The organism is Bradyrhizobium sp. CIR18, assembly GCF_014198295.1.
Lineage (GTDB): Bacteria > Pseudomonadota > Alphaproteobacteria > Rhizobiales > Xanthobacteraceae > Bradyrhizobium.
This window is the reverse complement of sequence record NZ_JACIHF010000021.1, coordinates 1-56,678: the sequence shown is the minus strand read 5'-3', so window position 1 is coordinate 56,678 and position 56,678 is coordinate 1. Positions and strand designations below refer to the sequence as shown.

Annotated in this window: 52 protein-coding genes and 1 tRNA gene (1 of these 53 running past the window's edge); 31 read left to right on the top strand and 22 right to left on the bottom strand. The window is 64.7% G+C overall.

The annotated features are described in order from the left end of the window. On the top strand, positions 1 to 411 hold the 3' portion of the coding sequence (locus GGD65_RS36545; protein WP_183238342.1) for a glutathione S-transferase family protein. It extends 186 nt beyond the left edge of the window; 411 of the gene's 597 nt are visible here — the last part of the coding sequence; its start codon lies off the left edge, out of view; its stop codon occupies positions 409 to 411. A 117-nt stretch (positions 412 to 528) separates the two neighbouring features. On the opposite strand, the gene fabI is transcribed toward GGD65_RS36545, so the two are convergent. The 3 genes from fabI to fabA all read right to left on the bottom strand — a co-directional run bounded on the left by fabI (position 529) and on the right by fabA (position 3,261). Then, positions 529 to 1,326, bottom strand: a complete 798-nt coding sequence (gene fabI, locus GGD65_RS36540) for an enoyl-ACP reductase FabI (protein ID WP_018323400.1) — start codon at positions 1,324 to 1,326, stop codon at positions 529 to 531. A 150-nt stretch (positions 1,327 to 1,476) separates the two neighbouring features. Further along, the gene (fabB, locus tag GGD65_RS36535) at positions 1,477 to 2,700 is read right to left on the bottom strand and encodes a beta-ketoacyl-ACP synthase I (RefSeq protein ID WP_183238341.1); all 1,224 of its coding nucleotides are present in this window, start codon (positions 2,698 to 2,700) and stop codon (positions 1,477 to 1,479) included. Positions 2,701 to 2,739: 39 nt separating this feature from the next. Continuing rightward, a complete protein-coding gene (gene fabA, locus GGD65_RS36530; protein WP_018323402.1) occupies positions 2,740 to 3,261 on the bottom strand; it encodes a bifunctional 3-hydroxydecanoyl-ACP dehydratase/trans-2-decenoyl-ACP isomerase in 522 nt (173 codons plus the stop codon). Positions 3,262 to 3,613: 352 nt separating this feature from the next. On the opposite strand from fabA, the gene irrA reads away from it, so the two are divergent. Further along, entirely contained in the window at positions 3,614 to 4,105 is a 492-nt protein-coding gene (irrA, locus tag GGD65_RS36525) for an iron response transcriptional regulator IrrA (RefSeq protein ID WP_014490952.1), read from the top strand. Between the two features lie 139 nt (positions 4,106 to 4,244). Here the strand turns inward: irrA and GGD65_RS36520 are convergent, their stop codons facing one another. Next, a complete protein-coding gene (locus tag GGD65_RS36520; protein WP_018323403.1) occupies positions 4,245 to 4,775 on the bottom strand; it encodes an SH3 domain-containing protein in 531 nt (176 codons plus the stop codon). Between the two features lie 340 nt (positions 4,776 to 5,115). On the opposite strand from GGD65_RS36520, the gene GGD65_RS36515 reads away from it, so the two are divergent. Beyond that, a complete protein-coding gene (locus GGD65_RS36515; protein WP_091962243.1) occupies positions 5,116 to 6,117 on the top strand; it encodes a D-glycerate dehydrogenase in 1,002 nt (333 codons plus the stop codon). 3 nt (positions 6,118 to 6,120) lie between these two features. On the opposite strand, the gene GGD65_RS36510 is transcribed toward GGD65_RS36515, so the two are convergent. Further along, positions 6,121 to 7,032 (bottom strand): LysR family transcriptional regulator, encoded by a 912-nt coding sequence (locus GGD65_RS36510; protein ID WP_183238340.1) that lies wholly within the window; start codon positions 7,030 to 7,032, stop codon positions 6,121 to 6,123. A 118-nt stretch (positions 7,033 to 7,150) separates the two neighbouring features. Here GGD65_RS36510 and GGD65_RS36505 point away from each other — a divergent pair, with 118 nt between their 5' ends. Then, positions 7,151 to 8,158: an aldo/keto reductase gene (locus GGD65_RS36505; protein ID WP_183238339.1), complete on the top strand. Its 1,008-nt coding sequence runs from the start codon at positions 7,151 to 7,153 to the stop codon at positions 8,156 to 8,158. A 9-nt stretch (positions 8,159 to 8,167) separates the two neighbouring features. Here GGD65_RS36505 and GGD65_RS36500 read toward each other — a convergent pair whose 3' ends face one another. Further along, positions 8,168 to 8,971, bottom strand: a complete 804-nt coding sequence (locus GGD65_RS36500) for a molybdopterin-synthase adenylyltransferase MoeB (RefSeq protein ID WP_183238338.1) — start codon at positions 8,969 to 8,971, stop codon at positions 8,168 to 8,170. A 248-nt stretch (positions 8,972 to 9,219) separates the two neighbouring features. On the opposite strand from GGD65_RS36500, the gene GGD65_RS36495 reads away from it, so the two are divergent. Together GGD65_RS36495 and GGD65_RS36490 are read left to right on the top strand one after the other, a co-directional pair. Further along, positions 9,220 to 10,578, top strand: a complete 1,359-nt coding sequence (locus GGD65_RS36495) for a peptidoglycan-binding protein (protein ID WP_183238337.1) — start codon at positions 9,220 to 9,222, stop codon at positions 10,576 to 10,578. Positions 10,579 to 10,858: 280 nt separating this feature from the next. Beyond that, on the top strand, positions 10,859 to 11,602 hold the full coding sequence (locus GGD65_RS36490) for a ParA family protein (protein ID WP_183238336.1): 744 nt from the start codon (positions 10,859 to 10,861) through the stop codon (positions 11,600 to 11,602). Positions 11,603 to 11,825: 223 nt separating this feature from the next. Here GGD65_RS36490 and mutM read toward each other — a convergent pair whose 3' ends face one another. Next, a complete protein-coding gene (mutM, locus tag GGD65_RS36485; protein WP_183238335.1) occupies positions 11,826 to 12,725 on the bottom strand; it encodes a bifunctional DNA-formamidopyrimidine glycosylase/DNA-(apurinic or apyrimidinic site) lyase in 900 nt (299 codons plus the stop codon). 81 nt (positions 12,726 to 12,806) lie between these two features. Here mutM and ubiE point away from each other — a divergent pair, with 81 nt between their 5' ends. The 12 genes from ubiE to GGD65_RS36425 all read left to right on the top strand — a co-directional run bounded on the left by ubiE (position 12,807) and on the right by GGD65_RS36425 (position 31,199). Then, entirely contained in the window at positions 12,807 to 13,568 is a 762-nt protein-coding gene (gene ubiE, locus GGD65_RS36480; protein ID WP_179732606.1) for a bifunctional demethylmenaquinone methyltransferase/2-methoxy-6-polyprenyl-1,4-benzoquinol methylase UbiE, read from the top strand. Further along, positions 13,565 to 15,139 (top strand): 2-polyprenylphenol 6-hydroxylase, encoded by a 1,575-nt coding sequence (gene ubiB, locus GGD65_RS36475; RefSeq protein WP_183238334.1) that lies wholly within the window; start codon positions 13,565 to 13,567, stop codon positions 15,137 to 15,139. Before ubiE ends, ubiB begins: the two co-directional genes overlap by 4 nt. Before the next feature lie 72 nt (positions 15,140 to 15,211). Beyond that, positions 15,212 to 16,663, top strand: a complete 1,452-nt coding sequence (coaBC, locus tag GGD65_RS36470) for a bifunctional phosphopantothenoylcysteine decarboxylase/phosphopantothenate--cysteine ligase CoaBC (RefSeq protein ID WP_183238333.1) — start codon at positions 15,212 to 15,214, stop codon at positions 16,661 to 16,663. Continuing rightward, a complete protein-coding gene (gene dut, locus GGD65_RS36465) occupies positions 16,660 to 17,118 on the top strand; it encodes a dUTP diphosphatase (protein WP_183238332.1) in 459 nt (152 codons plus the stop codon). Before coaBC ends, dut begins: the two co-directional genes overlap by 4 nt. A gap of 356 nt (positions 17,119 to 17,474) precedes the next feature. Next, positions 17,475 to 19,979 carry a PAS domain-containing sensor histidine kinase gene (locus GGD65_RS36460; RefSeq protein WP_018323415.1) on the top strand — a complete coding sequence of 835 codons (2,505 nt, stop codon included), beginning with the start codon at positions 17,475 to 17,477 and terminating at the stop codon, positions 19,977 to 19,979. After that, positions 19,976 to 21,508, top strand: coding sequence for a tRNA (adenosine(37)-N6)-threonylcarbamoyltransferase complex ATPase subunit type 1 TsaE (gene tsaE, locus GGD65_RS36455; protein ID WP_183238331.1), 1,533 nt, complete (start codon positions 19,976 to 19,978; stop codon positions 21,506 to 21,508). Before GGD65_RS36460 ends, tsaE begins: the two co-directional genes overlap by 4 nt. A gap of 86 nt (positions 21,509 to 21,594) precedes the next feature. Next, positions 21,595 to 21,912 carry a PilZ domain-containing protein gene (locus GGD65_RS36450; protein ID WP_018323417.1) on the top strand — a complete coding sequence of 106 codons (318 nt, stop codon included), beginning with the start codon at positions 21,595 to 21,597 and terminating at the stop codon, positions 21,910 to 21,912. Between the two features lie 118 nt (positions 21,913 to 22,030). Then, positions 22,031 to 22,753, top strand: a complete 723-nt coding sequence (locus GGD65_RS36445) for a nucleotidyltransferase family protein (RefSeq protein ID WP_183238330.1) — start codon at positions 22,031 to 22,033, stop codon at positions 22,751 to 22,753. Positions 22,754 to 23,010: 257 nt separating this feature from the next. Beyond that, positions 23,011 to 26,157, top strand: coding sequence for a double-strand break repair protein AddB (gene addB, locus GGD65_RS36440; RefSeq protein ID WP_183238329.1), 3,147 nt, complete (start codon positions 23,011 to 23,013; stop codon positions 26,155 to 26,157). After that, entirely contained in the window at positions 26,151 to 29,660 is a 3,510-nt protein-coding gene (addA, locus tag GGD65_RS36435; RefSeq protein WP_183238328.1) for a double-strand break repair helicase AddA, read from the top strand. The genes addB and addA overlap by 7 nt, the downstream gene beginning before the upstream one ends. 66 nt (positions 29,661 to 29,726) lie before the next feature. After that, the gene (gene trxA, locus GGD65_RS36430) at positions 29,727 to 30,047 is read left to right on the top strand and encodes a thioredoxin (protein WP_008540017.1); all 321 of its coding nucleotides are present in this window, start codon (positions 29,727 to 29,729) and stop codon (positions 30,045 to 30,047) included. Between the two features lie 144 nt (positions 30,048 to 30,191). Further along, positions 30,192 to 31,199 (top strand): ATP-dependent DNA ligase, encoded by a 1,008-nt coding sequence (locus tag GGD65_RS36425; protein WP_183238360.1) that lies wholly within the window; start codon positions 30,192 to 30,194, stop codon positions 31,197 to 31,199. A gap of 15 nt (positions 31,200 to 31,214) precedes the next feature. Here GGD65_RS36425 and GGD65_RS36420 read toward each other — a convergent pair whose 3' ends face one another. From GGD65_RS36420 to aroA, 12 genes are all read right to left on the bottom strand, one after another. Continuing rightward, on the bottom strand, positions 31,215 to 31,955 hold the full coding sequence (locus GGD65_RS36420; RefSeq protein WP_183238327.1) for a metallophosphoesterase: 741 nt from the start codon (positions 31,953 to 31,955) through the stop codon (positions 31,215 to 31,217). Positions 31,956 to 31,962: 7 nt separating this feature from the next. Further along, the gene (locus GGD65_RS36415) at positions 31,963 to 33,306 is read right to left on the bottom strand and encodes a folylpolyglutamate synthase/dihydrofolate synthase family protein (protein WP_183238326.1); all 1,344 of its coding nucleotides are present in this window, start codon (positions 33,304 to 33,306) and stop codon (positions 31,963 to 31,965) included. After that, positions 33,303 to 34,244 carry an acetyl-CoA carboxylase, carboxyltransferase subunit beta gene (gene accD / locus GGD65_RS36410; protein WP_018323424.1) on the bottom strand — a complete coding sequence of 314 codons (942 nt, stop codon included), beginning with the start codon at positions 34,242 to 34,244 and terminating at the stop codon, positions 33,303 to 33,305. Before accD ends, GGD65_RS36415 begins: the two co-directional genes overlap by 4 nt. Before the next feature lie 174 nt (positions 34,245 to 34,418). After that, the gene (gene trpA, locus GGD65_RS36405; protein ID WP_183238325.1) at positions 34,419 to 35,255 is read right to left on the bottom strand and encodes a tryptophan synthase subunit alpha; all 837 of its coding nucleotides are present in this window, start codon (positions 35,253 to 35,255) and stop codon (positions 34,419 to 34,421) included. Next, positions 35,252 to 36,466 carry a tryptophan synthase subunit beta gene (trpB, locus tag GGD65_RS36400; RefSeq protein ID WP_183238324.1) on the bottom strand — a complete coding sequence of 405 codons (1,215 nt, stop codon included), beginning with the start codon at positions 36,464 to 36,466 and terminating at the stop codon, positions 35,252 to 35,254. Before trpB ends, trpA begins: the two co-directional genes overlap by 4 nt. Then, positions 36,463 to 37,146 carry a phosphoribosylanthranilate isomerase gene (locus GGD65_RS36395; protein WP_183238323.1) on the bottom strand — a complete coding sequence of 228 codons (684 nt, stop codon included), beginning with the start codon at positions 37,144 to 37,146 and terminating at the stop codon, positions 36,463 to 36,465. The genes trpB and GGD65_RS36395 overlap by 4 nt, the downstream gene beginning before the upstream one ends. 65 nt (positions 37,147 to 37,211) lie before the next feature. Then, on the bottom strand, positions 37,212 to 37,604 hold the full coding sequence (locus GGD65_RS36390; protein ID WP_018323428.1) for a DUF1049 domain-containing protein: 393 nt from the start codon (positions 37,602 to 37,604) through the stop codon (positions 37,212 to 37,214). Positions 37,605 to 37,678: 74 nt separating this feature from the next. Beyond that, positions 37,679 to 37,984, bottom strand: a complete 306-nt coding sequence (locus GGD65_RS36385; protein ID WP_007598410.1) for an integration host factor subunit beta — start codon at positions 37,982 to 37,984, stop codon at positions 37,679 to 37,681. 171 nt (positions 37,985 to 38,155) lie between these two features. Beyond that, positions 38,156 to 39,136, bottom strand: a complete 981-nt coding sequence (gene sppA / locus GGD65_RS36380) for a signal peptide peptidase SppA (RefSeq protein ID WP_179732576.1) — start codon at positions 39,134 to 39,136, stop codon at positions 38,156 to 38,158. Between the two features lie 337 nt (positions 39,137 to 39,473). Continuing rightward, positions 39,474 to 41,180 carry a 30S ribosomal protein S1 gene (gene rpsA / locus GGD65_RS36375; RefSeq protein WP_028139473.1) on the bottom strand — a complete coding sequence of 569 codons (1,707 nt, stop codon included), beginning with the start codon at positions 41,178 to 41,180 and terminating at the stop codon, positions 39,474 to 39,476. A 267-nt stretch (positions 41,181 to 41,447) separates the two neighbouring features. Next, a complete protein-coding gene (cmk, locus tag GGD65_RS36370; protein WP_018323431.1) occupies positions 41,448 to 42,086 on the bottom strand; it encodes a (d)CMP kinase in 639 nt (212 codons plus the stop codon). After that, the gene (aroA, locus tag GGD65_RS36365) at positions 42,083 to 43,420 is read right to left on the bottom strand and encodes a 3-phosphoshikimate 1-carboxyvinyltransferase (RefSeq protein ID WP_183238322.1); all 1,338 of its coding nucleotides are present in this window, start codon (positions 43,418 to 43,420) and stop codon (positions 42,083 to 42,085) included. The genes cmk and aroA overlap by 4 nt, the downstream gene beginning before the upstream one ends. Before the next feature lie 159 nt (positions 43,421 to 43,579). Between aroA and GGD65_RS36360 the strand changes: the two genes are divergently transcribed. The 3 genes from GGD65_RS36360 (at position 43,580) to GGD65_RS36350 (ending at position 44,580) form a co-directional block, all read left to right on the top strand. Further along, on the top strand, positions 43,580 to 43,987 hold the full coding sequence (locus GGD65_RS36360) for a TIGR02300 family protein (protein WP_018323433.1): 408 nt from the start codon (positions 43,580 to 43,582) through the stop codon (positions 43,985 to 43,987). A 93-nt stretch (positions 43,988 to 44,080) separates the two neighbouring features. After that, a tRNA-Ala gene (locus GGD65_RS36355) sits at positions 44,081 to 44,156 on the top strand. Positions 44,157 to 44,343: 187 nt separating this feature from the next. Next, positions 44,344 to 44,580 (top strand): GIY-YIG nuclease family protein, encoded by a 237-nt coding sequence (locus GGD65_RS36350; protein WP_183238321.1) that lies wholly within the window; start codon positions 44,344 to 44,346, stop codon positions 44,578 to 44,580. A 13-nt stretch (positions 44,581 to 44,593) separates the two neighbouring features. Here GGD65_RS36350 and GGD65_RS36345 read toward each other — a convergent pair whose 3' ends face one another. Then, complete coding sequence (locus tag GGD65_RS36345) at positions 44,594 to 45,052, bottom strand: MarR family winged helix-turn-helix transcriptional regulator (RefSeq protein WP_026202929.1); 459 nt, start codon at positions 45,050 to 45,052, stop codon at positions 44,594 to 44,596. Between the two features lie 155 nt (positions 45,053 to 45,207). On the opposite strand from GGD65_RS36345, the gene GGD65_RS36340 reads away from it, so the two are divergent. From GGD65_RS36340 to GGD65_RS36295, 10 genes are all read left to right on the top strand, one after another. After that, positions 45,208 to 45,633, top strand: a complete 426-nt coding sequence (locus GGD65_RS36340; protein ID WP_018323436.1) for an organic hydroperoxide resistance protein — start codon at positions 45,208 to 45,210, stop codon at positions 45,631 to 45,633. 188 nt (positions 45,634 to 45,821) lie between these two features. Continuing rightward, positions 45,822 to 47,042, top strand: coding sequence for a CaiB/BaiF CoA-transferase family protein (locus tag GGD65_RS36335; protein WP_246783530.1), 1,221 nt, complete (start codon positions 45,822 to 45,824; stop codon positions 47,040 to 47,042). Positions 47,043 to 47,377: 335 nt separating this feature from the next. After that, positions 47,378 to 48,694, top strand: a complete 1,317-nt coding sequence (gene ugpB / locus GGD65_RS36330; protein ID WP_018323438.1) for a sn-glycerol-3-phosphate ABC transporter substrate-binding protein UgpB — start codon at positions 47,378 to 47,380, stop codon at positions 48,692 to 48,694. A gap of 50 nt (positions 48,695 to 48,744) precedes the next feature. Beyond that, positions 48,745 to 49,626 carry a sn-glycerol-3-phosphate ABC transporter permease UgpA gene (gene ugpA, locus GGD65_RS36325; RefSeq protein WP_018323439.1) on the top strand — a complete coding sequence of 294 codons (882 nt, stop codon included), beginning with the start codon at positions 48,745 to 48,747 and terminating at the stop codon, positions 49,624 to 49,626. Next, positions 49,626 to 50,474, top strand: a complete 849-nt coding sequence (gene ugpE / locus GGD65_RS36320) for a sn-glycerol-3-phosphate ABC transporter permease UgpE (RefSeq protein ID WP_092251420.1) — start codon at positions 49,626 to 49,628, stop codon at positions 50,472 to 50,474. Before ugpA ends, ugpE begins: the two co-directional genes overlap by 1 nt. A 108-nt stretch (positions 50,475 to 50,582) precedes the next feature. After that, on the top strand, positions 50,583 to 51,668 hold the full coding sequence (locus GGD65_RS36315) for a sn-glycerol-3-phosphate import ATP-binding protein UgpC (RefSeq protein WP_183238320.1): 1,086 nt from the start codon (positions 50,583 to 50,585) through the stop codon (positions 51,666 to 51,668). Between the two features lie 261 nt (positions 51,669 to 51,929). Beyond that, the gene (locus GGD65_RS36310; protein ID WP_018323442.1) at positions 51,930 to 52,355 is read left to right on the top strand and encodes an Hsp20 family protein; all 426 of its coding nucleotides are present in this window, start codon (positions 51,930 to 51,932) and stop codon (positions 52,353 to 52,355) included. Positions 52,356 to 52,405: 50 nt separating this feature from the next. Continuing rightward, entirely contained in the window at positions 52,406 to 52,678 is a 273-nt protein-coding gene (locus GGD65_RS36305) for a DUF1150 domain-containing protein (protein ID WP_007598581.1), read from the top strand. A gap of 119 nt (positions 52,679 to 52,797) precedes the next feature. Further along, complete coding sequence (locus GGD65_RS36300; protein ID WP_018323443.1) at positions 52,798 to 53,091, top strand: type II toxin-antitoxin system Phd/YefM family antitoxin; 294 nt, start codon at positions 52,798 to 52,800, stop codon at positions 53,089 to 53,091. Next, positions 53,088 to 53,582, top strand: a complete 495-nt coding sequence (locus GGD65_RS36295) for a type II toxin-antitoxin system VapC family toxin (RefSeq protein ID WP_183238319.1) — start codon at positions 53,088 to 53,090, stop codon at positions 53,580 to 53,582. Before GGD65_RS36300 ends, GGD65_RS36295 begins: the two co-directional genes overlap by 4 nt. Before the next feature lie 233 nt (positions 53,583 to 53,815). Here the strand turns inward: GGD65_RS36295 and GGD65_RS36290 are convergent, their stop codons facing one another. Then, positions 53,816 to 54,838 (bottom strand): glycoside hydrolase family 5 protein, encoded by a 1,023-nt coding sequence (locus GGD65_RS36290; RefSeq protein WP_183238318.1) that lies wholly within the window; start codon positions 54,836 to 54,838, stop codon positions 53,816 to 53,818. A gap of 13 nt (positions 54,839 to 54,851) precedes the next feature. After that, on the bottom strand, positions 54,852 to 56,168 hold the full coding sequence (locus GGD65_RS36285) for an O-antigen ligase family protein (protein ID WP_312017767.1): 1,317 nt from the start codon (positions 56,166 to 56,168) through the stop codon (positions 54,852 to 54,854). Positions 56,169 to 56,678: the final 510 nt, after the last annotated feature.

The following is a 56,678-nucleotide window of genomic DNA, read 5'->3' as shown; positions in this document are numbered from 1 at the left end:
GGCGAGGCCGCCGCGATCTGCGCCTACATTGCCGACCGCTATCCCGAGACCAAGCTGGCGCCTGCCGTAACCGATCCGCGCCGCGCGCGCTATCTGCAATGGCTGTTCTTCTCGCCGGGCTGCATCGAGCCCGCCATCATCCAGATCTTCACCAAGATCGAGATCCCGACCTCGACCGCAGCCTGGGGCAGCGCGACGCAGGTGTTCGACGTGCTGGAGGCTGCGCTTGCCAAGGGGCCGTGGATTCTCGGCGAGGAGTTTTCGGCCGCCGACATCACGATCGGCTCGGGCCTGAATTACGCGGTGCGCCTGTTCAAGATGGTGCCGTCGCGGCCCGCCTTCGATGCCTATATCGCGCGCTGCATGGCACGTCCCGCGTTCCAGCGCGCGGAGAAGATCGCGGCGGGTTAGCCGAACTCTCGTAGGGTGGGCAAAGCGTAGCGTGCCCACGTCTTCTATCTATGACGACCGCTGAGAGATCGTGGGCACGTCGCTTGCGCGCCTTTGCCCACCCTACGGCAGCGTCGTCTATTCCGCCTTCAAATCGTCAGGCCGCGGCATCAGGACGATGTTGTAGCCGGAATCGACATAGTGGATCTCGCCGGTCACGCCGCCGGAGAGATCCGACAGCAGATACAGCGCCGAGCCGCCGAGCTCGTCGAGCGTGACGCCGCGGCGGAGCGGCGAATGCTTCTGCATGAAGGCGAACATCGCGCGCGCCTCGCCGATGCCGGAGCCCGCGAGTGTGCGGATGGGGCCCGCGGAGATCGCGTTGACGCGGATGCCGCGCGGTCCGAAATCGGAGGCGAGATAGCGCACGGAGGCTTCCAGCGCCGCCTTGGCCACGCCCATCACATTGTAGTTCGGCATCGCGCGCTCGGAGGCGCCGAAGGTCAGCGTGATCATGCTGCCGCCCTCGGTCATCAGCTCGGCGGCGCGCTTTGCGACCTCCGTGAACGAGAAGCAGGAGATCACCATGGTGCGTGAAAAGTTCTCGCGGCTGGTGTCGGCGTAGCGGCCCTTCAGCTCGTTCTTGTCGGCAAAGCCGATCGCGTGGATGACGAAATCGAGCTTGCCCCATTTTTCACGGAGCGCATCGAAGGTCGCATCGACGCTGGCGATGTCCTCGACGTCGCACGGCAGCACGAGGTCGACACCGAGCTGCTCCGCCAGCGGCTTGACGCGCTTGCCCAAGGCTTCGCCCTGAAAGGTGAAGGCAAGCTCGGCGCCGTGGGCATGCAGCGTCTTCGCCATGCCCCAGGCGATCGAATGATCATTGGCGATGCCCATGATCAGACCGCGCTTGCCTTTCATCAGACCTTCCATTGTCGTTCCCATTATCCCGAGGTCATCGCCCGCCTTGTGCGCGCTGCGCACTGGGGCGGGCGATCCAGTATTCCAGTGACGGTCATGATCGATCGAGAAGCCGCGGCGTACTGGATGCCCCGCTTTCGCGGGGCATGACAGGGTCGGTGATCACACATCCAGCCGGCTGAACACCAGCGTGGCGTTGGTGCCGCCGAAGCCGAAGGAGTTCGACAGCACGGTGCCGATCTTGGCGTTGTCGATGCGCTTGCGCACGATCGGCATGTCGGCGAACACGGGATCGAGCTCCTGGATATGTGCGCTCTCGCAGATGAAGCCGTTATTCATCATCAGCAGCGAGTAGATCGCCTCCTGCACGCCGGTGGCGCCCAGCGAGTGGCCGGTCAGCGCCTTGGTCGCCGAGATCGGCGGGCACTTCTCGCCACTTCCGAACACGCGGCGGAGCGCATCGATCTCCGGCGGATCGCCGGCCGGGGTCGAGGTCGCGTGCGGATTGATGTAGTCGACCTTGGTCTTCACCGTCGACATCGCCATGCGCATGCAGCGCTCGGCGCCTTCGCCCGAGGGCGCGACCATGTCGTAGCCGTCCGAGGTCGCGCCGTAGCCGACGATCTCGCCGTAGATGCGGGCGCCGCGCGCCTTGGCATGTTCGAGCTCTTCCAGCACCAGCACGCCGGCACCGCCGGCGATGACGAAGCCGTCGCGGTTGACGTCGTAGGGCCGCGAGGCGATGGCGGGCGTGTCGTTGTATTTCGAGGACATCGCGCCCATGGCGTCGAACAGCACGGAGAGCGACCAGTCCAGCTCCTCGCAGCCGCCGGCGAAGATGACGTCCTGCTTGCCGATCTGGATCGTCTCATAGGCATTGCCGACGCAATGGTTCGACGTCGCGCAGGCCGACGAGATCGAATAGTTCACGCCCTTGATCTTGAACCAGGTCGCAAGCGTCGCGGAGGCCGTGGACGACATCGCCTTCGGCACTGCGAAAGGTCCGACGCGCTTCGGTCCCTTGGTGCGGGTGATGTCGGCGGATTCGACGATGGTGCGGGCGGAGGGGCCGCCGGAGCCCATGATGATGCCGGTGCGGATGTTGGAGACTTCGTCAGGCGACAGACCGGAGTCCTGGATCGCCTGCTCCATCGCGACGTGATTCCACGCCGCGCCCTGACCGAGGAAACGCATCGCGCGGCGGTCGACCACCGTCGCGGGATCGAGCGACGGCGCGCCCGCTACCTGCGAACGGAAGCCGAGCTCGGCATATTTCTCAGCCCGCGAAATGCCCGACTTCGCCTCGTGAAGGCTCGCAAGCACTTCCTGGGTGTTGTTTCCGATCGACGAGACGATGCCCATCCCGGTGACCACAACCCGCCTCATGACAGCCTCGCCTCAATCGTTGTTGTCTTGGTGATGCGCTCAGCCCAGGCTCGTGCCCTGCTTGAACAGGCCGACCTTCAAGTCCTTGGCGCGATAAATAATCTGGTCATCGACCGAAAGCCACCCGTCGGCGATACCGAGCACCAGCTTTGAACGCATCACGCGTTTGATATCGACGTTGTACACAACCTTGCGGGCCTCGGGCAGCACCTGGCCGCTGAACTTCAGCTCGTTCAGGCCAAGCGCGCGACCACGACCTTCACCCCCGGTCCAACCCAGGTAAAAGCCGACCATTTGCCAAAGCGCGTCGAGGCCGAGGCAGCCGGGCATCACCGGATCGTTCTTGAAGTGGCAGCCGAAGAACCAGAGGTCGGGCTTCACGTCGAGCTCGGCGCGCACCAGCCCCTTGCCGAACTCGCCGCCATTGTCGTTGATGTCAGTGATGCGGTCGAACATCAGCATCGGCGGCAACGGCAGCTGGGCATTGCCCGGGCCGAACATCTCGCCGCGGCCACAGGCCAGCAGATCTTCGTATTCGTAACCGTTGCGCCTGTTCAGCATGCAGAGCCTCTGTTTGAATTCCGATTGAGCGGCGCTTTTTGGCGAAAATGGGCCCCGTCTCGGTCGGAGAGCAACGCCAATTGCCACTGTCAGGCGCTGCGTCCGCATGCCCCGGATGGACTGCGGACCGGGCCTCGATGCCCGGCTGCGCCAAAATCGGCTAAGCGGAACCGCGCGCTCTCTAACACAGGCCATTTCGGGTAGCAAAGTGCATCCATGAAGGTAAAATGACGCGATACCGGGCCGGTTCCAAGCCTTATTAGAACCTCTCTAGTTGCGAGAAACTTGCATCTGCATCTTTCTGTTCTTATATTGCTGAGAGATATTGTTCACGCGTGCCCGAAATCTGGAAATGAGCGAGAATACTGCGCCCCATCACGACGACGACGTCCACTCCGCGGCCCTGCTGTCCGGCCGCCAGCCGGCTCTCACCGGCTGCCCCTGGCACGACGTCAACGAAATGCTCCAGTCCGCCGGGCTCCGTCCGACGCGTCAGCGCATGGCACTGGGCTGGCTGTTGTTCGGCAAAGGTGCTCGCCACCTCACGGCTGAAATGCTCTACGAGGAAGCGACGCTCGCCAAGGTTCCGGTGTCGCTGGCGACGGTCTACAACACGCTGAACCAGCTCACCGATGCCGGCCTGCTCCGCCAGGTCAGTGTCGACGGCACCAAGACCTATTTCGACACCAACGTCACCACCCACCATCACTACTACCTCGAGAACAGCCATGAGCTGGTCGACATCGAGGATCCGCATCTGGCGCTGTCCAAGATGCCGGAAGTGCCGGAGGGTTACGAGATCGCGCGCATCGACATGGTCGTGCGCCTGCGCAAGAAGCGCTGAACCTCACAACTCTATTGTCGTCCCGGCGAACGCCGGGACCCACCGCGTGATTCCTCAATGAGGCACGCCGGTTGACGTCTCCCAAAACAATTGAACCCTGTGGTTATGGGCCCCGGCGTTCGCCGGGACGACAGCAGCGTCAGTTCACCTGCTCGTCCGAATACACGCCCCAGAGGCGCTCCTGCTGGATCCAGCCGTCAAAACCGTTGCCGGTGACGCGGCACCAGTTTGCAGCGCACTTCTTTACCTGCGTGACGACGCCGGCCTGGAGTCTTGCTGCAACCGCGCTGTCGAGATCGGCGCGATCGTAGATCGGGGCGAGGTCGTCCTTGTGCTTCATGGTGACGACCGCGGTGCGGCGGCCCGACAGCAGCGAGTGATAGACCCAGCCCTCGGCGCCTTCGGAATCGCGCACCCGGCGCCAATTCTCGAACTCGGCGGTAATTTCCACCGGCAGGCCCGAACGGGTGTAGACCCAGGCCACGTCATTGTCCTTGGTCGGGCCGGCACGGACGTTCACGTGATCCGATTTGAGGCTGACATAGCGCGGCACCGGCAGGCCGCTGGCGGTCTGGGGCGTGGTGTCCTTGGCCGAATGCGAGGGGCCGACCGAAGCGCTCAACCAGGTGCAAACGAGCGCCATTACCGAACAAAAACGCCCCAACGCCATCAACCCGTCTCCTGTCGAAGACCCGGCCCGAGCCCGGTCCTCACCCAAATTCCAAAACCTGCCGCGCAATCCCCTGACCCGCCCCACGCGGGTGTTCCCCAAACCGGGCTCCTTGAAGCCTTGACCCGTGGTTCTTGTCTTGGCCCGGCCTTCTGCTAGAGAGGACGGGCACTTGAACAACCAGTTTGCCCCGATTTTCCGGCCGGAAATATCGGGAGAGCTTGAAGGAAACGCCGGGGACGGACACGGCAAGGGCAGTGTCGAACAACCGGGTTAATGAGACCTCAACGACCGGCCTTTGGCGACAGAGGCGGCTTGCGACGCCTCATGAGAGCAGGACATGTCGGTGAAGAAAAAGCCCCTCGTCGTGGTGACGCGCAAGCTGCCGGATTCGATCGAGACGCGGATGCGCGAATTGTTCGACGCGCGGATCAATCTCGAGGACACGCCGATGTCCGCCGACCAGATCGCGGAAGCCGCACGCACCGCCGACGTGCTGGTTCCGACCGTCACCGACCATATCAGCGCCGACATCATCAACCAGCCCGACTGCAAGCTGCGGCTGATCGCCAATTTCGGCAACGGCGTCGATAATATCGACGTCGAGGCCGCGCATGCCCGCGGCATCACCGTCACCAACACGCCGAAGGTCCTGACCGAGGACACGGCCGACATGACCATGGCGTTGATCCTCGCCGTGCCCAGGCGGATGATCGAAGGCGCCTCGATCCTGACCGAAGGAAAGCCTTGGCCGGGCTGGTCGCCGACCTGGATGCTCGGTCATCGCATCGGCGGCAAGCGCCTCGGCATCATCGGCATGGGCCGCATCGGCCAGGCGGTGGCGCGCCGCGCCCGCGCCTTCGGCCTGCAGATCCACTATCACAACCGCCGTCCCGTCGCGCCGAAGATCGCCGAAGAGCTTGGCGCGACCTATTGGGAAAGCCTCGACCAAATGCTGGCGCGGATGGACATCATCTCGGTGAACTGTCCGCACACGCCGGCGACCTATCATTTGCTCTCGGCGCGGCGGCTGAAGCTGATCCGCAAGGACGCCTATATCGTCAACACCGCGCGCGGCGAGGTGACCGACGAGGACACGCTGATCAAGCTGATCGAAGGCGGCGAGATCGGTGGCGCCGGGCTCGACGTCTACGAGCACGAGCCCGCGGTCAACCCCAAGCTGGTGCGGCTCGCCAAGGCTGGCAAGGTGGCGCTGCTGCCGCATATGGGCTCGGCCACGATCGAAGGCCGCGTCGAGATGGGCGAGAAGGTGATCATCAACATCCGCACCTTCCTCGACGCCCACAAGCCGCCGGATCGCGTGCTGCCGAGCATGCTCTGAGGTTTATTTCCCGCGCGTCTCGCGCTTGCGCCAGTCGGCGACGAAATCGATGAAGGCGCGCAGCGCGGGCGGCGTCTGGCGCCGGCTCGGGTAATACAGGAACGGGCCGGGAAACGGCTCGCACCAATCTTCCATCAGGCTGACCAGCGCGCCGGACTTCACGGCATCGCCGACATAACCGTCGATCGTTGCCCAGACGCCCACACCATCGAGCGCGGCTCGCAGGGCAAGGGTCATGTTCGTGGAGATCAGCTTTGCCGGCGGATCGACCCTCACGATCTGGCCGGCCTTCTCGAACTCCCAATCGTGCATGACGCCGCTCGAATACCGGGCGCGGATGCAATCATGCTCGAGCAAATCCTTCGGATGCTTCGGCTCGCCGCGGCGCGCGACATAATCGGGCGAGGCGACGACGACATAGTGCTGCGGACCGCTCAGCGGGATCGCCACCATGTCCTGCGCGAGATGCTCACCATAACGCACGCCGGCATCGTAGCCCCCGCTCACGATATCGACGAAACCGCTTTCGGACACGACGTCGAGATCGACCTGCGGATGCGCTGCGAGGAACGGGCCGACCATCGGCGCCAGCACGAGATCGACCGCCGGGGGCGGCGCGTTGATGCGCAGGCGGCCGGAAGCCACCTCGCGCAGGCCCCGCACCTCCGCCAGGGCATCGCCGACGTCGCGCAGCGCAGGTGCCACCCGCGACAGCAGCAGCTCGCCCGCCTCGGTCAAGGCGACACTGCGGGTGGTGCGGTTCATCAGGCGGACGCCAAGGCGCTCCTCGAGGTCGCGTAGGCGCTGGCTAAGGCTCGACACCGACACGCGAATCTCGATCGCCGCCCGCCGGAAATTGCGGGTGCGGGCGACCGCAACGAAGACGTCGAGATCGCGCAGATCGGGCTCAGTCATTGTTCGTTAGAATGAACAAGCCATTCGGTATTGTCCAGCTTATCGGCGCAATGGACCAGGTGCATATCCAGCCCGTCATGCGGCGCAATCAGCCTGCCGCCTTTCGAGGAGAGCCATCATGGAACAGCACAAACTCGGTTCAACCGGCCCCCGCGTCTCTGCCCTTGGTCTCGGCTGCATGGCCATGTCGGACGCCTATGGCCCGGCCGATCGCGGCGAGAGCATCGCCACGATCCACGCGGCGCTCGACGCCGGTATCACGCTGCTCGACACCGGCGATTTCTACGCCATGGGTCACAATGAAATGCTGATCCGCGATGCGCTGAAGGAAGTGGCGCGCGACAGGGTGCAGATCAGCGTCAAGTTCGGCGCGCTACGCGGCCCTGCCGGTGAATTCACTGGCATGGATTGCCGCCCGGCCGCGATCCGGAATTTCCTCGCCTATTCGCTGCAGCGGCTCGGCACCGACTATATCGATATCTACCGCCCGGCACGGCTCGACCCCAACGTCCCCATTGAAGAGACCATCGGCGGCCTCGCCGATCTCGTGAAGGCTGGCTACATCAGGCATATCGGCCTGTCCGAGGTCGGCTCCGACACCATCCGCCGCGCGCATGCCGTGCATCCGATCGTCGATCTCCAGATCGAATATTCGCTGATCGAGCGCGGCATCGAGCGCGACATTCTCAAGACCTGCCGCGAGCTCGGCATTGGCATCACCGCCTATGGCGTGCTGGCGCGCGGCCTGATCAGCGGCCATTGGTCGAAGGATTCGGGCACGGCCGGCAAGGACTACCGGCTGATGACGCCGCGCTTCCAGGGCGCAAATCTCGACGCCAATCTCGTGCTGGTGGAGTCCCTGCGTGCCATCGCCGGCGAAATCGGCGCAACGCCGGCGCAGGTCGCAATCGCCTGGGTCGCGGCGCAGGGAAAAGAGATCGTGCCGCTGGTCGGCGCCAAGACCCGCACCCGTCTCGTCGAAGCGCTTGGCGCGACCCGGGTCACGCTGACATCGGCGCATCTTGCGGCGCTGGCCAAGGCGTTTCCGCCGGATGTCGCCTCGGGCACGCGTTACACCGCCGAGCAGATGGCCCATCTCGATAGCGAGAAGCCGGCCACGGCGTAACGCAGCCCATCACGTGCGATGGGCGCTGAGGTCGGTGACCACGGGCCCGTCGCCGTTGAGCGGATTGGCCGGATCGCGCGAATAGCGCAGCGTCTCGAAGCGCATCGCGCGCGCATCGATCATCAGGAGGCGGCCAACGAGGCCGTCGCCGAAACCGACGATCTCGCGGATCGCTTCCATCGCCATCATCGACCCCAGCACGCCCGCCAGCGCACCCATGACGCCGGCTTCCGCGCAGGCGGGAACGGTGCCCGGCGGCGGCGCCTCCGGAAACAGGCAGCGATAGGTCGGATTGAATTCGCCCTGCTCGTTGGTCTCGTGCGCGCGGATGGTGGTGAGCGAGCCGTCGAAGGTGCCGAGCGCGGCCGTGATCAACGGCCGCTTCGCGAAGAAGCAGGCGTCCGAGACCAGATAGCGTGTCGAGAAATTATCGGAGCCGTCGAGCACGAGGTCGTAGTCGCCGATCAGGCTGAGCGCATTGTCCGCATTCAGCCAGGTGGCGTGGCCGACGAAGCGAACATGCGGATTGAGCGCCGCAATCCGCTCGGCGGCGCTCTCGACCTTGTGCCGGCCGATATCGGGCGTGGCGTGGATCACCTGGCGCTGCAGATTGGACAACGACACCACGTCGTCATCGACCACGCCGAGCGTGCCGATGCCGGCGGCGGCCAGATACATCAGCGCCGGCGCGCCGAGCCCGCCGGCGCCGATCACCAGCGCAGAGGCGCGCTTCAGCGCCGCCTGGCCCGGTCCGCCGACGTCGCGCAGCACGATATGGCGGGCATAGCGTTCCAGTTCGTCCGGGCTCAGCATCGTCGTACGCCTCTCCTACCAAGCCGTCGCTCTCACTCCTCATGGGGAGGAAGCGCAAAGCGCCGTCTCGAACCATACAGGCCCCGATCTCGCCGCGGCCATCCTTCGAGACGCGGCCTTGAGGCCGCTCCTCAGGATGAGGACCTGTGTACGCGGCTCGACCTTAGGCCTGAACCACCGCAACATTGTTCGCGACCAACGAGATGTGCTTCAATGGCATTGCGTTCAATGGGCTGGTTGGATTTGTCATGAGATCGATGCTTGCGGCAACCTTGATGTTTGCGGCTGCCACAGGCGCGCACGCCCAGATGACGACGCCGCAGATCCCCGGTACCAAGCCGAAGCTGGTCCAGACCGTGCCGATCCGGCCTCCGGCAACGCAGACGCCATCGGCGACGGCGGATGCGATGGCGCAAGCGGAGCGGCTGTCGCTGCAATCCGACCTCGCCTGGGTCGGCCAGTACAACGGCGCCATCACCGGCGACGTCAGCGCGCGCCTGGTCAACGCCATCAAGGAATACCAGAAGGCCAAGGGCGGCAAGCCGACCGGCGTGCTCAATCCGCAGGAGCGCGCCGCGCTGGCCGAGACGGCGCGAAAGAAGCAGGACGGCGTCGGCTGGAAGATCGTGACGGAGCCGACCAGCGGCGCCCGGCTCGGCATCCCCTCGAAACTGGTGCCGCAGCGGGCGAGCGACGCCAACGGCTCGAAATGGACCTCGCCGACCGGAACCGTTCAGGTGCTGCTCAGCCGCCGCAAGGAGGCGAACCCGACCGCGGCAAAACTCGCGGAGCTGGAGAAGGAGCCGTCCGGGCGCAAGGTCGACTACACCGTGGTGAAGCCCGATTTCTTCGTGCTCTCGGGATTGCAGGGCCTGAAGAAGTTTTACATCCGCGGCACCTTTAGAGGTGACGAGGTCCGCACCATGACGATCCTCTACGACCAGGCGACCGAGAACACGGTCGAGCCGGTCGTGATCGCGATGTCGAGCGCGTTCAACGCGTTTCCGTCCGGACCGCAAGCCGGGCCGCCGCCGCGCAAGACCGTCGAATACGGCACCGGTCTCGTCGTCAGCGATGACGGCGCGATCGTCACCGACCGGCTCGTCACCGACGGCTGCCTCGCCATCACGATCGCCGGCTATGGCAGCGCCGATCGCCTCGCCGAGGACAAGGAGCGCGGTCTTGCACTGCTGCATATCTACGGCGCGCGCGGCCTGAAGCCATTCAGCCTCGCTGGCGGCGCGGCCAAGACGAACGTGGATGTCGTCGGCATCGCCGATCCGCAGAGCCAGGGCGGTGCGGCGAGTGTCTCGACCGTCAAGGGCGCACTCGCACCGGTCACGAGCAGCGAGTCCGCACTGTCGCCTCCCCCGGCGGTGGGATTTTCCGGTGGTCCGGCGATCGATGGCGACGGCAAGTTCGCCGGCATTGCGTTGTTGAAGCCGACCATGGTGGCAGGACCCGCGACATCGGTGCCGGCCTCGCAGGCCGTGATGGTGTCCGCGGACGCCGTGCGCGATTTCCTGAAGGCGAAACAGGTCACGGTGAACGGTACGTCGACGGACGCAAAGGCCGCCGTCGTGCGCGTGATCTGCGTGCGGAAGTAGGTTTAACGCCAACTCTCGTGTCCCGGACGCGGTGCGGCGCGTAGTGGACACGAGTTCAACTGAGCCGCGAGCATCATCACACGTACGACTACTGGTCCAGTAATGGTACGGATTAGCTGGCCATCCCCATTCCGCCATCATCGTTACTGTTGATTCGGACCTCCGCGATCCCCCTTTGGATCGGGCCGGCACGTCCTGAGCGAGAAGGCTCAGCATCGAGATCGATGCACGTTCGCGTGGCGTATTCCTGACCCAAGCATTCCAAAGGATTGATCTTCAAATGCACACGATCGTACTGGCCACCCAAAAGGGTGGCAGCGGCAAGAGCACGCTCGCCATCGGCCTCGCGCTCGCGGCCAAGCAGGCCGGCTTCACCGTCCGCCTGATCGAGACCGACCCGCAGGGCACCCTGTCGAACTGGCAGCGCCGCCGCACCGCCGATGATCTCGTCGTCGAGCCGATCTATCATGCCGCCGACATCGAGCCGCGCCAGAAGATGCTGGCTGACAGCGGCCTGCAGCTGGCGATCGTCGACACCGCCGCCGGCCTCAGCGCCGCGACCACCGCTGCGATCCGCCATTCCGATCTCTGCCTGATCCCGGCCCGCCCGAGCGTCGCCGACATCGAGGCGACCGTCTCGACGCTCAGCGTCGCACGCGCCTGGAAGCGGCCCTACAGCTTCGTGCTCAACCAGACGCCGATCCGCGGCCAGCGCATCGACAACGCCGCCAACACCCTCGCCGAGGAAGCCGCGCTCGATCTCACTGAAGTTCTCGCGCGCCCGCTGATCGTGATGCGCAACGATCATCAGGACTCGCTCGCGAGCGGCCTTGCCGTGAGCGAATTCGCGCCGAACGGCAAGTCGGCGGACGAGATCCGCGGCCTGTGGCGCTGGATCGAAACCCGGCTCGAGCTCAGCGCCACGACCAATGTCCCGATCGATCAGGTGATGTCGGCTACCGACGGCATGCTGCATGTCGTCGCCGATCTTTCGGCGGACGAGACCACGACACTGGCGTCCTGAGCGGGGCATCGCTCTGACGGCAGTCGGCCCTTCATCATCCGGAAGGGCCCCAGCGACGAAGCGATCCGGCCACCAGCCCGGCCGGATTGCTTCGCTTCGCGGTTTTATAGACGTTCGATCTTCGCGTCGTAGCCCGGATGGAGCGCAGCGCAATCCGGGGAGTCTCTCCGCGGTCACGCTGGACCCGGATTTCGCTGCGCTCCATCCGGGCTACGGGGCTACGTCATCTCTGACACTTCTGGCACCAGAAGGTGGAGCGTCCGTTCTGCGTGAACCGCTTGACGGTGCCACCGCAGCCCGGCGTCCTGCATTTCTCGCCTTCGCGGTCGTAGACCTTGAACGAATGCTGGAAATAGCCGAGCTCGCCCGAGGTCTGGCGATGATCGCGCAAGGACGAGCCGCCGGCCTTGATGGCGTCGTTCAGCACCGTGTGGATCGCACTCACCAATCGTTTCGCATGATCGGTCGGCTCGCCGCCGCCAACGCCCTTGCGGCCCTTGGTCGCGAGCGTCGCCGCGATCCGGCGCGGCGACAGATGCGAGCGATGCAGGGCTTCGCAGACATAGATGTTGCCGAGTCCCGCCACCACGCGCTGGTCGAGCAGCGCGGCCTTCAGGCTGGTGGTCTTGCCTTCGCAGGACCGCGCCAGCATCGCGGCGTCGAATTCGTTGCCGAGCGGCTCGGGGCCGAGGTCGCGCAGCAGCGGCTCCTCCTCGAGTGCGTTACGTGCGATCACTTTCATGTAACCGAAGCGGCGCGGGTCGTTGAAGACGATGTCGGCGCCGGAAGACATCCGAAACAGTACATGGTCGTGCGTGGAGTCCTTACCCCTCGGATAGTGAAACTCGCCGGGAGCTGCCTCGTTGTCCGGCTTGATGACGCGGAACGAGCCCGACATGCCCAGATGCATCAAGAGCACATCGCCTGAGGCGAGATCGGCAATGAGATATTTTGCACGGCGGCCCAGCCCCGTGACGACCTGCCCCTGGAGCCGGGCCACGAAATCCGGCTGGAACGGAAAGCGCAGGTCCGGCCGGCGGGCCTCCGCCACCAGGATTTTCGCACCCTCCATCACAGGCTGAAGGCCGCGGCGGACGGTCTCGACTTCGGGCAATTCAGGCATGGTCAGGCATTCACCTTATGAAGGCGGTGTGATAGCGCCATTGCGGCGGGCGCGCTATGGTTCGCCCAGTGGAGTAGAGTAATGGATCGGCCGGGCGAAACCACGCATTTTGGCTTCAGGGATGTCCCCCTCGGGGACAAGCAGACGCTGGTGAACGATGTGTTTCACAGCGTGGCGTCGCGCTATGATTTGATGAACGATTTGATGTCCGGTGGCCTGCACCGGGTCTGGAAGGACATCATGATCACCGCGCTCGACCCGCCGAGGAGCGACCGGCCGTTCGCGCTGCTCGACGTCGCCGGCGGCACCGGCGACATCTCGTTCCGCGCCGCCAAAGCGGCGGGCACCGGCTTCCATGCCACCGTCTGCGACATCAACACCGACATGCTGGCGGTGGGCCGCGAGCGCGCCGCGAAGCGCCATCTCGACACCCGGGTCGATTTCGTCGAAGGCAATGCCGAAGCGCTCGCCTTCGCCGACCGCAGCTTCGACGCATATACGATCGCCTTCGGTATTCGCAACGTGCCCCGGATCGATCTGGCGCTGCGCGAGGCCCATCGCGTGCTGAGGCCCGGCAGCCGCTTCCTGTGCCTGGAATTCTCCACCGTCGAGATGCCCGGGCTTGACCGGATCTACGACCTGTTCTCGTTCAAGGTGATCCCGCCGCTCGGCCGCATGATCACGGGCGATGCCGAGTCCTACCAATATCTCGTCGAGTCCATCCGCAAGTTTCCAAAACCCAACGCCTTCGCCGACATGATCCGCGACGCCGGCTTCGCCCGCGTCAGCTGGCAGACCCTGTCCGGCGGCATCGTCGCACTGCATTCGGGCTGGCGTTTGTGATCTCTGCCTTCACCCACATTGCGCGCCTGATCCGCGCCGCGTTCGTGTTTGCGCGCGAGGGCGTGTTCGGCTCGGTCGATCCGAGCCTGGTGCCGCCGCCGGGACAGCTCGCTCTGAAGCTGGCGCGCCTCGTCGAACGACGTGGTGTCAAGCACGGCCCGCGGATATCGCGCGCGCTGACGCGGATGGGCCCCGCCTATCTCAAGCTCGGACAATTCCTGGCCACACGCCCCGACGTCGTCGGCGTCATCATGGCGCGCGACCTCGAAAGTCTCCAGGACCGCCTGCCGCCGTTTCCGCAGGACGAAGCCGAAGCCGCGATCGCGACCTCGCTGGAGCGGCCGCTGAAGGACGTGTTTGTGAGCTTCGGCCCTCCCGTCGCGGCCGCCTCGATCGCGCAGGTGCATCGCGGCGAGGTTTTGCACGCCGGCATCCGCAGGTCGGTCGCGGTCAAGGTGCTTCGGCCCAACGTCGCTACGCGCTTCCGCCGCGACCTCTCCGATTTCTTCTTCGTCGCGCACAAGGCCGAGGCTTATTCGGCCGAAGCGCGGCGCCTGCGCCTCATCGAGGTCATCAACACCATGTCGCGCTCGGTCGCGATGGAGATGGATCTGCGGCTGGAAGCTGCGGCGCTGTCGGAGATGGCAGAGAACACGCAGGGCGATCCTGATTTCCGCGTGCCGGCCGTGGACTGGGACCGCACCACGCACAACGTGCTGACGATGGAGTGGATCGACGGCATCGCGCTGAACGATCACAAGCGTCTGGCCGAATCGCAGGTCGACCTGCCCGATCTCGGCCGCAAGGTGATCCAGAGCTTCCTGCGGCACGCGCTGCGCGACGGCTTCTTCCACGCCGACATGCATCCGGGCAATCTGTTCCTGGATGACGCGGGGCGGCTCGTCGCGGTCGATTTCGGCATCATGGGCCGGCTCGGCATGAAGGAGCGGCGCTTCCTCGCCGAAATCCTGCTCGGCTTCATCACCCGCGACTATCGCCGCGTCGCCGAGGTGCATTTCGAGGCGGGCTACGTGCCCGCACATCACTCGGTCGAGAACTTCGCGCAAGCGATTCGCGCCATCGGCGAGCCGATCCACAACCGCACGGCGGAAGAGATCTCGATGGCGCGGCTCTTGACGCTGCTGCTCGAGGTCACCGGCCTGTTCGACATGACCACGCGCCCCGAGCTGATCCTGCTCCAGAAGACCATGGTCGTGGTCGAAGGCGTGGCGCGCGGCTTCGATCCCAGGCTCGACATCTGGAAGGTCGCCGACCCCGTGGTACGCGAATGGATCGAGCGCAATCTCGGTCCGATCGGCCGGGTGCAAGGCGCGCTCGCCGGGACCGGAGACATCGCGCGCGTGCTGATGCGCATGCCGGAAATCGCCGAGCGGTCCGTGAAGGTCCTCGAGCAGCTCGAGACCATGACACGGGAGGGCATCAGGCTGTCGCCCGAGAGCATCGCCGCGATGGGCCGCAGCGAGGGCCGCAAGAATCGCTGGCGCACCGTCGCGCTCTGGATCATCGCCGCGACCTTCATCGGGATCCTGATCGCCGTCCGGAATCTGTGATTGCCAAAAGCTTGATTGCATTGCAATCACACAAGTGATAGCATCGCTATCATTCCGTGCTGGAGGGGCGTCATGGCAAGCCTGACCATCCGCAAGCTCGACGACGCCGTCAAAACCTATTTGCGGCTGCGCTCGGCCAAGAACCGCAGGTCGGTCGAGGAAGAGGTCCGGGTCATCCTGCGGGAGCTGATCGAGGGCCGCGAGGAGCCGCTGACGCCGTTTGCGGTACCGCCTGCGGTATCCTCCACCCCCGCACTCCAGCGCACCGGCGCCGTCCCCGAGGCCAGCGTCACCCTGATCATCGGCGGCGGCATCGCGGCCTATAAATCGCTCGACCTGATCCGAAGGCTGAAGGAGCGCCGCGTCGAGGTCCGCTGCGTCCTGACCGAGGCGGCCCAGCAATTCGTCACGCCGCTGGCGGTCAGCGCCCTCTCCCATGAGCGCGTCTATACCGACCTGTTCGACCCGCAGAGCGAGTTCGACGCCGGCCATATCAGGCTTGCGCGCGACTGCGACCTGATCGTGGTGGCGCCGGCGACCGCCGACTTGATGGCGAAGATGGCCAACGGCCACGCCGACGATCTCGCCAGCGCCATCCTGCTCGCGACCAACCGCAAGGTGCTGCTGGCACCGGCAATGAACCCGCTGATGTGGACCAATGCGGCCACGCGCCGCAACCTCACGCAGCTGCAGCGCGACGGCGTGGTGCTGATCGGACCCAATTCCGGCGAGATGGCCGAAGCAGGCGAAGCCGGTGTCGGCCGCATGTCGGAAGCGATCGAGATTGCCGCCGCCGCCGAGCGCCTGCTGCGGCCGCCGGCGCCAAAGCCACTTGCCGGCAAGCGCGTGCTGATCACCGCAGGTCCCACCCACGAGCCGATCGATCCGGTGCGCTACATCGCCAACCGCTCCTCCGGCAAGCAGGGCTTTGCCATTGCCGCGGCCGCGCAGGCCGCCGGCGCCGAGGTGATTTTGGTCAGCGGTCCGGTCGACCTCAGCGATCCCCAGGGCGTCACCGTCAAGCACGTGGAATCGGCGCGGCAGATGCTGGAGCAGGTGCAGGCCTCGCTTCCCGCCGACATCGCGATCTTTGCCGCCGCGGTCGCCGACTGGCGCGTTGCCAATGAAGGCGAGCAGAAGCTGAAGAAGACTTCGGCCGGCATGCCGCCGCTTCAGCTGATCGAGAACCCCGATATCCTCGCCACGATCTCGAAGCTGACCGACAAGCGCCCGCCGCTGGTGATCGGCTTTGCCGCCGAGACCGAGCACCTCATCGACAACGCCAAGTCAAAACTGGCCCGCAAGGGCTGCGACTGGATCGTCGCCAACGACGTCTCGCCCGCCACCGGCGTGATGGGCGGCGACCGCAACACCGTGCATCTGATTAGCCGCAAGAATGGTGAGAAGGACGGCGAGATTGCAGTTGATTCCTGGCCGGTGATGACCAAGGAACAGGTCGCCATCGAACTGGTCGCGCATGTCGCACGAAGCGTGACCGACAAATCCCTGGAGCCGGCATCTTGAGCACGAAGGTCACTGTCGAACTGCAACGCCTGGCCCATGCGGAAGGCCTGCCAATGCCGGCCTATCAAACCACCGAGGCTGCCGGCCTCGATCTGATGGCGGCGGTGCCGGACAGCGAGCCGATGACGCTCGCCCCCGGCCAATATGCGCTGGTGCCGACGGGCCTTGCGATCGCATTGCCGGCCGGGCACGAGGCGCAGGTGCGACCGCGCTCGGGGCTTGCCGCCAAGCACGGCCTCACCGTGCTGAACTCGCCGGGCACGATCGACGCGGACTATCGCGGCGAGATCAAGGTGATCCTGATCAATCACGGCACAGCGCCGTTCGTGATCAAGCGCGGCGAGCGCATCGCCCAGATGGTGATCGCGCCCGTGGTGCAGGCCGCGCTGGTTCCGGTGGCCACATTGTCGGCCACCGATCGCGGCGCCGGCGGCTTCGGCTCGACGGGCCGCTAGTTCTTACCTCTCCCGCTTGCGGGAGAGGTCGACGCGCAGAGCGCGGCGGGTGAGGGCTCTCTCCTCTGGGGAGCGTCCCGTTGCGGAGATACCCCAACCCTCCCCCGCAAGCGGGGGAGGGAGCGCACCTGCTTCGTGGAAACGGCCCCCGCATCTCATCCGCTAACGCACGGCAGTTCCAGCCGAATCATCCGAAGATTTACGTGTGTTGGAACTCTTCACCCGGCATTTTTTTGGGGCCGCCTTTGCGTTCACGATCTGGACTCTTACCGCCGGAGTCGCGGTGAGGGTATTGTCGTTTGATTCGCGCGCGACGGGGGTCGCCGCGCGCAAATCTGTGCGATCTTGGGGCAACTATGTCAGGCGTGATCGTGTCGATGCGTCGGACGCTGCTGTCGTGCACATCGCTCGTGCGCAACGGCTTGTTGGGAGGCGCTCTTGCAGCGCTGCTGCCGGCTGCGCCGGCCGAGGCGGCCGACCTCATCGACACCCTCTCCATCATGCTGGATTTCAACCGGCAGGAACTCGCGGTGCTCGCCACCGCGCTGGCCTTGCTCGGCTTCTCGGTGGTGGCTGCGATCCTCTTGATGCGCACGCGCGTGCGTACGGCGAAGAACGAGGCGCGGCTGCGTGCCCGAATCGGAGAACTCCAGCTCCAGGCCGACCGCTTCGGCGCGCTGCTGTTCGCCGAGCCGCAGATCCTGATCTCCTGGCCGGCCGGCGATAATCGCGCGCAGATCTCCGGCGACATCTCCATGGTGTTGCCGCGCGACTCCTCGCCGCAACGCGTGCTCGCCTTCGGAACCTGGCTGCCGCCGGAACCCGCGCTCCAGATGGATCATGCCGTCGATGCGCTGCGTGACCGCGGCGACGGGTTCCAGCTGACACTGACCACCGCGCATGGCCACACGCTCGAGGCCATCGGCCGCGCCATCGGCGGCCAGGCCATTGTCCGGATTCGCGAACTCTCGGGGCTCCGCCGCGATCTGGCCGAGACCAATCTGCGCTACAACGCGCTCTCCGACGAGACCGAGATGCTGCGCGGCTTTGCCGCCAACGCCCCCTGGCCGATCTGGGCCAAGGGCGAGAACGGCGCGCTGACCTACGCCAACCCCGCCTATGTCCGCGCGACCGAGGCGAACAACGTCACCGACGCGCAGGAGCGCAAGCTCGAGCTGCTCGACAGCGCCGATCGCACCGCGATGGAACGGGGACTGAAGGACACCGCCAATTTCAACGCGCGGCTGCCGATCGTGATCAGCGGCGAGCGCCGCATCTACGACGTGCGCGCGGTCAATGTCGGCAGCGGCAGCGTCGGCGTCGCCATCGATGCCAGCGAGGCGGATGCGCTCAGCTCGGCGCTGGTGCGGATGGCGGAGGCGCATCGCCGCACGCTCGACCAGCTCTCCTCCGGCGTTGCCGTGTTCGACGGCCAGCGTCGGCTGGCCTTCTACAACGATTCCTACCGCCGGCTGTGGGACCTCGACCGCACCTTCCTCGACGCCAATCCCGATGATTCCAGCGTGCTCGACCAGCTCCGCGCCGCGCGCAAGCTGCCGGAGCAGCCGGACTTCCGTGCCTGGAAATCCAAGCTGCACGAGGCTTATCGCGCGGTCGAGACCACCAAGGACACCTGGTACCTGCCCGACGGCCGCGCGCTCTCGGTCGTGACCACGCCGAACCCGGAGGGCGGCGTCACCTATCTGTTCGACGATGTCACCGAGAGCCTCGAGCTCGCCCGCCGCTTCGACGGCATGATCCGGGTCCAGCGCGAGACGCTGGACAGTCTCGCCGAGGGCGTCGCGGTGTTCGGCAGCAACGGCAAGGCGCAACTGTTCAACCCGGCCTTCGTCCGGATGTGGAAGCTGTCGAGCGATGCCATGCGCGACGAGCCGCACATCCAGACGGTGGAAGGCTGGTGCCATCAGCTGTTCGACGACCCCACGGTCTGGCGTCAGATCCGCGAGGCCGTCACCTCGATCGAGAGCCGCGCCGACGTGCCGCTGAAGCTGGAGCGCAAGGACGGCAGCGTGCTCGACGGCATGATCCGCCCGCTGCATGACGGCGCGACCATGCTGACGTTCCAGGACATCACCGACACCGAGAACGTCGAGCGCGCACTACGCGAGCGCAACGAGGCGCTGGAGGCTGCCGACCAGATGAAGGTGGATTTCGTCCACCACGTTTCCTACGAGCTGCGCTCGCCGCTCACCACCATCATCGGCTTCGCGCATTTCCTCAGCGATCCCTCGACCGGGCCGCTGACGCCGAAACAGGCCGAATATCTCGACTACGTCACCAAATCGACCAACGCGCTGCTGGCGCTGACCAACAACATCCTCGATCTCGCCACCATCGACGCCGGCGCGATGAAGCTGGAACTCGGCCCGGTCGACGTCAGCAAGACCATCGAGCTCGCGGCCGAAGGCATCCAGGACCGGCTCGCCACCGACCGCATCCGCCTCAAGGTCGAGATCGCGCCCGATGTCGGAAGCTTCGTCGGCGACGAGAAGCGCGTGGTGCAGGTGCTCTATAACCTCCTCGCCAACGCCGTCGGGTTTTCTCCACAGGATTCCACCGTCGGCATCAGCGCGCGCCGCACCGAACGCAGCGTGGTCTTCACTGTGACAGATTCCGGGCCTGGAATACCTGCCGACATGAAGGACAAGGTGTTCAACTGGTTCGAAAGCCGCTCGCAGGGCTCGCGTCACCGCGGCGCCGGGCTCGGCCTGTCGCTGGTGCGCTCCTTCGTCGAGCTGCATGGCGGCAAGGTGCGGGTGGATTCGATCGTCGGCCGGGGCACGGTCGTGATCTGCGACTTCCCGACCGACCAGGCGGCGCATCGCGACGCCGCCGAATGAGCGCGCCCACCACATTCTCCGTCGCGCTTCACAACGAGACGGCCACCGCGCAATTGATGGCCGATCTCGCGCTGCTGGTCGGCCCCGGCGATGTCATTACGCTGACCGGCGATCTCGGCGCCGGCAAGACAGCTGCCGCCCGCGCGCTGATCCGCTACCTCGCCGGCGACGAGGAGCTGGAGGTGCCGAGCCCGACCTTCACCCTGGTGCAGGGCTATGAGCTGCCGCCGTTCCCGGTGATGCACGCCGATCTCTACCGCGTAGAGGACGAGAGCGAGCTCGAGGAGATCGGGCTGTCGCCCCTGCCCGATGCCACACTCGTCCTGATCGAATGGCCGGAGCGCGCGCCGTCGGCGATGCCACAGGATCGCATCGACATCGCGCTGACGCATCGCCCCGCATTGGGCTCGAACGCGCGCGCCGCCGACATCACCGGTCACGGCAAGAGCGCGGCCACGGTCGCGCGGCTGCAGGCATTGCGTGAATTCCTGGACGCAGCGGGCTACTTGGATGCGACGCGCAAGCGCATGGCGGGCGATGCCTCGACGCGCTCCTATGCGCGGCTGCTGCGCGACGGCGAGAGCCTCATCCTCATGAACTCTCCGCAGCGGCCAGATGGCGCGGCGATGTACAACGGGAAGTCCTACAGCGCCGCGGTGCATCTTGCGGAGAACATCAGGCCTTTCGTTGCCATGGACGAAGGCTTGCGCGTAGTCGGCGTCTCGGCGCCCGCGATCCACCATTACGATCTCGACCACGGCTTCCTGATCTCCGAGGATTTCGGCAGCGAAGGCGTAATCGAGGGCGACCCGCCACGCCCGATCGCCGAACGTTACGAAGCTGCGACCGACGTGCTGGCCGTGCTGCACGGCAAGACGCTGCCGGAAACATTGCCGCTGGCGGATCAGAGCTACGCCATTCCCCTCTTCGATACCGAGGCGCTGCTGATCGAGATCGGGTTGATGCCGGAATGGTACCTGCCCGATCGCAACGCGCCGCTGAGCGAAGAGAAGCGCGCCGAATTTTTCGCGATGTGGCGAGAGCTGCTGAAGAAGCCGCTGGCCGCGCCGAAGACGTGGATCATCCGCGACTATCACTCGCCCAATCTGATCTGGCTTGGCGATCGCACCGGCATCGCGCGCGTCGGCGTGATCGATTTCCAGGACACCGTGCTCGGTCCGCAATCCTACGACGTGGTGTCGCTGCTCCAGGACGCCCGCATCGACGTGCCCGAAAGCCTCGAGCTGACGCTGCTGTCGCGCTACATCAAGGCGCGGCGCGCTGGCGATGCCGGCTTCGATCCGGCCGGTTTCGCCGAGCTCTACGCGATCATGTCGGCACAGCGAAACACGCGGCTGCTCGGCACCTTCGCCCGCCTCAACCGCCGCGATGGCAAGCCGCATTATTTGCGTCACCAGCCGCGGATCTGGACCTATCTCCAGCGCTCGCTGGCGCATCCCGCGCTGAGCTCTTTGCGCGACTGGTATCTCGCCAACGTCCCGCCGCCCCAAAGGCCGCCAAAGGCTTGATTCGGGGCCCGATTTACCAGCTGTTAGCCAAGACGCCGGTATTCTGGCGGCCAGGCAGCCGGATCATTACGGGCTGGAGCGGGCAGATGGCGGTAAAGACGGACCAGCGCGGCAACAGCCGGGTCGTTTTCGAGCGCGGGATCTCGGCCCAGATGATGGGGATCGACGGCACCTGGCGGCGCGACTGCACCATGGAGGACGTCTCCGAGACCGGCGCCAAGCTGACCATCGACGGCTCGGTCGAGGGCCTCCATCTGAAGGAGTTCTTTCTGCTGCTGTCGTCCACCGGACTTGCGTACCGGCGTTGCGAGCTGGCCTGGGTGAATGGCGACCAAATCGGGGTCAATTTCCTCAAGCTCGGCGACAAGAAGAAAAAGGCGCGTTCCACAGCCGTCGGGGCATGATGGCAACACCCGTCGTACAACCGTCACGGCGGGTGGCTAAGGCGGTTGAGATGCGGTGCGGCTAATCGAACCTCGTGTTAGGATTGCTGCGAACGCGAAAGGTCTGAGAAAGCGAAGGATGTCCGTCAAACCGACCAAAGCCATGGTGCTCGCTGCAGGGTTTGGCCTGCGCATGCGTCCCCTGACGGACAGGATGCCGAAGCCGATGGTGCCGGTGGCCGGCCAGCCGCTGCTCGACCACGTGCTCGACAAGCTCGGCCAGGCCGGCGTGACCGAGGCCGTGGTCAACGTGCATTACCTGCCGGACCAGATCATCGATCACGTCGCATCGCGCCAGCTTCCGCGCGTGACGATTTCTGACGAGCGCGACCAGGTGCTCGGCACCGGCGGCGGCGTGGTCAAGGCGCTGCCGCTGCTCGGCGATGCACCGTTCTTCCACGTCAATTCCGACACGCTGTGGATCGACGGCGTGCGCTCCAATTTGACGCGGCTTGCGGAAAACTTCGACCCCGCGCGCATGGACATCCTGCTGCTGATGGCGCCGACCGCAACCAGCATCGGCTATGGCGGTCGTGGCGATTACGGCATGCTGCCCGACGGCGCCCTGCGCAAGCGCAAGGAAAAGGAAGTCGTTCCGTTCGTCTATGCCGGCGCTGCGATCCTGTCGCCGTCGATCTTCGAAGGCGCCCCTACGGGCGAGTTCTCGCTGACTAAAATGTTCGACCGCGCCAACGAGCAGGAGCGGCTGTTCGGCCTCCGCCTCGACGGCGTCTGGATGCATGTCGGCACGCCCGACGCCGTGCACGCCGCGGAAGAGGCGTTTCTGGAGAGCGTGGCGTAGGGCCGGTCCCGAACGCGGTGCCGTAGGGTGGGCAAAGCGACTTGTCCGCCGTAGCTCGAAGAGCGAAGGCGGAAGCGTGCCCACGGATTCAAGCGGTGAAAGTCGGTGAGAGACGCGTGGGCACGGCGCTGTCGCGCCTTTGCCCACCCTACGGCACCTGTTCTAGTCCCGACGAACAGCGGGGACGATTTCGCGCCGCCCCATGACCATTTGACCCCGCCTCCCTATATTGCCTGATCCTTCGAATCAGGCAGCTCATGCGCGTCTTCAGCGTCCCCCTCTCAGTTCCATTCCTGCGCACGATCGTCGCGAGCCTGCTCGAGGGACGACTGGTCGAGGGATTCGAGGCGCGCAAGGAACCGGCTCGGTTGGCGGACGCCACGCTATACCTCCCGACACGGCGCGCGATGCGCGTGGTGCGCGAGATCTTCCTCGACGAGATGAAAGCGGACGCCGTGGTGCTGCCGCGCATCGTCGCGCTCGGCGACATCGACGAGGATGAGCTCGCCTTCGCCGACGAGGGCGAGCAGTTCTCCGGCGCAACGCCGCTCGACATACCGCCGCGGCTCGGCGAGCTCGAACGACGGCTGACGCTGGCTCAGCTGGTCGCGGCCTGGGCCAAGGGCCCGGTGCTGTCGCCACTGGTGGTCGGCGGGCCCGCTTCAACGCTGGCGCTCGCCGGCGACCTCGCGCGCCTGATCGACGACATGGTGACGCGCGGCGTCGACTGGAGCGCGCTCGACGGTCTCGTACCTGACAACCTCGACCGCTACTGGCAGCACTCGCTCGAATTTTTGCGGATCGCACGCATCGCCTGGCCCGGTCATCTCACCGAGATCAACCGGATTGAACCCGCAGCCCGGCGCGATCTCCTGATCGCGGCGGAAGCCAAGCGCCTGACCGCACATCCCCATGGGCCCGTGATCGCAGCGGGCTCGACCGGCTCGATGCCGGCCACCGCGAAATTCCTGCACGCAGTCGCCTCGTTGCCGCATGGCGCAGTGGTGCTGCCGGGCCTCGACACCGATCTCGACGACGACGCCTGGCGCAGCATCGGCGGCGTGCGCGACTCGCTCGGCAAGTTCGCGGAGCATCCGGCGTCGAACCATCCGCAATACGCGATGAACGCACTGCTGGATCGCTTTGGCATCAAGCGCAGCGACGTCGAGATTCTCCAGCCGCCAACGGACGGCGGCCGCGATCTGCTCGCATCGGAATCGATGCGACCGTCGGCCAAGACGGAAGTCTGGCACGACCGGCTGAAGCAGCCGGACGTCGCGGCGAAGATCGCCGGCGGCATGAGAAACCTCGCGGTCGTCGAAGCACCCAATCCTGAAATGGAAGCGCTCGCCATTGCCATCGCCATGCGCGAAGCGCGGCATCTCGACAAATCGGCAGCGCTGGTGACGCCGGACCGCGCGCTGGCGTGGCGGGTGATGGCCGCGCTGGCCCGATGGGATCTCGCCTTCGATGATTCCGGCGGCGACGTGCTGATGGAAACATCCGCCGGCGTGTTTGCGCGTCTCACCGCGGAAGCCGCGACCAAGGGACTGGAGCCACCGACGCTGCTGGCGATGCTGAAGCATCCGCTGTGCCGGCTCGGCCGGCTGCCTGGCGCATGGAAGGCGGCGATCGAAGATCTCGAGCTTGCAGTCCTGCGCGGCACGCGCCCGCCTGCGGGCACCGGCGGCCTGCTGCGCGAATTCAACCGCTTTCGCGACGAGCTGACAAAGCTGTGGCGCAGCGAGGTCTCCGCGCTTCACAAGGCCGAGCCCCGTGCGCGTCTCAAGGCCGAAAATATCGACCGCATCCAGACGCTGATCGACACCTTGCAGAAGGCGCTGGCGCCGATCGAGAATCTGGTGTCGGCCAAGCCATATGACTTTGCCGAACTCGCGCACCGGCATCGCGAGATCATGATCGAGCTGTCGCGCGACGAGCAGGGCATCCCGCTGGCCTTCGAGGAGCGCGAAGGCCTCGCGCTCGCCGGCGCCTTCAACGATCTCCTGCGCGGCGGCACGATCAGCGGACTGATGGTGACGCTGCCTGATTATGCCGACGTCTTCCAGACCGCTTTCAGCGATCGCGCCGTGAGGCGGCGAGACAAGCCGGGCGCGCGGCTGCAGATCTACGGCCCGCTGGAATCGCGCCTGATGCAGGCTGACCGCATCATCGTCGGCGGCCTGATCGAAGGCGTCTGGCCACCGGCTCCGCGCATCGACCCCTGGCTCAGCCGGCCGATGCGGCACGAGCTCGGTCTCGATCTGCCGGAGCGCCGCATCGGCCTCTCCGCCCACGATTTTGCTCAGCTGCTCGGCGGCGACGAGGTGATCCTCACCCATTCCGCCAAGGCCGGCGGCGCACCTGCGGTGGCTTCGCGCTTCCTTCATCGGCTGGAGGCGGTTGCGGGCGACGATCATTGGAAGGCGGCCGTTCGCGCCGGCGAGAAATATGTGCAGTTCGCGGGCGCGCTCGACCAGCCCGCTGAAGTCACGCCGATCAAGCAGCCCGAGCCGCGGCCGCCGCGGGCGACGCGGCCGCTCAGGATGTCGGTGACCGCGATCGAAGACTGGCTGCGCGATCCCTACACGATCTACGCAAAACACATTTTGCGGCTCGATGCGCTCGATCCCGTCGACATGCCGCTGTCGGCCGCCGACCGCGGCTCGGCGATTCATGATGCGATCGGCGAGTTCACCGAGAGTTATGCGACGCGTCTGCCTGAAGACCCCGCGCGCGTGCTGCGCACGATCGGCGAGAAATATTTTGCGCCGCTGATGGAGCGACCCGAGGCGCGGGCGCTGTGGTGGCCACGTTTCCAGCGCATCGCGCGCTGGTTCGGCGAATGGGAGACCGCGCGCCGCGACGCGATCGAGGCCATCGTCGCGGAGACCCGCGGCGAGATTTCAATCATGCTCGACAGCGCGCGCAGCTTCCGGCTTTCCGCGCGCGCCGACCGCATCGAACGGCGCCAGGGCGGCGGTTACGCCATCCTCGACTACAAGACCGGTCAGCCGCCGACCGGCAAGCAGGTCCGCATGGGCCTGTCGCCGCAGCTCACGCTGGAGGCCGCGATCCTGCGCGAGGGTGGATTCCCTGATATCGATGCCGGCTCCTCCGTGAGCCAGCTCGTCTATGTACGCCTGAGCGGCAACAATCCGGCGGGCGAGGAGCGCATCCTCGAGCTCAAGTACAAGCCCGGCGACGAGCCGCAGCCGCCGGACACAGCAGCCGCCGAAGCGCGCGCCAAGCTTGAAGCCCTGATCCGTGCCTTCGACGACGAAAACCAGCCCTACACCTCGCTGAACCTGCCGATGTGGTCCAACCGCTACGGCACCTATGACGATCTCGCCCGGATCAAGGAATGGTCTGCGGCCGGCGGTTTGGGGATCGAGGAATGGTGAAGCTGCCACGTCCCATTCCCGACGAGGTGCGCGCGCGGCAGGCGCGTGCGTCCGATCCGACCGCGTCGGCGTTCGTGTCGGCCAACGCCGGCTCGGGCAAGACCCATGTGCTGGTGCAGCGGGTGATCCGCCTGCTGCTGTCGGGCGTGCCGCCGGAGAAGATCCTCTGCATCACCTTCACCAAAGCCGCCGCCGCCAACATGGCCGAGCGCGTGTTCACCACGCTTGGTCACTGGGTGACGCTGGATGATACCGGGCTCGACGCAGCGATCCGCGCTGTCGGCATCCCGCATCCCAGCGCGAAAATTCGGCGCGACGCGCGAAAACTGTTCGCCTGCGCGCTGGAGACGCCGGGCGGGCTGAAGGTGCAGACCATTCACGCGCTGTGCACGCGCCTGCTCCAGCAGTTTCCGTTCGAGGCCAACGTTCCCGCGCGCTTCGCCGTTATCGACGAGCGCGACCAGACCGACATGATGGAGCGCGCCAATCTCAAGGTGCTGCTGGAGGCCGCGCGCGATCCCGAGAGCGTCACCGGCCGCGCATTGCTGACCGCAATGGCCAGCGCCGCCGACGTCACTTTCAAGGAGGTCGTGCGCGAGGCGTGCCTGAGCCGCGATCACTTCATGGCCTGGACGGATGAGGCCGGCAACGCCGAAGCCGCGGCGGCGCAGATGGCGTCGGCGCTGGGCGTTGATGCGAGCGACCGCATCGAGGACGTCGAGACCGAGATTCTCGATGGACCCTATCTGCCGCGATCGCGCTGGGACGACATCGCCTTTGCGCTAGATGATGGGAACAAGACCGAAAAGGACCAGGCCGATTGCTTGCGGTCAGCAAAGGCGGTCTCGGGGAGCGCACAAGTTGATGCCTATCTTGCCGTCTTCCTGACGGATGAAAAGAAGCAACCGCGCAAGACGTTGTTGACCAAGCAATTTTGCAAGGATCATCCATCAGTCGCTCATTTGTTCGAGAATGAGGCGCGGCGGCTCGATGCGTTGATCGAAAGGCGTCGCGCCGTGACGGTCCGCGACCGCACCGCAGCCCTGCTGCACATCGCAACGGCCGCTGCCGCGAATTACCGCCGCGAGAAGCAGGAGCGCGGGCTGCTCGACTATGACGATCTGATCGACAAGACGCTGGCGATGCTGAACCGCATCGCCTCGGGCTGGGTGCATTACAAGCTCGACCGCGGTGTCGATCACGTCCTGATCGACGAGGCCCAGGACACCAGCCCGCGGCAATGGGATATCGTCGCGCACATCATCTCGGAATTCACCGCCGGGGAAGGCGCGCGCGAGGGGCTGAACCGCACAGTGTTCGCGGTCGGCGACGAGAAGCAGTCGATCTTCTCGTTCCAGGGGGCAGAACCCCGAGAGTTCGACCGACGCCGATATGATCTCAGAAGAAAGTTTGAAGCTGCCAAGCTCAAGTTCGATCCGGTTTCTTTCAATTACTCTTTCAGATCGGGCGCAGCGATCTTGCATTCGGTCGATCATGTCTTTCGCGACGAGACTATCTATCGCAGCATCCATGCGGAGAAGGCCTATCCTGTCCACAATGCGCTCGACGATGCAGGCCCGAGCGCAATCGAGCTTTGGGACCTAGCAGTCGCTGACGACAAGCAGAACATCGAAGGCTGGCGCGCACCGTTCGACGGCGTCGCCACCACCAGCCCTGAAGTGAAGCTCGCCCGCCGCATCCAGGCGGAGATCAAGCGGCTGGTCGAGAGCGGCACGCTGACGGGACATGAAGGCGAACGCCGACCCTTACGTTATGGCGACATGCTGATCCTGGTGCGCCGGCGCGGCAATGCGTTCGACGCCGTGATCCAGGCGCTCAAGCATGCGAACGTGCCGGTCGCCGGCGCCGACCGGCTCAAGCTCACCGAGCATATCGCAATCATCGACCTGATGAACCTTGCGGACGCGCTGCTGCTGCCGCAGGACGATCTCGCGCTGGCTGTGGCGCTGAAGAGCCCGCTGTTCGGGCTCGACGACGACGATCTGTTTCGATTGGCCCATGACCGCAAGGGCTCGCTGCGCCGTGCGCTCAGCGAGCATGCGGGCACAAGCGAAAAGTTCGCCACGGCATTGCGGTGCCTGGAAGCCTGCGAGATGCGGGCACGGGAGGAGACGCCGTTCGCGTTCTACGCCTGGCTGCTCGGCGGTGACGGCGGACGCGCGCGCATCCTGCGCCGCCTCGGCCATGAGGCCAATGACGCCCTCGACGAATTCTTGGAGCTGGCGCTGAACTATGAGCGCAAGGCACCGGCCGCTCTGCAGGGTTTCATGGCCTGGCTGCGCTCGGCTGATACCGAGGTGAAGCGCGACATGGAAATCTCGCGCGACGAGGTCCGGGTGATGACTGTGCACGGCGCCAAGGGCCTCGAGGCCTCGGTCGTGTTCATGGTCGACACCACCTCCTCGCCCGCGGACTCGCAGCGGCTTCAGCTGATCAACGTATCGCGCGGCAATGGCAGCGGGGTCGTGGTCTGGGCCGGGCGCAAGGCCGATGATCCCAAGCCGGTCGCCGAGGCCCGCAATGCGATGATCGAGGAGACCGAGGACGAGTATCGCCGTCTGCTTTACGTCGCGATGACGCGCGCGGCGGACCGGCTGATCGTCGGCGGCTGCCTGCCGGGCAACAGGAAGGACGTCCGCAAGCTCAGCTGGTACGACCTGGTCGACACCGGCCTCGCCAGCTCGGGCCTCGACAAGCAGGTGATCGAGACGCCGCTCGGCAAGGTGACGCGATTCGCCCGGCCGGAGGACGTCGCGGCGCTGGGCACTCCAGCCGCCTCCGTGGATTCAACGGTCACGTTGCCGGACTGGCTGCGAACCCCGGCGCTGCGCGAGACCGTTGACGACGACCTGGTACGTCCGTCCGGCCAGTCGGCCGAGGAAGGCCGCAGCGTGCGGACAGGCGAATCGGTGCAATCGCGCGCGCTGGCACTGCAGCGCGGCACGCTGGTGCACCGGCTGCTGCAATCCCTACCTGACATTGCCGCGGAGCGCCGGCGCGAGGCCGCGCTCGGCTTCATGGCGCGCAATGCCTCCGACTGGACCGAGGCCGACCGCGCAGCGTTGGCCGACAAGGTGCTGGCTTTGATCACTGAACCGCGCTTTGCGCCGGTGTTTGCCGCCGGCAGCCGGGCGGAGGTCGCCATCGCCGGCCGGCTGGAGCGGCCGGGCCGTACTCCAGCATTGGTGTCGGGGCAGATCGACCGGCTGGTCGTTCGTCCGGAGGAGGTTTTGATCGTCGATTTCAAGACCAACCAGGCGGCGCCCAGGAACGCGGCCGCAGCGCCCGCCGCCTATGTCCGGCAGCTTGCGCTGTACCGGGCGGTGCTGGCACAGCTTTATCCCCAAAAGCCCATCCGCGCCGTCCTGCTCTGGACGGAGGCCCTTGAATATATGGAGATTTCAGCCCCCGCGCTGGACGCGGCGCTGGCATCCCTTCATCTCGGTGTGAGCATCCTTGACCCGGCAAGGAGCCGTTCATAGGTTGACCCCATGATCCCGGGCGCGATTCCCATGCGCGCCGATTCTTTCAACGAGTGAGGTACTCCAATGGCCGTTAGCAAGGTTTCCGACGCCGATTTCGAAGCCGAAGTGCTCAAGGCGAACGGCCCCGTGGTCGTCGATTTCTGGGCCGAGTGGTGCGGCCCCTGCCGCATGATCGCGCCCGCTCTCGACGAGATCGCCGGCGCGATGGGCGACAAGGTCAAGATCGTCAAGCTGAACGTCGACGAGAGCCCGAAGACGGCGTCGAAGTACGGCGTGATGTCGATCCCGACCCTGATGATCTTCAAGGGTGGCGAGATGGCCTCCCGCCAGGTCGGCGCAGCGCCGAAGGCGAAGCTACAGCAGTGGATCACCTCCGCGGTCTGATCCGCCTCGCACAAGTTTATTTTCGACAACGGCCGGCGAAATGCCGGCCGTTTGCGTTGACGGGACGTGTTCAGGTACGACGAGTCCCGGCCCTTGCCTGCCCCTCCCGCAAAGCGCGCGCGAAGATCGACCTCTCTCGTTGCCATGGAGGCGCGGTCGGTCGACGAAATTCCACGCGGCAAGGAATGGCAATACGAACCCAAGTGGGATGGCTTTCGCTGCCTGCTGTCGCGCGACGGCGGCCATGTCGATCTGCGCTCAAAATCCGGCGAGGATCTCGCCCGCTATTTCCCGGAAGTGGTCGCTGCCGCGCTGAAGCTGAAGGCCGACCGCTTCACGCTCGACGGCGAGATCGTCGTACCGCACGGCAAGAGCTTCTCATTCGACGCGCTGCTGCAACGCATTCACCCGGCTGCAAGCCGCGTGACGAAGCTCTCGCAGGAGACACCGGCGCTCTATCTCACCTTCGATCTTCTCGCGACTGCCCGGGAGAAGCAGCTTGCCAGCAAACCGCTCAGCGAACGCCGACCAGTACTGGAGGCTTTTGCGAAGGCTAATCTGAAGGGGAGCCTCTTCCGCCTGTCACCGGCGACGACGAGCTACGCCACCGCGAAAAAATGGCTGGCGCAATCCGGCGGCGGCTCGGACGGCGTCATCGCCAAGCGCGTCGACCTGCCCTATCAGGCCGGCAATCGCGACGGCATGCAGAAGATCAAGAAATTCCGCAGCGCCGATTGCGTCGTCGGCGGCTTCCGCTACGCCACCAACAAGATCGCCGGGCGAAAGGTGGTCGGCTCGCTGCTGCTCGGGCTCTACGACGATGGTGGCTTGCTGCACCATGTCGGCTTCACATCCGCGATCAAGGCAGACCAGAAGCCCGCGCTGACCGACCGGGTGGAGGCGCTGATCGCAGAGCCCGGCTTCACCGGCAACGCGCCGGGCGGGCCGAGCCGCTGGTCCACCGAGCGCTCGGCAATATGGTGTCCGCTCAAACCGAAGCTGGTGATCGAGGTCTGCTACGACCATTTCAGCGGCGAACGCTTCCGCCACGGCACCTCGATTCTGCGCTGGCGCCCCGACAAGGCACCGCGGCAATGCAGCTTCGAGCAGTTGAAGCAGAGGGCCGCGGATCCGATGAAGCTGCTGAAGTGAGCAGCCCGTGCCGTCTTAATTGATCCATCCCGTCGCCAGCGCGTTCGCCAGCTCCGGCTGGCCGTTGCGGCGCGCAAGCGCCGCCATGGCATCGTGATCATACGCGACGTGGCGGAACGTCACCTGCCAGGCACCATTAGCCAGTTCGAGAAACGCATAACGCGCATGCGGCGTGCCGGCTTCCACCACATGCGGATAGGGATGCTTGTCGCGAAAGCCGGGACTGCCGACGCTGCCAGGATTGACGATCAGCCGGCCTTCGCGAAGTCGTACCGCGCGGGCGAGATGGGTGTGGGCGCAGAGGATCAGGGACTGGCTGACGCCCTGTGCGAATTGCTCGATCCGGTCGAGCGGCGACAGCGCCACCGTGCCGTCGGGATGCACGGTGTCGAGCCAATAGACTTCGTCGTTCTCGGGCGTCGCGTGGCAGAGGAACACCTGCTCGCGAAACACCCGCGTCATCGGCTGCGCGCGGAGCCAGTCCAGTTGCGGGGCGTTGAGCGCTGCGTGGGCGGGACGATCCCACGAGCCCATTTTCTCCGGCGGACGATCCAGCAGGTAGCGGTCATGATTGCCGAGCACGTGCACGGCGTCGAGCTGCATCAGGATCTCGATGGTGCGGCGCGCATCGAGCGGCCCGCTCAGCATGTCGCCGAGATTGACGATGTCAGTGATGCCGTGGGCCCGGATGTCGGCGAGCACCGCCTCCAGCGCGAGATAGTTTCCGTGGACGTCGGCGATGGCGGCAAAGCGCATTGAAGCCTCATGCAGGAGGCGTGCCGTTGATCGCCAGCACGTGGCCGGCCAGATACAGCGAGCCTGATATCAGGATGCGCGGCGGCACCTCGTAGGCGAGCTTCGACAGGCCACGCAGTGCGGCTTCGACGCCCGAGACGGTCTCGACGCGCATACCGAGGCTGCGCGCGGCGTCGGCGAGGCGATCGACCGGCATCGCGTTCTCGGTGTCGGGGATCGGCACCGCAATGATGTGACGGGTGAGACCGGCGAAATTGGCGAGGAAGCCCTGCGCGTCCTTGTTGGCCATCATGCCCGCGATGACGACCAGCGGTCGCGACACCCGCTCCTCGAGATCGCCGAGCGCGGCGGCCGCGACACGGCCGCCTTCGGCATTGTGCCCGCCATCGAGCCAGATCTCCGAGCCCTGCGGACCGAGAGCGAGCAGCTCGCCGGAGGTGATGCGCTGCATCCGCGCCGGCCATTCGGCACCGACGATGCCGGCCTCAAACGCCGCCTGATTGATCCCAAAGTTCGGAATCGCCCGCAGCGTCGCGATCGCAAGGCCGGCATTGTCGAACTGGTGGCGGCCGAACAACCGCGGCGCGGTGAGATCCATCAGGCCGCGATCGTCGGAATAGACCAGGCGGCCGTGCTCGACATTGACGTGCCAGCTCTCGTTCGCCGCAAACAGCGGCGCGCGCATGCGCCTGGCCTGCGCCTCGATCACCGCCATGGCTTCGCCCGCCTGCTCCGCGGAGATCACGGGCACGCCGCGCTTGATGATCGCTGCCTTCTCGCCGGCGATCAATGTCAGGGTGTCCCCGAGGAAATCCATGTGGTCCATGCTGACAGGCGTGATCACGCAGGCCGCGGGCGTATCGACCACATTGGTCGAATCGAGCCGGCCGCCGAGGCCGACTTCGAGCAGCACCACGTCGGCCGGGTTCTGTGCAAACAGATGGAAGGCAGCCGCCGTTTTCAGCTCGAACAATGTCGCGGCCTCGCTGGCATTGACGCGCTCGACCTCTTCCAGGGCCGCGCGCAATTCGTCGTCACCGACCAGCACGCCGCCGCCAACGCGGCCGAGCCGGAAGCACTCGTTGATCCTGACGAGATAGGGCGAGGTATAGGCGTGGACGCGTAAGCCCGCGGCCTCCAGCGTCGCGCGCAGGTAGGCGAGTGTCGAGCCCTTGCCGTTGGTGCCGGCGATGTGGATCACCGGCGGCAGCTTGCGTTCGGGGTGGCCGAGCCGTTCGAGCAGGCGGTGCATCCGCTCGAGCCCGAGATCGATGCGCTTCTGATGCAGGACCGACAGCCGCCCGATCAATTCACCGAGCGGCGTCTTCGCGCTGTCAGAGGACGCGTTCACGCGTGCGGCGCAGCCGGCGCCGTCTCGGCGGCCGATACGATCTGCGCCGGGCTGAGTACCGGCTGCATCGGCTTCGACGCGGTCTCCAGCGCCGGCGCCTTGGTCAGCAGGCGGCAGAGCCGCGCCAGGGTCGGACGCAGTTCGTGGCGATGCACGACCATGTCGACCATGCCGTGCTCTTTCAGATATTCGGCGCGCTGGAAACCTTCAGGCAGCTTCTCGCGGATGGTCTGCTCGATCACGCGGGCGCCGGCAAAGCCGATCAGCGCGCCGGGCTCGGCGATCTGCACGTCGCCGAGCATCGCATAGGACGCGGTGACGCCGCCGGTGGTGGGGTTGGTCAGCACGACGATATAGGGTTGCTTGGCCTCGCGCAGCATCTGCACCGCGACCGTCGTGCGCGGCATCTGCATCAGCGACAAGATGCCTTCCTGCATGCGCGCGCCGCCGGATGCGGCGAACACGATGAACGGCGACTTCTTCTCGACTGCGAGCTCGAGCCCGCGGACGATGGCTTCGCCCGCGGCCATGCCGAGCGAGCCGCCCATGAAATCGAAATCCTGCACGGCGACGACGACGGCGGAGCCTTCGAGCTTGCCGTAACCGACCTTGATCGCATCATTCAGATTGGTTCGGGCGCGCGCGTCCTTGATGCGGTCGACGTATTTCTTCTCGTCGCGGAACTTGAGCGGATCGGGCGTGACGTCGGGCAGCGCGACGTCGAACCAGGTCTCGTTGTCGAAGATCGACTTCAAGCGCGCCACCGCACCCATGCGCATGTGGTAGTTCGAGCCGGGGATGACGAACTGGTTGGCCTCGACGTCCTTGTAGAACACGAGCTGCCCGGAATCCGGGCACTTGATCCACAGATTCTCCGGCGTCTCCCGCCGCAGCATGTTGCGGATCTTCGGCCGGACCACGTTGGTAAGCCAGTTCATGGTTTGCTCCGATGTGCGATGCCGCCTCGCGGATCGCCTGAAGGGATATATGGCGACCAGGCCGCTGCCCGGCAAGCCGCCGTGTCGTCCGCCTTAGAGCATGATCCGGAAAAGTGTGAAGCGGTTTTCCGACAAGATCATGCTCAAACTCAAGAGCTAAAGCGGAATTATGGCCTATTCCGCCGCCTGCTGCGCGCCCTTGACGCCCTGGGCCAGGGCGGCCGTCAGCTCGGCCACGGCGTTAACGGTTTTGCCGGTCGCCCGTCCCTCGGCGTCGAGGCTGTTCTTGAGCGCATCGACCAGCGCGGTGCCGACCACCGAACCATTGGCCTTCTCGGCAATGGCGCGCGCCGCCTCCGGCGTGCGGATGCCAAAACCAACGCATATCGGCAGCTTGGTATGCCGTTTGATGCGCGCGACGGCTTCACCGACGGCATTCGCGTCCGCCGCCGCTGCACCGGTGATGCCGGCAATCGAGACGTAATAGACAAAGCCGGATGTATTCGCGAGCACCGCCGGGAGGCGCTTGTCGTCGGTGGTCGGGGTCGCCAGGCGAATGAAGTTCAGGCCCGCCTTCAGCGCGGGAATGCAGAGCTCGTCGTCTTCCTCCGGCGGCAAATCGACGATGATGAGACCGTCGACACCGGCCGTCTTGGCGTCAGCCAAAAACTTGTCGACGCCGTAAATGTAGATCGGATTGTAATAGCCCATCAGCACCAGCGGCGTGATGTTGTCGTCCTTGCGGAAGTCGCGCACGAGGTCGAGCGTCTTCTTCAAGGTCATGCCGGCCTTGAGCGCACGCAGACCTGCAGCCTGAATCGACGGGCCATCCGCCATCGGATCGGTGAAGGGAATGCCGAGCTCGATAACGTCGGCGCCTGCCTTGGGCAGCGCCTTGACGATATTGAGTGACGTCGTGAGATCGGGATCGCCGGCCATCACATAGGTGACGAAGGCCGCGCGGCCCTCTTTCTTCAATGCGGCAAAACGGGTGTCGATACGCGTGGTCACTTCTTGCCCCTCAGGATGTCGCCGACCTGCGGGACGTCCTTGTCGCCGCGGCCGGAGAGGTTGACGACCATCAGGTGATCTCTCGGCCGCTTCGGCGCGAGCTCCATCACCTTGGCGATGGCGTGCGCGGGCTCGAGCGCGGGGATGATGCCTTCGAGGCGCGACAGCAGCTGGAACGCGGCGAGCGCCTCGTCATCGGTCGCGGAGAGATAGTTCACACGGCCGATCTCGTGCAGCCAGGAATGCTCGGGGCCGATGCCGGGATAGTCGAGGCCCGCCGAGATCGAATGCGCGTCCTGGATCTGGCCGTCGGCATCCATCAAGAGATAAGTGCGGTTGCCGTGCAGCACGCCGGGACGGCCGCCCGCGATCGACGCCGCATGCAATTGCGTCAGGCCATGGCCCGCGGCTTCGACGCCGAAGATCTCGACGGAGGGATCATCGAGGAACGGGTGAAACAGGCCCATCGCGTTGGAGCCGCCGCCGATGCAGGCGACCAGCGAGTCCGGCAGGCGACCCTCGATCTCCTGCATCTGCACCTTGGTCTCGTTGCCGATGATCGACTGGAAGTCGCGCACCAGCGTCGGATAGGGATGCGGACCCGCGACCGTGCCGATGCAGTAGAAGGTGTTGTGCACGTTGGTGACCCAGTCGCGCAGCGCCTCGTTCATGGCGTCCTTCAGCGTGCGCGTGCCCGACTGCACCGGGACCACCGTCGCGCCCAGCATCTCCATGCGGATCACGTTGGGCTGCTGCCGCTCGACGTCCACGGCGCCCATATAGACCACGCATTCGAGCCCGAAGCGCGCGCACAGCGTCGCGGTGGCGACACCGTGCTGGCCGGCACCGGTCTCGGCGATGATGCGCTTCTTGCCCATGCGCCGCGCCAGCATGATCTGGCCGAGCACGTTGTTCACCTTGTGCGAGCCGGTGTGGTTGAGCTCTTCGCGCTTCAGGTAAATCTTGGCGCCGCCGAGATGCTCGGTCAGGCGCTCGGCGAAATAGAGCGGCGAGGGCCGGCCGACATAATGCGTGAGGTAGCCGTTCATCTCGGCCTGGAAGGCCGGATCGGCCTTGGCCTCGGTGTAGGCCTTCTCCAGATCGAGGATCAGCGGCATCAGGGTTTCGGCGACGAAGCGGCCGCCGAAGATGCCGAAATGGCCGCGATCGTCGGGACCGCTGCGATAGGAATTGGGTTTGGCGACGTTCATCGAACACTCAACTCTTGGCTGGACTCTTGACGGGGCTCTTGGCTGGCGCGCGCGGCGCGAATGAAGGCCTTGATCATCTCGGGATCCTTGACCCCGGGGGCGCTCTCGACGCCGGAGGAGACGTCGACGCCGCCGGCGCGGGTGACGCGGAGAGCTTCCGCGAGGTTATCGGCATGAAGACCGCCCGAGACCATGTAGGGCAGCTTCAGGTCGAGGTTTTCGAGCAGGTGCCAGTCGAAGGGCTCCCCTAGGCCGCCGGGCCGGGTCGCATCCTTCGGCGCGCGGGCATCGAACAGGATGCGGTCGGCGATCGCGGCATAGCCGGGCAACACGGCGAGATCGGCCGCGGTTGCGACCGGGACCGCCTTCATCACCGGGCGGCCGAACCGCTGCTTGATGTCGCGCAGCCGCGCCACGCTCTCCTTGCCGTGCAGCTGGAAAAGGTCCGGCGACAGCGCGTCCATGATGTTGTCGAGCGTCGCATCGTCGGCATCGACGGTGAGGGCGACCTTGAGCGCGCGCCCCCTCACCTGGCGGCCGAGGTCGCGGCCGAGCTCCAGGGACAGGTGCCGCGGCGAAGGCGGGAAGAACACGAACCCCACCATATCCGCACCCGCCTCGAGCGCCGTTTGAAGCGTCTCGCGCGTGGACAGGCCGCAGATCTTGACGAGCAGGGACATGGTCTCAAAGCAAATGGAGGCCGCAAGGTGCGGCCGGAAAACAGGGTTTTCGGTCGGGGCCGCTTCTACAACGTCGCGCGCTGCTTGTCTCGCCCGATGGGCCCGTAAAGCCCGACCCCGGAGGGAACGGGCAGGCGCTGCGAGCCGGGCCTTGCCGCGGCCGCCTGGGCCCGCAAATCGGCCAGTTCGGCCTTGGCCGCCCGCGAATCCCCCTCGTGCCGGCGCGCCGCGCGGCGCCAGTGCCGCTGGCCGAGCCAGACGGCGGAGCCGCCGGCGAAGACGCCGAGGGCGGCGACCAGGATCAGGAGCAGGAACAGCGGCAGCGTGACCGACAATGACGGGTCGTTCGCAATGAACGGATCGAACGAGACCGTGACGAAGTGCCGGTTGGCAACGGCGAAGGCCACCAGGATCAGGCCCAGCGGGATCACGATCAGCGCGGTCAGGAACTTTCGCATCGCGATCGCTCGTCTTGAATCAAGCTTGCGGCCGCATCATGCGGCTATCAGGTTAAACCCCGACGACGACAGCCTTAGTCGGGCGCGCCGGGATCCGGATGGTCGCGGTTCAGCCGTTCGCGCATTTCCTTGCCGGTCTTGAAGAACGGAACGCTCTTCTGATCGACGGGCACATGCGCGCCGGTGCGTGGATTGCGCCCGGCGCGTGCGGGGCGGTGCTTGACCGAGAAGGCACCGAAGCCGCGCAACTCGACGCGGTCACCGCGCGCGAGGGCCGCTACGATCTCTTCGAGAATCGCATTCACAATGTTCTCGACATCCCGCTGGTACAGATGCGGGTTGTGCTCGGCGATACGCTGAACAAGTTCGGATTTGATCATCGAGAGATAGGACCCGGAAGCGTGCGGATGACCATTTCCGTGAAAATACCTTGATCTGTCAAGACGCTAAATCAAGGTTGAGCGTCGTGAAAATGCGTGACAAATGCCGAAAAAGCGGGCTGGCCCGACGCCCGTCAGACGGGAAAACCCTCAGGCGCTCGCCCGACCCCCTCAATTTGAGGCGGCCGGTTGCCACAGGGCCAGCATTCCATCCATTCCGAACCGATCGACCGCCTGCGCGACGCCGGTTTGCCCGATTTGATGCGCAATCGAGCCCAAACCGAGCGCTTCCAGCGTAACGGCGGCCGCCGTCTTGAGGAATGGCAGATCGCCGAAGCGCGGCTGGAGCTTGTAGTCGCGCACGGAGAGCCCCTTCTTGACGCCCTTCTGCTCGACCAGCCAGGTCACCGCCGTCTTCTCGTCGCCGATCTGATCGATCAGCTTGAGGTCGATCGCCTGGCGTCCGGTGAAGACGCGGCCGTCGGCCACTTTCTCGAGCTGCGTGTCATCCATGCCACGCCGTTCCTTCACCAATCCCCTGAACCAGGCATAGGAATCCCTCACCAGCGCATCGAGCGCGGCCCGTGCTTCGGGGCTGGTCGGCTCAAAACCGTTGGGCGCGGCCTTCAGCGGCGACGACTTCACCTCCTCGACCTTGACGCCGATGGTCTTCAGCAGTTCGCTGACGTTGGGATATTGGAACAGCACACCGATCGACCCGACCAGCGAGCTCTGCTGCGCGATGATGTGGTCGCTCGCAATCGCCGTGATGTAGCCCCCGGAGGCAGCCAGGCCCTCAACCACCACGACGAGCGGCTTTTTCGCCTTCAGCCGGACAAGCGAATCGTAAAGCTGCTCGGACCCGGCCGTGGTGCCACCCGGCGAGTTGATGTGAATGATGACGGCGGCGGCCTGCGAATTCTCCAGCCGCTCCAGCGCCTGCGTACGATCGGAATCGCTACGGATCAGGCCCTCGATCTGGACCCGCGCGATCGAGCCGGCGGATGCGAACGTGCCCCGCGTACCCGGTGTCACGACCAGCGCAAAGCCCGCAATCGCCGCAATCGCGATCAGCGCAGCCACCACGCGCCAGAACGTTAGCTTGCGGCGGATCCTGCGGCGATCGACGATGATGTCCGAATCGAGCGACATCTAGATATCTCCAAATGAAAGGCCGAACGCGTTGTGCCCTCACAGCGTGACCAACGCCCTATCTGGATACATCAATTGCGGCGCAATTTGAAGAAAACAAGGCTGTGAGCGCGGTGGGGCCCGGTACCCCGCCACACCCTCGCTGTCGTCCCTGCGAATGCAGGGACCCATAACCACAGGGAGAAGTTGTCGTGCAAAGCTCGCACTCCGGGTCTTCGCCAAACTCCGGTGGTCTGCGCTGAGACTTGTCCGGGACGACAGCGGAGCTTGTGGAGACAGCAAACAAAAAAGCCCCGGCTCACGCCGGGGCTTTGATACAGCGAAACGAACGTCTCGCTTACTTGCTGTCGCGGTTCTTGAGCGCGGTGCCGAGGATGTCGCCGAGCGTTGCTCCCGAATCGGAGGAGCCGTACTGCGCGATGGCTTCCTTTTCTTCGGCGACCTCGAGCGCCTTGATCGACACCTGGACCTTGCGGGCCTTCTTGTCGAACTGGATCACGCGGGCATCGACCTTCTCACCGACGGCAAAGCGTTCGGCGCGCTGGTCGTTGCGGTCACGGGCGAGCTCGGAGCGCTTGATGAAGGTCGAGAAGTCGGTACCGGTGATCTTCACCTCGATGCCGCTTTCCTTCACTTCGAGCACTTCGCAGGTCACGACCGCGCCCTTCTTGACATCACCCGGCTCGGCGAAGGGGTCGCCTTCGAGCTGCTTGATGCCGAGCGAGATGCGCTCCTTCTCGACGTCCACATCGAGCACCACGGCCTTCACCATGTCGCCCTTCTTGTAGTTGTCGATCACCTGCTCGCCCGGAAGCTTCCAGTCGAGGTCGGAGAGATGGACCATGCCGTCGACGTCGCCCTCGAGACCCAGGAACAGACCGAACTCGGTCTTGTTCTTGACCTCGCCCTCGACGGTCGAACCGGTCGGGTGACCTTCGACGAAGACCTCCCAGGGGTTGCGCATGGTCTGCTTGAGGCCGAGCGAGATGCGGCGCTTGACGGAATCGACTTCCAGCACCTGCACTTCGACTTCCTGCGAGGTCGAAACGATCTTGCCGGGGTGCATGTTCTTCTTGGTCCACGACATCTCCGAGACGTGGATCAGGCCTTCGATGCCCGGCTCGAGCTCGACGAACGCACCGTAGTCGGTGATGTTGGTGACGCGGCCGGTGAAGCGGGCACCCAGCGGGTACTTGGCTTCGATGCCCTGCCACGGATCGTCCAGCAGCTGCTTCATGCCCAGCGAGATGCGGTGCGTCTCGTGGTTGATCTTGATGATCTTGACCTTCACGGTCTGGCCGATCGAGAGCACCTCGGTCGGGTGGTTGACGCGGCGCCACGCGATGTCGGTGACGTGCAGCAGGCCGTCGATGCCGCCGAGATCAACGAACGCACCGTAATCGGTGATGTTCTTGACCACGCCGTCGATGACCTGACCCTCTTCGAGGTTCTGCACCAGCTCCTGACGCTGCTCGGCGCGGGTCTCTTCGAGAACCGTGCGGCGAGACACGACGATGTTGCCGCGGCGGCGATCCATCTTGAGGATCTGGAACGGCTGCGAGTTGTTCATCAGCGGCGCAACGTCGCGGATCGGACGGATGTCGACCTGCGAGCGCGGCAGGAAGGCCACGGCACCGTCGAGATCGACGGTGAAGCCACCCTTGACCTGGTTGAAGATGACGCCGTTGACCTTCTCGTTGTTCTGGAACGCCTTCTCGAGCTTGCCCCAGCTCTCTTCGCGGCGGGCCTTGTCGCGCGACAGCACGGCTTCGCCGAGCGCGTTCTCGATGCGATCGAGGAACACTTCAACCTCGTCGCCGACCTTCAGTTCGCTGTCACGGCCGGGGCCGGAAAATTCGCGCAGGGCGACGCGGCCCTCGGTCTTCAGGCCGACGTCGATGACGGCCATGTCCTTTTCAATTGCAACAACCTTGCCCTTGACGACGGAGCTCTCCTGCAGGTTGCCACCTGCGAAGGACTCGTCGAGCATCGCGGCGAAATCGTCGCGCGACGGGCTATAGGTATCAGCAGAAGTCGAAGCCATTTGTTCTCCAGTTGCGGATGTCGTGCCGGCCGTTGGGTTCATGGGCGCATCGCACGCGCAGTGTCGGAAGGTCCGCAAGACCTTCGAGCGACCGCTCGCTGCTCCGGCCTAAGAGGCGGAACAGCGGAAGCGGGCCGGCTGAGGCCCGCGCGTTCGATACGTGGAAATCTTGTGTCCGGAGCCTGGATCGCGTCGGCCCCAAACAGGGGACCGAGGTATCGACCTCAAAGAGCGGGAGCGGGCACTTCCTCCAATGACGGCGGCGGCTTAACCCCGCGACCGGCCCGCTCGGACGGCCTCGATAATGTCGATGGCGGCCCGGACGCCGCCTTCTATATCCAGTTGGGAGTTATCTAGCAAGTAAGCATCCGCGGCCGGTTTCAGGGGGGCAATCGGCCGGTTCTTGTCGCGTTCGTCGCGCTGGATGATGTCGGCCAGCACGGCGGCCTCGTCGGCCTCCTCGCCCCTCGCCTTGGCCTCCATGGTCCGCCGGCGCGCGCGGACTTTTGGGTCGGCGACGACGAAAATCTTCACGTCGGCATGCGGGCAGATCACGGTTCCAATGTCCCGGCCGTCCAGCACCGCTCCAGGTGGATCGGCGGCGAATTGCCGCTGAAAATTGACCAGGACCTCGCGAACCCTCGGGATCGCCGAGACGATGGAGGCGCCCTCTCCGGCCTTCTGGGTCTTCAGGGCCGGATTGCCGAACTTCTCGGGATCGAGTTCCAGCGCCGCGGCGACCGCAGCCGCCTCGTCCCGGAGATCGTGACCGGACTGCATCAGGGCATAGGCCACCGCGCGATAGATCACGCCGGTATCGAGATGACGGTAGCCGTAATGGTGGGCGAGACGCTTGCCGAGCGTCCCCTTGCCCGAGGCCGCGGGTCCGTCGATGGCGATGATCATGAAAACTCGGCCCCTAGCGAACGCATCATCGGAATGAAGTCCGGGAAACTGGTAGCGATGAAGGCGGTGTCGTCGACAGTCACCGGCTGATCGGAGGCGCAGCCCATCACCAATGCGGACATCGCGATGCGATGGTCCATGTGGGTCGCGACAGTGCCGCCACCGGGAACGTGACCGCGGCCTTCGACGATCAGATCGTCGCCGGAGACCTCGACCTTCACGCCGTTGACGCGGAGCATGGCGGCCGTGGCCTCAAGGCGATCCGATTCCTTGACGCGCAGCTCCTGCAGGCCGCGCATGATCGTCGTGCCCTCGGCGAAGGCGGCTGCCACCGCCAGCACGAGATATTCATCGATCATCGAGGGCGCGCGCTCCGGCGGCACCACGACGCCGCGCAGCTTCGAGGCGCGCACGCGCAGCTTCGCCATCGGCTCGCCGGCGTCCCCGCGAACTTCGCTCTCCTCGATCGAGGCGCCCATTTCGCGCAGTGTGGTGAACAGGCCGGTGCGCAGCGGATTGGTCATGACGTCGGACAGGACGACGTCGGAGCCCTCGACGATCAGCGCTGCGACCACCGGGAAAGCCGCCGAGGAGGGATCAGCCGGCACCACCACATTGGCGCCGTGCAGCTCGGGCTGGCCTTTGAGCGTGATCCGGCGGCCGTGCACGCCCTCCTGTGCCGAGGCGATGTCGGCACCAAAATGCTTCAGCATCAATTCGGTGTGGTCGCGGCTGGCCTCGGTCTCGATGACCGTCGTGGTGCCGGGTGCGGCGAGGCCCGCCAGCAGCACGGCGGATTTGATCTGGGCCGAGGCGACGGGGGTCTTGTAGGTGATCGGCAGTGGATCGCGCGCGCCCTGGAGGGTCAGGGGCAGACGGCCGCCTTCACTGCCGGAGATAACCTTGGCGCCCATCTTTTCCAGGGGATCGAGGATCCGGCGCATCGGGCGGCTGCGCAGCGAGGCGTCGCCGTCGAAAACAGCCGAGATCGGGCAGCCGGCGACGGCGCCCATCACCAGCCGGCAGCCGGTGCCTGAGTTCCCGAAATCCAGTGGAGCCTTGGGCTGGGCGAAGCCCGCGACGCCGACGCCCTGCACCTTCCAGGCAAAATCGCCGGTCCGCTCCACGGTGGCGCCCAGCGCCTGCATCGATTTGGCGGTGTTGAGGACGTCCTCGCCCTCCAGCAGGCCCGAAATCCTGGTCTCGCCGACCGCGAGCGCACCGAGGATGAGGGCACGGTGGGAGATCGATTTGTCCCCCGGCACCCGTACTTTCCCGGTCAGGGGCCCGCTGGCGCGAGCCTGGAGCGGCCTCGTTTGGTCGGAATGGGTCACGATTGTGTCCTTGGATGCGCCCTCAAGGGGCTGGGCGCAGGTACCACATGGTCAGCGCCCCGTCACGGGCATGTCGTTCTCCCGTAATGCGCTATTGACAGCGGGCCGCCAACTAGCCAAGTGAAACACCGCTTTTCAGACATTCCCAGGATTCCTGCCGTGGCCAAGTCCGAACTCGGAACCAAACGTATTTGCCCAACCACGGGCAAGAAGTTCTATGACCTCAACAAGAATCCGGTGATCTCGCCCTATACCGGCGAAGTCGTGCCGATCGCCCCGGTCGCGCCCGCGCGCATGCCCCGCGGCGCCGAAGCCCGGCACGCAGCGACGGCGGACGCCACGCCAGAGCCGGCAGAAGTCGAGGAGGTCTCGCTCGAGGAGGCCGACGCCGAGGAGAACACCGGCAAGGTCAAGGCCGCCGTGCCCGAATCCGAGGACGATATCGAGGTCGATGAGACCCTCGATGACGACGATGACGATGATTCGACCTTCATTGCCGACGAAGAAGAGGGCGATGAGGACGTGACCGACATCATTGGTGATGTCGGAGGTGATGAAGAGACTTGAGATCAGCCCTGATCTGTGAAAAAGGGTGCACCGCGCGAGTCACCAGGACTCGCCGGTGCGGGTGATCCACCAGGATCCCCGCAAAGGACTAAAGGGGCCATAGCTCAGCTGGGAGAGCGCTTGCATGGCATGCAAGAGGTCGGCGGTTCGATCCCGCCTGGCTCCACCAGCCTTCGCTCGCTTCGCGAGCTTCGGCTAGGCAAGCCTGGGGAAGTCTCTCGTAGCGAAGTGAGCGAAGGCTGCCCCGCCATAGCCCGAAGGGCGTCGGCGGGCTCAAGCTGATATCCACGCTGCATCGAAGCAACACGCTAAACGTGCCTTGAAGCTGCTATCCTACCCTCCGGGGAGGAAGCAGAATGAAATACGTCTATATCCTCGAAACTCTCGATTCCGAGCACTTCTATGTCGGCATCACGGATGATTTGCGGGCACGCTTGGCGAAGCACAACGCAGGCGAAGTACCGCACACCTCCAAATTTGGGCCTTGGCGAATTAGGACCTATTTCGCCTTCGACGACGCTGCACGCGCTGTTGCGTTCGAGCGATATCTGAAATCTGGCTCAGGACGCGCTTTCGCAAAGAAGCATTTCTGATCGCCGAACCCCGCTACTCCCCGATCACCGCATTCAGCCGGTCCCGTAGCGCGACGATCTCGTCCTTCATCGTGACCAGTTCCGACACCGAGCAGTCCGACGCCGCCAGGATCGACTGCGGCACGCTGCGGGCTTTTTCCTTCAGCGCATGGCCCTGCGCCGTCAGCGCGATCAGGACCTGACGCTCGTCTTCGCTCGAGCGGGTGCGCTTGACGAGATGGGCGGCCTCGAGCCGCTTGAGCAGCGGCGTCAGCGTGCCCGAATCCAGGAACAGCCGCTCGCCGATGTCCTTGACCGGCACGTCGTCGCGCTCCCACAGCACCAGCATCACCAGATATTGCGGATAGGTCAGGCCGAGCCGATCCAGCAGCGGCTTGTAGACGCGGTTGAAGGCGTGCGCGGCCGAATAGACCGCGAAGCAGATCTGATTGTCGAGGCGTTGCGGATCGAGGGTCGATAGCTTCCGGGGCATGGAGAATCTCACGGGATTTTCTCTCATTCTGGGGCCGGCGGGCGGCACATTCAATTGCGAACAATTAAATGTGAGCCATGCTAATTTTAATTGCGCACAATCAAATTGTTTGCGATACAGAGCGCACCCCAACCGGAAGACCCGAGGAGACGACAATGTCCGTGAACGTCCTTTACAAGACCAGCGCCAAGGCCACCGGCGGTCGTGATGGCCATGCTGCTACCCTCGACGGCGCGCTCGACGTCAAGCTCACCACGCCGAAGGAGCTCGGCGGCGGCGGCGGCGCCGGCAACAATCCCGAGCAGCTGTTTGCGGCCGGCTATGCCGCCTGCTTCATCGGCGCGATGAAGTTCGTGTCGTCGCAGGGCGGGCCGAAGGTTCCGGCCGATGCCTCCGTCACCTCGACCGTCGGCATCGGCCCGCGCTCCGAGGGCGGCTTCGGTCTCGACATCGATCTCGCCGTCTCGCTGCCGGGCCTCGCCCGCGCGGAAGCCGAGGCGCTGGTCGAGAAGGCGCACCAGGTGTGCCCGTATTCCAATGCCACGCGCGGCAATGTCGACGTTCGCCTGACGGTCGTCTGATCGCGACGGCGGATTGGCTGGCCCGGGATCCCCCTCGGGCCGGCCGCTTCCGTTGATCTGCCAATCCTGATTTGCCACGCCGCGGCATGCGGCCGGCAGTGCATACGCCCCTACGCAACAGGCCATTGCTGGCTTGTGCGAACCTCGCTAGGCCTGTGACCAAATATCGACACAGGGGAAGCGAAGGCATGAGTTCTGAAGCCGCCAGTTCTGAAGCCGCATTGGGCGCAATGAGCGGATTGCGCGTCATCGATCTCACGCGCGTGCTCGGCGGTCCCTACTGCACCCAGATCCTCGCCGATCACGGCGCCGACGTGATCAAGGTCGAGCCGCCCGCGGGCGACGAGGTGCGTGAATGGGGCCCTCCCTTCCACGAGGAGGACGCGGCCTATTTCGTCGGCATCAACCGCAACAAGCGCTCGATCGGCCTCGACCTCGCCTCCGAGGGCGGCCGTGCCGTGCTGCTCAAGATGCTGGAGACGGCCGACGTCCTGATCGAGAATTTCAAGCCGGGCTCGCTGGAGAAATGGGGCATCGGCAACGACGTGCTCAGCAAGAAATTTCCGCGCCTCGTGCATTGCCGGATCTGCGGCTTCGGCGCCGACGGCCCGCGGGGCGGCAATCCCGGCTATGACGCCATCATCCAGGCCATGACCGGCATGATCGCCGCGACCGGCTCGCCCGAGAGCGGCCCGATGCGGATCGGCGTGCCCTTGGTCGACATCGCCACCGGACTTTATGCCGCGATCGGCATCCTGATGGCACTGTCGGAGCGGCAGCGTTCCGGCAAGGGCCAATTCCTGGAGACGACGCTGTACGAGACCGGCCTTGCCATCATGCATCCGCACACCGCGAATTATTTCATGCATGGCAAGCCGCCGAGCCTCACCGGCAACGAGCATCCCAACCTCGTGCCTTACGCGATCTTCCCGACCAAGACCGACAACATCTTCATCGGCGTCGGCAATGACGGCACCTTCCGCAAGCTCGCCAAGGAGATCGGCAAGCCCGAGCTCGGCACCGATTCGCGCTTTGCCCGCAACAAGGACCGCATCGCCAACCGCGAGGCGCTGCGCGCAGAGCTTGCCGCCGTGTTCAGCGAGCACGAGGCCGAGCCGCTGTGCAATCGCCTGCTCGCCGCGGGCCTGCCCGCAGGGCCCGTGCAGAAGATCGACCAGGCGCTGACGAATGCGCACACGATCGCGCGCGGCGATATTCTCGAGAAGGATTGGTACAAGGGCGTGGCCTCGCCGATCCGGCTCGACCGCAGCAAGCCGAGCCTGCGCCGGCTGCCGCCGAAATTCAGCCAGCACTCCCAGGAGGTGCTGGGCGAGTTCGGCTACTCCAAGGCCGAGATCGACGCGATGGTCGAGAAGGGCACCGTCTGCGGTCCCGAGCGCAAGCGCTAGGTGGCTCTCCCGCTTGCGGTGGGTGCCTCCGCAACGGGACAATCCCCTAGAGGATAGAACCCTCACCCGCGCCTTCGGCGCGACCTCTCCCGCAAGCGGGAGAGGTTTTCGAGCCCGCAGCCTGATCGCCTGCCTCACATCAATGCCGCACTGCGGCGCGACCCACGCAGGTGCACCGCGAACCAATGCGGCCGCCCGTGCCGTCTTCGCCTATTTGCCGGCTTCCCTTTTCCAGCGCTTGCCGCTTTCGTTTCGGCCGCTTACACAGTCATGTGAACGTCATATGGCGCTGCTAGCGCAAGCGCTTCTTTTGACGGCCAAGGGAGGTTTACTTGATGGCTCTTCGACACTTTGGGGCGGCTGCCGCATTTGCACTCACGGTTGGCATGACGGCCTCGCCGGCGCTGGCCGTGACGGAAATCCAGTGGTGGCACGCGATGACCGGCGCCAACAACGACGTCATCGTCAAGCTCGCCAACGACTTCAACGCGTCGCAGAGCGACTTCAAGGTCGTTCCGACCTACAAGGGCAATTACGCCGACACCATGAACGCGGGCATCGCGGCGTTCCGTGCCGGCAACGCGCCGCACATCATGCAGGTGTTCGAGGTCGGCACCGCCACCATGATGGCTGCGACCGGCGCGGTGAAGCCCGTCTACAAGCTGATGGCCGAGGCCGGCGAGAAGTTCGATCCCAAGATCTACCTGCCCGCCATCACCGGCTACTATTCGACCTCGAAGGGCGAGATGCTGTCGTTCCCCTTCAATTCGTCGTCGACCGTGATGTGGGTCAATCTCGACGAACTGAAGAAGGCCAATGTCGCGATCCCGAAGACCTGGCCCGAAACGTTCGAAGCCGCCAAGAAGCTGAAGGCTGCCGGTCATGACACCTGCGGCTTCTCCGGCTCGTGGGTCACCTGGGTCAATCTCGAGCAGCTCTCCGCCTGGCACAACGTGCCGCTCGCCAGCAAGGCCAACGGCCTCGACGGCTTCGACACCAAGCTCGAGTTCAACGGGCCGCTCCAGGTCAAGCATCTCGAAAACCTGGTCGAGCTCCAGAAGACCAAGGTCTACGACTATGCCGGCCGCACCAACACCGGCGAAGGCCGCTTCACCTCGGGCGAATGCCCGATCTACCTGACCTCGTCGGCCTTCTTCGGCAACGTCAAGGCCCAGGCCAAGTTCAACTTCACCGCTGTGCCGATGCCGTATTATCCGGAGGCAAAGGGCGCGCCGCAGAACTCGATCATCGGCGGCGCTTCGCTCTGGGTCATGGGCGGCAAGCCGGCCGATGAATACAAGGGTGTCGCAAAATTCCTGACCTTCCTCTCGGACACCGATCGTCAGGTCTACATCCACAAGGCCTCGGGCTATCTGCCGATCACCAAGGCGGCCTATGAGAAGGCCAAGGCCGAGGGCTTCTACAAGGACCAGCCCTATCTCGAGACCCCGCTGCTCGAGCTGACCAACAAGGAGCCGACCGAGAACTCGCGCGGTCTGCGCCTCGGCAACATGGTCCAGCTGCGTGACGTCTGGTCGGAAGAGATCGAGCAGGCGCTGGCCGGCAAGAAGACCGCCAAGCAGGCGCTGGATGCCGCCGTCGAGCGCGGCAACACGATGCTGCGGCAGTTCGAAAAGACCGCCGTCAAGTGAGGCGATGAGCGGCAGGCCGGTCCCCCGGCCTGCCGCTTTCGGCGGACACCATGCAAAAGCAAGCCATTTTCCAATCCAAGCTATTGCCTTACGTGCTGGTTGCGCCGCAGCTCGCGATCGTCCTGCTATTCTTCTACTGGCCGGCCCTGCAGGCGGTGATCCAGTCCTTCCTGCTCCAGGACGCCTTCGGCCTGTCGACGAGCTTCGTCTGGTTCGAGAACTATCTCGATCTGTTCAGGGAGCCCGCCTATTTCGAGGCGATCCTCCGCACCTTCTTCTTCTCGTTCGCCATCGCGGTCTCGTCGTTGTCCTTTGCGCTGCTGCTCGCCGTCATGGCGGACAAGCCCCTGCGCGGCTCGATGCTCTACCGCACCCTCTTGATCTGGCCCTATGCGGTGGCGCCGCCGGTCGTCGGCGTGCTCTGGATCTTCATGCTGCATCCCTCGCTGGGCGTTATCGCGCGCTACCTGCGCGCGCTCGGGATCGACTGGAATCCGCTGCTCGACGGTGACCAGGCGGCAACGCTGATCATCCTCGCCGCCGCCTGGAAGCAGATCTCCTACAATTTCCTGTTCTTCCTCGCCGGCCTGCAGAGCATCCCAAGAAGCGTGCTCGAAGCCGCCGCGATCGACGGTGCGCGCCCGATGCGCCGGTTCTGGACCGTGACCTTCCCGCTGCTGTCGCCCACCATCTTCTTCCTGCTGGTCGTCAACATCGTCTACGCCTTCTTCGACACGTTCGGCATCATCGACACCATGACCCGCGGCGGTCCCGGCAAGTCGACCGAGACGCTGGTCTACAAGGTCTATTCCGACGGCCTGCTCGGCGGCAATCTCGGCAGCTCCGCGGCGCAATCGGTGATCCTGATGGTCATGGTCATCGTGCTGACGGGCATCCAGTTCCGCTTCGTCGAACGCAAGGTGACCTACTGATGGTCGAGGAAGAGGGCTTTCGGCGCTACGTCGCGCACATCATTCTCTGGATCGGGATCGCGATCGTCGCCTTCCCGGTCTACATCGCGTTCGTCGCCTCGACCCAGGACAACGCGCTGATCGCGAACGGGCAAATGTCGCTGCTGCCGGGCGGTCATTTCTTCGAGACCTATTATCAAACCATCTTCGTCGGCACGAGCGGCTCGACCCGCGAGCCTGTCGGCAACATGATGCTGAACTCGCTGGTGATGGCGCTGCTGATCGCCGTCGGCAAGATCGCGATCTCGATCATCTCGGCCTATGCGATCGTGTATTTCCGCTTTCCGTTCCGGATGCCGATCTTCTGGATCATCTTCATCACCCTGATGCTGCCGGTCGAGGTCCGCATCTATCCGACCTACAAGATCGTCGCCGATCTGCACATGCTCGACAGCTACGCGGGACTCGCGCTGCCGCTGATCGCCTCGGCCACCGCGACGCTGCTGTTCCGACAGTTCTTCATGACGGTGCCGGACGAGCTCCTGGAAGCCTCCCGCATCGATGGCGCCGGCCCCTTGCGCTTCTTCTGGGATACACTGCTGCCGCTGTCGCGCACCAACATGGCGGCGCTGTTCGTGATCCTGTTCATCCTCGGCTGGAATCAATATCTCTGGCCGCTGCTCATCACCACCCGCGACGACATGCAGACCATCCAGGTCGGCATCCGCAAGATGATCACCACCACCGACGCGCTGACCGAATGGCCGATCGTGATGGCGACCGCCATGCTGGCCATGCTGCCGCCGGTGTTCGTCGTCGTCGCCATGCAGAAATTGTTCGTGCGCGGCCTGGTCGAGACGGAAAAGTGAAGATGGCGAATGGTGAATGGCGAGTAGCGAATGGGGTCGCTGCGACAGCCTTGCGTGTCAACCAATCCCCATTCGCCATTCCCTACTCGCTACTCGCCGGTGCAATCCATGGCTAACGTCACCCTGCGCAACGTCCGCAAGACCTATCTCGGCGGCTTCGAGGCCATCAAGGGCGTCAACGTCGATGTCGGCGACGGACAGTTCTGCGTGCTGGTCGGCCCCTCCGGCTGCGGCAAGTCCACCTTGCTGCGCATGGTCGCGGGCCTCGAGACCGTCACTGGCGGCGAGATCGACATCGGCGGCCGCGTGGTCAACCAGGTCGAGCCCGCCGATCGCGACATCGCGATGGTGTTCCAGAACTACGCGCTCTATCCGCATATGAGCGTCTTCAACAACATGGCCTACGGCCTGCGCAACCGCGGCATGGCGGAGGCCGAGATCAAGTCCCGGGTCGAGGAAGCCGCGCGCGTGCTCGAGCTCACGCCGATGCTGGAGCGCAAGCCGCGCCAGCTCTCCGGTGGCCAGCGTCAGCGCGTCGCCATGGGCCGCGCCATCGTACGCCAGCCGAAGGTTTTTCTATTCGACGAGCCGCTGTCGAACCTCGATGCGAAACTGCGCATCGCGATGCGGGTCGAAATCCGCAAATTGCAGCGCCGGCTCAACACCACGTCGATCTACGTCACCCACGACCAGCTCGAAGCCATGACACTCGCCGACATTCTCGTCGTGATGAATGGCGGCCAGGTCGAGCAGGTCGGCAATCCCCTCGCGATCTACGAGAAGCCGGCGACCACCTTCGTCGCCTCCTTCATCGGGGCGCCGCCGATGAATTTGATGTCGACGCGCCCCGAGGAGATCAGATCACAGCTCGGCGGCAGTGCCTCTGACGCCGGCATTCTCGGCATCCGCCCGGAAGACTTCGTCATCACCGACCAGACACCGGCTGGCGGCGTCGCTTTGCCGCTGACCGTGGAAGCGATCGAGCGCGTCGGCGCCGAAACCTTCGTCTACGGCTCGCGCGAGCAGGAAGAGCAGCGTGTCGCCGCCACGCCGGGCGAGCTGCCGCCCGGCGAGATCATCGTCCGCATTCCCGGAACCGAGGCCCCCGCCATCGGCGCGAAAATCCGGGTGGCGGCGGTGCGGACGAAGCTGCATTTGTTCAGCGGCGACGGCCGGACGCGGCTGGAGGCCTGATCCGTTCCGAGGGGCCGGAAACCACAAAACGCAAAAACAACCCCATGCACAGTAGAAGGGGGTCTGTTTTTGTTGAGATAAATCGCCAGCTGAATTCGTCATGCCCGGGCTCGTCGCAGTCATGACGGCTGGAGATGGCCAATCCACAGCTCCCCGGCTACCTGCTTGAACCAGCACGGGAACATGCCCATATTGCTGATCAAGGGGCGCCTCTACGGGCCCTGATGCACCAAAGTCGCTTCTGCGAGGACTTTGTAAACTATGTCTCGTGTTCCAACGTTATCCAGTCCGTTCCTTCTGGGCTTCGACGAGATTGAGCGCGTGCTCGATCGCGTCGTCAAAGGCGCCGACGGCTACCCTCCCTACAATATCGAGAGGTGTGGCGGCGCGGACGGCCAGCCCGAGCGGTTGCGTATCACGCTGGCGGTCGCCGGATTTACGCGCGACCAACTCGATGTAACCATTGAGGAAAACCAGCTCGTGATCCGCGGGCGGCAGCAGGACGACAAGTCCCGGCAATACATCCATCGCGGCATCGCCGCGCGCCACTTCCAGCGCACCTTCGTGCTGGCGGAGGGGATGCTGGTGCTGGGTGCGGATCTGAAAAACGGGTTGTTGTCGATCGATCTGGCCCGGCCTGAACCGGAGAGGATCGTTAAGACAATCGCTATCAATGAGCACGAATAATGGAACGAGTAGCGGACTCGACCGCTTAGTGTTCCAGAGGAGTCGAGACCATGAGTGAAGGTCACGTTGCGTTCGAATACGAAGCCAAGAACGTCTCGCCCGAGACGCTGGCAACCCTTGGCGAAGGCCATATCGCCTATGTGAAGCAGATCCGCTCCGAGGACGTCCCGGGCCTGTTTCCCGAAGCGCCTAAAATCGCGCCGGGCTTAAAACTCTTCGCGCTCCACGCTGCCGACGGCACGCCGATCATGCTGACCGACAGCCGCGAAGCCGCGATCGCGAACGCCTGGAGCAACGAGCTGCAAGCCGTCAGCGTGCACTGAGCGCACGTCGCACGAACAGAGTTTCAACGGGCACGCCTTCGCAGGAAGGCGTGCCCGTTTTACTTTGACGATGAATTCGGATACTCTAAAATCTGGTTGATCCGACCAGAAAGAAGCACATGGCGGCAAAGCGTCTCTCTTCGAAGAAGGGCCTTCAATCGAGGCGATGGAGCCTTCAGGATGCGAAAACGCACCTGAGCCAGATTGTCAGAGAGGCCCATCGCTCCGGACCACAGCGCGTGACGCTGCACGGGAAGGATGCCGCAGTTATTGTCGCAGCAGAGGAATTTGACCGCCTTCAGCGGCCCGCAAGCGGTCGCGATATCGTTGTCGCCCTTGCCAGGTCTCCGTTACGCGACCTGGAGTTCGAACGCCTGACGATCAAGTCCAAGGTTCGGGATGTCGAGCTTTGAGGGGATGGCTGCTCGATACCAACCTGGTTTCGGAACTACGCAGGCCTAAACCCAATCCTGACGTCGCGAATTTTGTTGCCGACCAAAGCGGCGACGACCTCTATGTCACGGAGGTCACATTTGCCGAAATCGTCTACGGCATCGAGCAACTCACCGACCCCGCCAGGCGTGCGGATCTTCAATCGTGGCTGGATAACACGCTTCGGCCATTGTTCGTGGGGCGAGTTCTTGGCATCACAGAGGAGGTGATCGTTCGGTGGAGAACGATGGTCGCCGAGGGGCGCAAGCGCCGCCACACGTTCGGACAACCGGATTTGTTCATCGCGGCCATCGCCGCTTTACAGGACCTGATCGTGGTTACACGGGATGTCGACGAATTCGTCGAGGCGCGCGTCCCAGTGTTTGATCCGTGGACACACAGGTTTCATCGTCACGGCAAAGCGACGCTCATGCGGCCACCAGTGACGCTCGAAGTACTCTCTATGACATAGCGCAAGCCGTCGTTGTTGCCGATCTCGCGAGCAGCCGCGGCAGCACGAGTCGATCGCTTGGTCTTACGCGATCGTGGGGCGCCTTCACGCGAGAGCGTGCCCGTTTTGCGTCGTGTAACTACCTGGCTCAGGGCAAAGCGGCGGCGGAAATAATCCGACCGCTCGAGGTCCGCCTTGCGCAGCGAGGTTCGCAGATTCGGCTTGCCGAACTCGGATTGCGGAACTTTCTCGCTTCAACGCGCCGCCGGGATCAACGCCCGCAGGATGTCCGGCTTCCAGGTTTGACGCGCGCTGTCGAAGGCCGCGAAATCGTGGTCGAACTGCCAGTAGGCCCAGGCCCAGCCGAGCCGCTCCGCGTTTCGTGCCACGAACGACAGGTATCTCGTCCGCGCTTCGGCTGGTGCGGCCTCGTACACACCGAACTCGCCGAGAAAGATCGGGCGCTTTTCCCGTTCGGACCAGGACCTGACCTTCTCGAAATCGGCGAGTGCCTTCCGTTCGTCCTCCGGAGTGCCCCAATCGAGTGGCCCGAGCCGCGAGAACGTTGGGGACCACGGCGCACCCTGATGCGTGAAACGTATCGGCGCGTAATAGTGAAACGTCACGATGAGATTTCTGTCACCTGATGGCAGGGCCAGTTCCTCGACCGGCATGTCATCGACGTTGAGAACGGCAGCAATGACCGTCCGTCCGGGGTTGCTGGTGCGGATGATGCCGAGACACTCGTTCAGAAGGGCGTTCCAGCTGGTCGACGTCATCTGCCCGCCGGGCTCATTGAGGACCTCGAAGACAAGCTTCGGATATCTTCCGGCATAGCGCCCGGCGATTTGCGTCCAGAATGCCTTCAGCTTCTCGGCGCATCCGGACACGTCGCGCTGGCAAGTATCCGTATCGTGCTCGTCCAGAATGGGGATGAGCTTCCGGGCGAGCACGTCTTCGATCACCGCATCAAGCCGTCTCAAGACGATTTCATCCAGCAGATTCCCTTCGCCCATGAACTTGAAGCCGAAGAAATTGATCCGAACGTGCGAGAACCCGGCGCGTCTGATGGCGGCGAGGTTGTCCAGACGAAATGGCGCGTTCCGGCCTCCCTCCCAGATGCCGTCGTAGCCGAGAATGTTGATGCCGCGACCCAGTTCTCCTGGGGCGCGCGCGGTGCCCTGCTTGGCTGCGTCGGCCTGAGAGCAGATCGCGAGCATGGCGATCGCCAAGGTGAGACGGAAGATCACCGACCGGCGGGCGCAGATGGCATTCATGCCGCTTTCTCCATCATGGCAGCAGGGATTGCTGCGGCACCGGCCTGCACACCGCGAAGAAGAACGCGACGAGAAGCACCGACGTGAACATCGTCGAGCGGAGAAACATCGTCTCCGTGAAGTTCGATTGAAAGCTCAGGACGACGAATCCGATGATGAGAGCGCAATGCGAACGATCGATCGACCGGGTGGCGATCAAGTACAGGACCTTTTCCGAAAACAGATAGACGCTCGCGCCAAACAGCAAATATCCCAGAAACCCCGTTTCAATCGCCACCGCGATGTAACCGCTATGATAATTGTCGAGCACCCAGCCATGGTTCTGGTTGAAATAGTCGTAAATCGCGGGGCGCGTCCAGAATCCGTTGATGCCAAAGCCCAGCAGGGGCGCGTCGTTGAAATGGCTGATGGCGTACTGCCAAATGAAAGTCCGCTCGGTCAAGTCGATGGTCGATTCGCCGCCGAGATGAAAGGAATCGTACCCCGTCAGATAGAAATACAGAAACAGCAGGGCGGCCAGAATGCACATGATGAATGGCAGCACCGCATAGACTCTCATGCAGCGGATCGACCACATCGAGGTGACGAGCAGCCCACACGCGGCAACGGCAACGGCGCCGGCGCCACGAGATTCCGAGGCGATGACGCACGTCGACGCCAGGAGAAACGTCGCGAGAAAAGCGATCCATCCCTGCCCGGTCATCTTCTGATAGCAGGCAAAGAACATCAGATATGCGCTGATGAAACCGAGCGTCTGCTTCGATTCGTAGATTCCTTGCCACTGGCCATTGTGCATCCAGCTCTGGTCGACGCCGATCTCGGGCACGAAGACGGCACACAAGGCCGAGGCGGCGACCAGAATGAAGAACCCGAGTGTCGTCGATCCGACGATCTCGTCCACGTCGATACGGCTAATGAGGCAGTACGCACCGAAGGTCGTCACCACAAGAGCCGCGCTCTTCATGATCGCCGCAACGGCGAGACTGGTCCAGAGAACGGAAATGGCAGCGAGAGAATAGAATGCCACCAGCGCGATGAGATCGGGATTCGGCTGCACGCGTACGCGTGGACGCACGAAGACACTGGCGTAGATCAGGATGATCCACATCACGAGCGCAACGGCCTGTTGCAGATTGCTCCACTCTGCGGGAAGCAGCGCGGGTTGGAAGACCCCCATCGACGCGACCACGTTGACGGTGATCGAACCGCGGATCACGTTTCTGGCAAGCTTCTCCACACCGACGCTGCGCGCTTTCCAGATCGCGCTTTCGTATGTCTCGGAATCCGGAGCGATTCGTGGGCTGGCCCTGAGCTGACCTTCCTGAAGCACGGCCGATGTCCCCTACCGCGCGTCGCGACCGCCTTCGCGCGGTCGACATTCCCGGGACTTGCGCCGCGAGCGGGCCTCGATTGGCCCGGACGTCAGTTCGAGCAAAAGCGCAGCCTGAACCCAACGATATCGATGATTGGCGGTTTGTCGCCGGCTCCAACGCCGGCACCGAGGGGATCGCCTGGGCGTCTTGCCAGGCGGGTAGCTTCTGGACGATACGCCGGGCATCCGCCGGCCGAGGCCCGGTTCCCCGCGCCGTTCTCCCCCCGCCGCGCCAATGCGCAACGACGCATTTCCATTCCAAATCACGTCCGCTCGGTCCACAGCTTCGAACGACTGTTAGCGGATTTTGGCGCCGCCCAATGTGCCGTGCGTCTCAAGCGGGAAAATTTTCGGAGCGTCTACCTGCAGATCCCAGGGCTATCGCATATGGCTGAGGGTGGCCAAGAGGAATGCGTTGTCCCAGCCAGCGCGCTTGATTTTACGCCGGAGGGAAGCGCGATCCGGGTG

Excerpts from the sequence above, each read along its gene's own strand:
- fabI (WP_018323400.1), bottom strand. The coding sequence starts at position 1,326 with ATGGAAGGTCTGATGAAAGGCAAGCGCGGTCTGATCATGGGCATCGCC.
- fabB (WP_183238341.1), bottom strand. The coding sequence starts at position 2,700 with ATGAGGCGGGTTGTGGTCACCGGGATGGGCATCGTCTCGTCGATCGGA.
- fabA (WP_018323402.1), bottom strand. The coding sequence starts at position 3,261 with ATGCTGAACAGGCGCAACGGTTACGAATACGAAGATCTGCTGGCCTGT.
- irrA (WP_014490952.1), top strand. The coding sequence starts at position 3,614 with ATGAGCGAGAATACTGCGCCCCATCACGACGACGACGTCCACTCCGCG.
- GGD65_RS36520 (WP_018323403.1), bottom strand. The coding sequence starts at position 4,775 with ATGGCGTTGGGGCGTTTTTGTTCGGTAATGGCGCTCGTTTGCACCTGG.
- GGD65_RS36515 (WP_091962243.1), top strand. The coding sequence starts at position 5,116 with ATGTCGGTGAAGAAAAAGCCCCTCGTCGTGGTGACGCGCAAGCTGCCG.
- GGD65_RS36510 (WP_183238340.1), bottom strand. The coding sequence starts at position 7,032 with ATGACTGAGCCCGATCTGCGCGATCTCGACGTCTTCGTTGCGGTCGCC.
- GGD65_RS36505 (WP_183238339.1), top strand. The coding sequence starts at position 7,151 with ATGGAACAGCACAAACTCGGTTCAACCGGCCCCCGCGTCTCTGCCCTT.
- GGD65_RS36500 (WP_183238338.1), bottom strand. The coding sequence starts at position 8,971 with ATGCTGAGCCCGGACGAACTGGAACGCTATGCCCGCCATATCGTGCTG.
- GGD65_RS36495 (WP_183238337.1), top strand. The coding sequence starts at position 9,220 with ATGAGATCGATGCTTGCGGCAACCTTGATGTTTGCGGCTGCCACAGGC.
- GGD65_RS36490 (WP_183238336.1), top strand. The coding sequence starts at position 10,859 with ATGCACACGATCGTACTGGCCACCCAAAAGGGTGGCAGCGGCAAGAGC.
- mutM (WP_183238335.1), bottom strand. The coding sequence starts at position 12,725 with ATGCCTGAATTGCCCGAAGTCGAGACCGTCCGCCGCGGCCTTCAGCCT.
- ubiE (WP_179732606.1), top strand. The coding sequence starts at position 12,807 with ATGGATCGGCCGGGCGAAACCACGCATTTTGGCTTCAGGGATGTCCCC.
- coaBC (WP_183238333.1), top strand. The coding sequence starts at position 15,212 with ATGGCAAGCCTGACCATCCGCAAGCTCGACGACGCCGTCAAAACCTAT.
- GGD65_RS36460 (WP_018323415.1), top strand. The coding sequence starts at position 17,475 with ATGTCAGGCGTGATCGTGTCGATGCGTCGGACGCTGCTGTCGTGCACA.
- tsaE (WP_183238331.1), top strand. The coding sequence starts at position 19,976 with ATGAGCGCGCCCACCACATTCTCCGTCGCGCTTCACAACGAGACGGCC.
- GGD65_RS36450 (WP_018323417.1), top strand. The coding sequence starts at position 21,595 with ATGGCGGTAAAGACGGACCAGCGCGGCAACAGCCGGGTCGTTTTCGAG.
- GGD65_RS36445 (WP_183238330.1), top strand. The coding sequence starts at position 22,031 with ATGTCCGTCAAACCGACCAAAGCCATGGTGCTCGCTGCAGGGTTTGGC.
- addB (WP_183238329.1), top strand. The coding sequence starts at position 23,011 with ATGCGCGTCTTCAGCGTCCCCCTCTCAGTTCCATTCCTGCGCACGATC.
- addA (WP_183238328.1), top strand. The coding sequence starts at position 26,151 with ATGGTGAAGCTGCCACGTCCCATTCCCGACGAGGTGCGCGCGCGGCAG.
- trxA (WP_008540017.1), top strand. The coding sequence starts at position 29,727 with ATGGCCGTTAGCAAGGTTTCCGACGCCGATTTCGAAGCCGAAGTGCTC.
- GGD65_RS36425 (WP_183238360.1), top strand. The coding sequence starts at position 30,192 with ATGGAGGCGCGGTCGGTCGACGAAATTCCACGCGGCAAGGAATGGCAA.
- GGD65_RS36420 (WP_183238327.1), bottom strand. The coding sequence starts at position 31,955 with ATGCGCTTTGCCGCCATCGCCGACGTCCACGGAAACTATCTCGCGCTG.
- accD (WP_018323424.1), bottom strand. The coding sequence starts at position 34,244 with ATGAACTGGCTTACCAACGTGGTCCGGCCGAAGATCCGCAACATGCTG.
- trpB (WP_183238324.1), bottom strand. The coding sequence starts at position 36,466 with ATGAACGTCGCCAAACCCAATTCCTATCGCAGCGGTCCCGACGATCGC.
- GGD65_RS36395 (WP_183238323.1), bottom strand. The coding sequence starts at position 37,146 with ATGTCCCTGCTCGTCAAGATCTGCGGCCTGTCCACGCGCGAGACGCTT.
- GGD65_RS36390 (WP_018323428.1), bottom strand. The coding sequence starts at position 37,604 with ATGCGAAAGTTCCTGACCGCGCTGATCGTGATCCCGCTGGGCCTGATC.
- GGD65_RS36385 (WP_007598410.1), bottom strand. The coding sequence starts at position 37,984 with ATGATCAAATCCGAACTTGTTCAGCGTATCGCCGAGCACAACCCGCAT.
- sppA (WP_179732576.1), bottom strand. The coding sequence starts at position 39,136 with ATGTCGCTCGATTCGGACATCATCGTCGATCGCCGCAGGATCCGCCGC.
- rpsA (WP_028139473.1), bottom strand. The coding sequence starts at position 41,180 with ATGGCTTCGACTTCTGCTGATACCTATAGCCCGTCGCGCGACGATTTC.
- cmk (WP_018323431.1), bottom strand. The coding sequence starts at position 42,086 with ATGATCATCGCCATCGACGGACCCGCGGCCTCGGGCAAGGGGACGCTC.
- GGD65_RS36350 (WP_183238321.1), top strand. The coding sequence starts at position 44,344 with ATGAAATACGTCTATATCCTCGAAACTCTCGATTCCGAGCACTTCTAT.
- GGD65_RS36345 (WP_026202929.1), bottom strand. The coding sequence starts at position 45,052 with ATGCCCCGGAAGCTATCGACCCTCGATCCGCAACGCCTCGACAATCAG.
- GGD65_RS36340 (WP_018323436.1), top strand. The coding sequence starts at position 45,208 with ATGTCCGTGAACGTCCTTTACAAGACCAGCGCCAAGGCCACCGGCGGT.
- GGD65_RS36335 (WP_246783530.1), top strand. The coding sequence starts at position 45,822 with ATGAGTTCTGAAGCCGCCAGTTCTGAAGCCGCATTGGGCGCAATGAGC.
- ugpB (WP_018323438.1), top strand. The coding sequence starts at position 47,378 with ATGGCTCTTCGACACTTTGGGGCGGCTGCCGCATTTGCACTCACGGTT.
- ugpA (WP_018323439.1), top strand. The coding sequence starts at position 48,745 with ATGCAAAAGCAAGCCATTTTCCAATCCAAGCTATTGCCTTACGTGCTG.
- ugpE (WP_092251420.1), top strand. The coding sequence starts at position 49,626 with ATGGTCGAGGAAGAGGGCTTTCGGCGCTACGTCGCGCACATCATTCTC.
- GGD65_RS36315 (WP_183238320.1), top strand. The coding sequence starts at position 50,583 with ATGGCTAACGTCACCCTGCGCAACGTCCGCAAGACCTATCTCGGCGGC.
- GGD65_RS36310 (WP_018323442.1), top strand. The coding sequence starts at position 51,930 with ATGTCTCGTGTTCCAACGTTATCCAGTCCGTTCCTTCTGGGCTTCGAC.
- GGD65_RS36305 (WP_007598581.1), top strand. The coding sequence starts at position 52,406 with ATGAGTGAAGGTCACGTTGCGTTCGAATACGAAGCCAAGAACGTCTCG.
- GGD65_RS36300 (WP_018323443.1), top strand. The coding sequence starts at position 52,798 with ATGGCGGCAAAGCGTCTCTCTTCGAAGAAGGGCCTTCAATCGAGGCGA.
- GGD65_RS36290 (WP_183238318.1), bottom strand. The coding sequence starts at position 54,838 with ATGAATGCCATCTGCGCCCGCCGGTCGGTGATCTTCCGTCTCACCTTG.